Origin of the sequence: Pseudomonas sp. NPDC089408 (assembly GCF_044749445.1) — a bacterium.
Classification (GTDB): Bacteria; Pseudomonadota; Gammaproteobacteria; order Pseudomonadales; family Pseudomonadaceae; genus Aquipseudomonas.
The window spans coordinates 30,827-82,763 of sequence record NZ_JBIVHY010000024.1 but is presented as its reverse complement, the minus strand read 5'-3'; the positions used below and the strand labels follow the sequence as shown (position 1 = coordinate 82,763).

General features: G+C 63.7%; 44 protein-coding genes and 1 pseudogene. 17 read left to right on the top strand and 28 right to left on the bottom strand.

Annotated features, from left to right (window positions below; all coding sequences use genetic code 11):
- Positions 1–211: 211 nt before the first annotated feature.
- From ACIP02_RS25315 to ACIP02_RS25270, 10 genes are all read right to left on the bottom strand, one after another.
- The gene (locus tag ACIP02_RS25315; protein WP_400622234.1) at positions 212–1,570 is read right to left on the bottom strand and encodes a DUF1329 domain-containing protein; all 1,359 of its coding nucleotides are present in this window, start codon (positions 1,568–1,570) and stop codon (positions 212–214) included.
- 109 nt (positions 1,571–1,679) lie between these two features.
- On the bottom strand, positions 1,680–3,365 hold the full coding sequence (locus tag ACIP02_RS25310; protein WP_400622228.1) for a class I adenylate-forming enzyme family protein: 1,686 nt from the start codon (positions 3,363–3,365) through the stop codon (positions 1,680–1,682).
- A 3-nt stretch (positions 3,366–3,368) separates the two neighbouring features.
- Positions 3,369–4,523, bottom strand: coding sequence for an acyl-CoA dehydrogenase family protein (locus ACIP02_RS25305; RefSeq protein ID WP_400622226.1), 1,155 nt, complete (start codon positions 4,521–4,523; stop codon positions 3,369–3,371).
- Between the two features lie 12 nt (positions 4,524–4,535).
- Positions 4,536–5,723, bottom strand: coding sequence for an acyl-CoA dehydrogenase family protein (locus ACIP02_RS25300; protein WP_400622223.1), 1,188 nt, complete (start codon positions 5,721–5,723; stop codon positions 4,536–4,538).
- A gap of 64 nt (positions 5,724–5,787) precedes the next feature.
- Complete coding sequence (locus ACIP02_RS25295) at positions 5,788–6,957, bottom strand: acyl-CoA dehydrogenase family protein (RefSeq protein WP_400622220.1); 1,170 nt, start codon at positions 6,955–6,957, stop codon at positions 5,788–5,790.
- 10 nt (positions 6,958–6,967) lie between these two features.
- Positions 6,968–8,146 carry a lipid-transfer protein gene (locus ACIP02_RS25290; protein WP_400622218.1) on the bottom strand — a complete coding sequence of 393 codons (1,179 nt, stop codon included), beginning with the start codon at positions 8,144–8,146 and terminating at the stop codon, positions 6,968–6,970.
- A gap of 19 nt (positions 8,147–8,165) precedes the next feature.
- Positions 8,166–8,585, bottom strand: a complete 420-nt coding sequence (locus tag ACIP02_RS25285) for a MaoC family dehydratase (protein WP_400622215.1) — start codon at positions 8,583–8,585, stop codon at positions 8,166–8,168.
- Positions 8,557–9,690, bottom strand: a complete 1,134-nt coding sequence (locus ACIP02_RS25280; RefSeq protein ID WP_400622212.1) for an acyl-CoA dehydrogenase family protein — start codon at positions 9,688–9,690, stop codon at positions 8,557–8,559. The genes ACIP02_RS25285 and ACIP02_RS25280 overlap by 29 nt, the downstream gene beginning before the upstream one ends.
- Before the next feature lie 8 nt (positions 9,691–9,698).
- On the bottom strand, positions 9,699–10,670 hold the full coding sequence (locus ACIP02_RS25275) for a bifunctional MaoC family dehydratase N-terminal/OB-fold nucleic acid binding domain-containing protein (RefSeq protein ID WP_400622209.1): 972 nt from the start codon (positions 10,668–10,670) through the stop codon (positions 9,699–9,701).
- A 57-nt stretch (positions 10,671–10,727) separates the two neighbouring features.
- The gene (locus tag ACIP02_RS25270) at positions 10,728–11,513 is read right to left on the bottom strand and encodes an SDR family oxidoreductase (protein ID WP_400622206.1); all 786 of its coding nucleotides are present in this window, start codon (positions 11,511–11,513) and stop codon (positions 10,728–10,730) included.
- Between the two features lie 149 nt (positions 11,514–11,662).
- Between ACIP02_RS25270 and ACIP02_RS25265 the strand changes: the two genes are divergently transcribed.
- Complete coding sequence (locus tag ACIP02_RS25265; RefSeq protein WP_400622203.1) at positions 11,663–12,448, top strand: enoyl-CoA hydratase; 786 nt, start codon at positions 11,663–11,665, stop codon at positions 12,446–12,448.
- A gap of 48 nt (positions 12,449–12,496) precedes the next feature.
- On the opposite strand, the gene ACIP02_RS25260 is transcribed toward ACIP02_RS25265, so the two are convergent.
- From ACIP02_RS25260 to ACIP02_RS25230, 7 genes are all read right to left on the bottom strand, one after another.
- On the bottom strand, positions 12,497–14,041 hold the full coding sequence (locus ACIP02_RS25260) for a FadD3 family acyl-CoA ligase (protein WP_400622231.1): 1,545 nt from the start codon (positions 14,039–14,041) through the stop codon (positions 12,497–12,499).
- A gap of 90 nt (positions 14,042–14,131) precedes the next feature.
- Positions 14,132–15,160 (bottom strand): 2Fe-2S iron-sulfur cluster-binding protein, encoded by a 1,029-nt coding sequence (locus ACIP02_RS25255; protein ID WP_400622201.1) that lies wholly within the window; start codon positions 15,158–15,160, stop codon positions 14,132–14,134.
- Positions 15,157–16,851 carry an FAD-binding protein gene (locus ACIP02_RS25250; RefSeq protein ID WP_400622198.1) on the bottom strand — a complete coding sequence of 565 codons (1,695 nt, stop codon included), beginning with the start codon at positions 16,849–16,851 and terminating at the stop codon, positions 15,157–15,159. The genes ACIP02_RS25255 and ACIP02_RS25250 overlap by 4 nt, the downstream gene beginning before the upstream one ends.
- A gap of 9 nt (positions 16,852–16,860) precedes the next feature.
- Positions 16,861–18,570, bottom strand: coding sequence for an FAD-dependent oxidoreductase (locus ACIP02_RS25245; protein WP_400622195.1), 1,710 nt, complete (start codon positions 18,568–18,570; stop codon positions 16,861–16,863).
- 92 nt (positions 18,571–18,662) lie between these two features.
- Positions 18,663–19,850: an acyl-CoA dehydrogenase family protein gene (locus tag ACIP02_RS25240; RefSeq protein WP_400622192.1), complete on the bottom strand. Its 1,188-nt coding sequence runs from the start codon at positions 19,848–19,850 to the stop codon at positions 18,663–18,665.
- A gap of 128 nt (positions 19,851–19,978) precedes the next feature.
- Positions 19,979–21,550 carry an amidase gene (locus ACIP02_RS25235; RefSeq protein WP_400622189.1) on the bottom strand — a complete coding sequence of 524 codons (1,572 nt, stop codon included), beginning with the start codon at positions 21,548–21,550 and terminating at the stop codon, positions 19,979–19,981.
- 66 nt (positions 21,551–21,616) lie between these two features.
- Positions 21,617–23,053, bottom strand: coding sequence for a coniferyl aldehyde dehydrogenase (locus ACIP02_RS25230; protein WP_400622186.1), 1,437 nt, complete (start codon positions 23,051–23,053; stop codon positions 21,617–21,619).
- A gap of 203 nt (positions 23,054–23,256) precedes the next feature.
- On the opposite strand from ACIP02_RS25230, the gene ACIP02_RS25225 reads away from it, so the two are divergent.
- From ACIP02_RS25225 to ACIP02_RS25195, 7 genes are all read left to right on the top strand, one after another.
- Positions 23,257–24,237 (top strand): flavin reductase, encoded by a 981-nt coding sequence (locus tag ACIP02_RS25225; RefSeq protein WP_400622183.1) that lies wholly within the window; start codon positions 23,257–23,259, stop codon positions 24,235–24,237.
- Between the two features lie 64 nt (positions 24,238–24,301).
- Entirely contained in the window at positions 24,302–25,075 is a 774-nt protein-coding gene (locus ACIP02_RS25220) for a glucose 1-dehydrogenase (RefSeq protein ID WP_400622180.1), read from the top strand.
- A 45-nt stretch (positions 25,076–25,120) separates the two neighbouring features.
- Positions 25,121–25,912 (top strand): fumarylacetoacetate hydrolase family protein, encoded by a 792-nt coding sequence (locus ACIP02_RS25215; RefSeq protein WP_400622177.1) that lies wholly within the window; start codon positions 25,121–25,123, stop codon positions 25,910–25,912.
- A 36-nt stretch (positions 25,913–25,948) separates the two neighbouring features.
- Positions 25,949–26,878 carry an acetaldehyde dehydrogenase (acetylating) gene (locus ACIP02_RS25210; RefSeq protein WP_400622173.1) on the top strand — a complete coding sequence of 310 codons (930 nt, stop codon included), beginning with the start codon at positions 25,949–25,951 and terminating at the stop codon, positions 26,876–26,878.
- Between the two features lie 10 nt (positions 26,879–26,888).
- Positions 26,889–27,920 (top strand): 4-hydroxy-2-oxovalerate aldolase, encoded by a 1,032-nt coding sequence (gene dmpG / locus ACIP02_RS25205; RefSeq protein WP_400622170.1) that lies wholly within the window; start codon positions 26,889–26,891, stop codon positions 27,918–27,920.
- 61 nt (positions 27,921–27,981) lie between these two features.
- The gene (locus ACIP02_RS25200; protein ID WP_400622167.1) at positions 27,982–29,298 is read left to right on the top strand and encodes a spinster family MFS transporter; all 1,317 of its coding nucleotides are present in this window, start codon (positions 27,982–27,984) and stop codon (positions 29,296–29,298) included.
- Positions 29,291–29,911, top strand: coding sequence for a TetR/AcrR family transcriptional regulator (locus ACIP02_RS25195; RefSeq protein WP_400622164.1), 621 nt, complete (start codon positions 29,291–29,293; stop codon positions 29,909–29,911). The genes ACIP02_RS25200 and ACIP02_RS25195 overlap by 8 nt, the downstream gene beginning before the upstream one ends.
- Here ACIP02_RS25195 and ACIP02_RS25190 read toward each other — a convergent pair.
- The 3 genes from ACIP02_RS25190 to ACIP02_RS25180 all read right to left on the bottom strand — a co-directional run bounded on the left by ACIP02_RS25190 (position 29,894) and on the right by ACIP02_RS25180 (position 33,463).
- The gene (locus ACIP02_RS25190) at positions 29,894–30,679 is read right to left on the bottom strand and encodes a 2-keto-4-pentenoate hydratase (RefSeq protein ID WP_400622161.1); all 786 of its coding nucleotides are present in this window, start codon (positions 30,677–30,679) and stop codon (positions 29,894–29,896) included. The genes ACIP02_RS25195 and ACIP02_RS25190 overlap by 18 nt on opposite strands.
- 257 nt (positions 30,680–30,936) lie before the next feature.
- Positions 30,937–32,277: an MFS transporter gene (locus ACIP02_RS25185; protein ID WP_400622158.1), complete on the bottom strand. Its 1,341-nt coding sequence runs from the start codon at positions 32,275–32,277 to the stop codon at positions 30,937–30,939.
- A gap of 43 nt (positions 32,278–32,320) precedes the next feature.
- A complete protein-coding gene (locus tag ACIP02_RS25180; RefSeq protein WP_400622155.1) occupies positions 32,321–33,463 on the bottom strand; it encodes an iron-containing alcohol dehydrogenase in 1,143 nt (380 codons plus the stop codon).
- A gap of 143 nt (positions 33,464–33,606) precedes the next feature.
- Between ACIP02_RS25180 and ACIP02_RS25175 the strand changes: the two genes are divergently transcribed.
- Positions 33,607–34,551: a LysR family transcriptional regulator gene (locus ACIP02_RS25175; RefSeq protein WP_400622152.1), complete on the top strand. Its 945-nt coding sequence runs from the start codon at positions 33,607–33,609 to the stop codon at positions 34,549–34,551.
- 192 nt (positions 34,552–34,743) lie between these two features.
- Here the strand turns inward: ACIP02_RS25175 and ACIP02_RS25170 are convergent, their stop codons facing one another.
- Positions 34,744–35,208, bottom strand: a complete 465-nt coding sequence (locus tag ACIP02_RS25170) for an Lrp/AsnC family transcriptional regulator (RefSeq protein WP_201205500.1) — start codon at positions 35,206–35,208, stop codon at positions 34,744–34,746.
- A 119-nt stretch (positions 35,209–35,327) separates the two neighbouring features.
- Between ACIP02_RS25170 and ACIP02_RS25165 the strand changes: the two genes are divergently transcribed.
- The 4 genes and pseudogenes from ACIP02_RS25165 to ACIP02_RS25150 form a co-directional block, all read left to right on the top strand.
- On the top strand, positions 35,328–36,047 hold the full coding sequence (locus tag ACIP02_RS25165; protein WP_400622148.1) for an AzlC family ABC transporter permease: 720 nt from the start codon (positions 35,328–35,330) through the stop codon (positions 36,045–36,047).
- On the top strand, positions 36,044–36,346 hold the full coding sequence (locus tag ACIP02_RS25160; RefSeq protein WP_400622145.1) for an AzlD family protein: 303 nt from the start codon (positions 36,044–36,046) through the stop codon (positions 36,344–36,346). The genes ACIP02_RS25165 and ACIP02_RS25160 overlap by 4 nt, the downstream gene beginning before the upstream one ends.
- A 159-nt stretch (positions 36,347–36,505) precedes the next feature.
- On the top strand, positions 36,506–37,381 hold the full coding sequence (locus tag ACIP02_RS25155; protein WP_400622142.1) for a universal stress protein: 876 nt from the start codon (positions 36,506–36,508) through the stop codon (positions 37,379–37,381).
- A 113-nt stretch (positions 37,382–37,494) separates the two neighbouring features.
- Positions 37,495–37,563, top strand: a pseudogene (locus ACIP02_RS25150) (TetR/AcrR family transcriptional regulator); the annotation flags it as partial.
- A 117-nt stretch (positions 37,564–37,680) separates the two neighbouring features.
- Here ACIP02_RS25150 and ACIP02_RS25145 read toward each other — a convergent pair.
- Positions 37,681–38,157, bottom strand: coding sequence for an Lrp/AsnC family transcriptional regulator (locus tag ACIP02_RS25145; protein WP_400622139.1), 477 nt, complete (start codon positions 38,155–38,157; stop codon positions 37,681–37,683).
- 107 nt (positions 38,158–38,264) lie between these two features.
- On the opposite strand from ACIP02_RS25145, the gene ACIP02_RS25140 reads away from it, so the two are divergent.
- Entirely contained in the window at positions 38,265–39,110 is an 846-nt protein-coding gene (locus ACIP02_RS25140; RefSeq protein ID WP_400622136.1) for an EamA family transporter, read from the top strand.
- Between the two features lie 154 nt (positions 39,111–39,264).
- Positions 39,265–40,491 carry an MFS transporter gene (locus ACIP02_RS25135; protein WP_400622133.1) on the top strand — a complete coding sequence of 409 codons (1,227 nt, stop codon included), beginning with the start codon at positions 39,265–39,267 and terminating at the stop codon, positions 40,489–40,491.
- Positions 40,492–40,695: 204 nt separating this feature from the next.
- Here the strand turns inward: ACIP02_RS25135 and ACIP02_RS25130 are convergent, their stop codons facing one another.
- Positions 40,696–42,321 carry a methyl-accepting chemotaxis protein gene (locus ACIP02_RS25130; protein WP_400622130.1) on the bottom strand — a complete coding sequence of 542 codons (1,626 nt, stop codon included), beginning with the start codon at positions 42,319–42,321 and terminating at the stop codon, positions 40,696–40,698.
- Positions 42,322–42,596: 275 nt separating this feature from the next.
- Positions 42,597–43,496 carry an alpha/beta fold hydrolase gene (locus tag ACIP02_RS25125; protein WP_400622127.1) on the bottom strand — a complete coding sequence of 300 codons (900 nt, stop codon included), beginning with the start codon at positions 43,494–43,496 and terminating at the stop codon, positions 42,597–42,599.
- A 227-nt stretch (positions 43,497–43,723) separates the two neighbouring features.
- Here ACIP02_RS25125 and ACIP02_RS25120 point away from each other — a divergent pair, with 227 nt between their 5' ends.
- Entirely contained in the window at positions 43,724–44,968 is a 1,245-nt protein-coding gene (locus ACIP02_RS25120) for a DUF1835 domain-containing protein (protein ID WP_400622124.1), read from the top strand.
- A 139-nt stretch (positions 44,969–45,107) separates the two neighbouring features.
- Here ACIP02_RS25120 and ACIP02_RS25115 read toward each other — a convergent pair whose 3' ends face one another.
- Positions 45,108–46,604, bottom strand: coding sequence for a PLP-dependent aminotransferase family protein (locus ACIP02_RS25115; RefSeq protein WP_400622121.1), 1,497 nt, complete (start codon positions 46,602–46,604; stop codon positions 45,108–45,110).
- Between ACIP02_RS25115 and ACIP02_RS25110 the strand changes: the two genes are divergently transcribed.
- Complete coding sequence (locus tag ACIP02_RS25110; protein ID WP_400622118.1) at positions 46,605–48,356, top strand: M24 family metallopeptidase; 1,752 nt, start codon at positions 46,605–46,607, stop codon at positions 48,354–48,356. It abuts the gene before it with no gap.
- Positions 48,357–48,442: 86 nt separating this feature from the next.
- On the opposite strand, the gene ACIP02_RS25105 is transcribed toward ACIP02_RS25110, so the two are convergent.
- The 3 genes from ACIP02_RS25105 to ACIP02_RS25095 form a co-directional block, all read right to left on the bottom strand.
- On the bottom strand, positions 48,443–49,579 hold the full coding sequence (locus ACIP02_RS25105) for an alanine--glyoxylate aminotransferase family protein (RefSeq protein WP_400622115.1): 1,137 nt from the start codon (positions 49,577–49,579) through the stop codon (positions 48,443–48,445).
- A gap of 91 nt (positions 49,580–49,670) precedes the next feature.
- Positions 49,671–50,336 (bottom strand): tellurite resistance TerB family protein, encoded by a 666-nt coding sequence (locus ACIP02_RS25100; RefSeq protein ID WP_400622112.1) that lies wholly within the window; start codon positions 50,334–50,336, stop codon positions 49,671–49,673.
- 155 nt (positions 50,337–50,491) lie between these two features.
- Positions 50,492–51,385, bottom strand: coding sequence for a LysR substrate-binding domain-containing protein (locus ACIP02_RS25095; protein ID WP_400622109.1), 894 nt, complete (start codon positions 51,383–51,385; stop codon positions 50,492–50,494).
- Positions 51,386–51,937 lie beyond the last annotated feature (552 nt).

Here is a 51,937-nt window from a genome sequence, read left to right as displayed (position 1 = left end):
ACGCGATCATTGTAGGAGCGGCTTCAGCCGCGAACACCGGCGCAGCCGGTGCCATGCACCGCGTCGCCTGCTTCGCGGGTAAACCCGCTCCTACAAGGTCTGAGAATGCGCAACCGGCCAATAAAAAAGGGCGGCATAGCGGCCCAATGCCCCAGGTAGGCTGCCTTGCAGGCAACCGACCTGGTTTTCTACATACCGCTGATCGAGGCCGTTAACGCCCCATCGCCCGCGCGGCATCGGCGGTGTACATGTCCGGTGTGAACTTGGCTTCGTTGAGGATCGGCCCTTTCTTCGCTTCGTTGGTCATGCCGTAACCGGTGTACTGGCCAGAGTTCAGGTCCATGAAAAACTGCGAGCCAGCCTGCCAGGCACTCATGTCCGGGTGGTAGTAGTAGTTGATCATTGCATGCTTCCACAGGGCACCACGGCTGTCGTAGTTGTCTGCCAGCACCGAGTTCCAGGTGTCTTCGTCGATAAACAGCACACGCTTGCCATAGACATGGCGATAGCCTTCCTTCAACTTCGCCTCAAGCACCCACACCCGGCGCAGTTCATAGCGCATGTAGTCGGGGTTGGGGTGGTTCGGGGTCAATATGCTGGCGTATTTCACATCACCGGCATTGGGCTTGTAGGCATTGGCTGGCACATAGATTTCACGCTTGCCGATCAATGTCCAGTTGAAGCGCTCGGGCGAGCCGTTGTACAGGCGGTCCTCGTCCACGGTCATGGTGCCGTTGGTGCCAATCATCGGCTGGTCATAGCCGTAGCCGGGCAGCTGCCGCACGCGGCGGGTGGATGGGCTGTAGCTCCAGGCCTGACGCGGGTTGGCCAGGAAGTTGTAGGGCTCATGCGAAATGCTCACCACGCCATTGTCCCGCGCAGGCTTCAAGGTGGTGTTCCAGCTCATCGCCTGTACGCCATCTTCGGTCTTCGGCTCGACGGTCGGCGAGTTGGCCTGGGACATGTTGCGGGCGTGCGCACGCCCCCAGCCAATGCTGCCGTTGGGCAATACCGACGCCAGGTCGCTGACTTTTTCTTCGGTATAGGCACGGGCTGGCAACTGGTGATTCCACAAAAGCTCCAGGCCGTTCTTCGGGATCGGGAACGGTACCTGGCCAAGGCCCTCGATGCCCATGCCGTCATCAACCAGCCTGGCATGCAAGGCGTTGTGTTTTACCCGCTCGCAAACGTAGTCCGGGTAGCGAAAGTCGCGGTGCCCCGGGTAGATGTTCATTTTGTAGGTGGTGGGGTAGCGCTTGAACAATGCCTTTTGGCCTTCGGTCAGGTGGCTTTCATACTGGCTCATGTTCTGCGCCGTAATCACCAGTACCGGCTTTTCGTTGGCGTAAGGGTCAACCGGCTGATCACCGGAAAACTTCACGTGGTTCCAGCCCGGCACTTCACCCAGGTACTTGCCGGTGTAGGGTGGAATGGTGCCCTCGGCATTGCCGGCCTTTTCAGCACCGACGCAGGTCAGTTGATTACCGAGCTTGGCCGCTTCTTCTGGCGAGACTTGCGCAAGTGCGTTGCCTTGCAGGCCGATATTGACGGCCACTGCTGCTACGAACATCACGCCTGTTGTTGTTTTCATCGGTTGACTCCTTCGCAGACCAGGACTACTGGGGTACTCCATTGTTCCTGATCTGCCGGGGAGAACATCGTCCGGAAAGACTACGCGGTCAGGCGTCGACCAATAATTCCCTGAGCTGCGCCTTGATCAGCTTGCCCGACGCATTGCGCGGCAAAGGGGTGTGCAGCAGGTGCACCTCGGCCGGTACCTTGTAAGCCGCCAGCCGCTGCCCGATAAAGGCACAGACCTGCTCGCTGGACGGCGCCGGCACCTGCTCGCAGCGCAATACCAGCGCCAACCGTTCACCCAGGTCATCGTCGGCAATTGCAAAGGCAGCGGCTTCGACCACGCCAGGCATTTCGCAGATGCACGACTCGACCTCGCTGGCGGAGATCATCTCGCCGGCACGGTTGATAAGGTCCTTGGCCCGGTCGGTGATGTAGAGAAAACCCTCATCATCCAGGTGGCCAATATCCCCGGTATCCAGCCAGCCGTCCTGCACCGCCTCGGCGCTGGCCTGCGGCAACTGCCAGTAGGCATTCATCAGGGTCGGGGAGCGCAACCAGATCAGGCCACTGTGCCCGGCCGGCAGCGGCGAACCCGGGTCAGGGCCAATGCACACATCGACAATCGGCAGCGGCCAGCCGACCGAGTCGGGCTTGTAGGCGAACTGATCGCCACCCACGGCGGCGCAAATGCCGTTGCTCTCGGTCAGGCCATAACCACTGCCACCAATGGCCAGGGGTTTGAGCCGGGTGATATGGGCCAGCAACCGGCTGGAAGCGGCCGCCCCGCCAAGGCCCAGGCCATAGAGGGAGTCGCTGTCGCTGCTGGCGAAGCGCGGCGAGTTGAGCAACTGCTGCATCATGACCGGCGCACCGTTGAACTGGGTGCAGCGCTCGTCACGGATCAGGTCGAACGCCTTGTCCACGTCCCACTTGTACATCAGCAGCAAACGTCGGCCACTGCGTAGCGCCAACAGAAATTGTGCATGCAGGCCGCTGACATGGAACAACGGCACCGCCATCAGGTTGGTCGGCGGCAAGCCGCTGTCGATCACCGCCTTGATCCGCTCGGGCGAGCTCAGCGCGCAAAATGCCCCCTGGAATTCCAGCGCTGCCAGTGCCTGGCAAATGGCCCGGTGGCTGGACAACACACCCTTGGCGCGGCTGGTAGTGCCCGAGGTGTAAAGAATCAGCGCCGGGTCATCAGGCGCGATGCTGATGGGCGGCAGTGCCAGCAACGGCGCCTCTGCCAGCGCCTCGTAAGGTTGGCAATTGGACGGCAACGCCTGCCCGGCCGCGCCGACCACAATGGCAGGCAAGCGCTCGTCGATCAGGTCACCTTTAAGGAACTGCAGGCGCTGCAGGTCACACACTAGCACCCGCGCGCCGCTGTCCTGCAACCCGTGCAACAGCTCGTCACGCAGGCCCCAGCTATTTAGCGGTACGCACACCGCGCCGCAGCGTTGAATCGCCACGAACGCCACCAGCCAGGCAGGCTGGTTGCGCATGGCGATGGCCACCCGGTCGCCCTGGGCAACAGCAAACCGTTGCGAAAGTTGCCCCGCCAGGCGGTCGACCTGTTGGAAAAACCCATCGAACGTCAGGCGTTGCTGTTCCCACACCAGAAACTCACGCTCGCCATGCACCCGGCCGGCATCGATTGCCTCAAGCAGGTTGGCCGCGGCATGACGGAAATACCGCAGCCCACCCTCGGGCGCAGTTGCCACTTCGTACGGCGAGCCGGGGCCAATCAACTGCTGCCACGCGCTGCGCCACTGTTCCAGCTTCATCGTTCAGTTCTCCGAGGACTTGAGGGCGCCATAGCGTGCGCACTGAAAGTCACTGTCACCCAGGCATGCCTGGGCAACCCTTATGCGCTTGAGGTACAAGCCGACATCCAGCTCATCGGTGACGCCAATACCGCCATGCATCTGCACCGCTTCATTACTGACTAGCGCCGCGACTTCACCGGCCTTCCATTTGGCCAGGCCGACCAGGCGACCACGCTCGCCCGCACTCAAGTGCTGGTCCTCCAGTGCTGACAAGCCTGCCATCACCGCACTACGGGCCAATTGCAGCTCGACATGCAGGCGCGCTGCGCGGTGCTGCAGGGCCTGGAACGAGCCGATCGGGGCATCGAACTGGACACGGGTCTTGAGGTAGCCCAGGGTCATGGCAAACAAATGATCGGCAGCGCCCAGCAGCTCTGCGGCCAGGCATGCGCGGCCGCGATCGAGGCTTTCTTCCAGCGCCGACCAGGCCGCGCCGGCACTGCCCAGCAGGGCTGCGTCCGGCACCTGTACATCACGCAGGCGCAGCCAGGCACAATTGCGTGAATCGATCAGTGCCAGCGTGTTGATGTGCAGCCCCGGCGTATCGGCCGGCAGCAGAAACACGCTGATGCCCTGCTCATCGCCGGCCTGCCCGGCGGTACGCGCCGCAACCAGATAGGCATCGGCACCCAGGCCATCGATGACAAAGCACTTGTCGCCCTCAAGGCGGTAGCCACCTGCTACCTTGGTTGCCGCCAGTGCGGTCTGCGCCGGGTCGTGTCGCGGTTTTTCGTCCAGCGCCAGGGCCAACCGGCGCTCACCGCTGATCAACGCAGTCAGCCACTGGTCCTGCTGGGCGGGCGAACCCGCCAAGTGCAGCAACGAACCCGCGAGCACGACACTGGACAACAAGGGTGTCGCCGCAAGGTTGCCACCGATCGCCTCAAAGACCGGCCCAAGGCCCATGCAACCAAACGCCAGGCCACCCAGCGCCTCAGGGAACGGTATGCCACTCCAGCCCAGCCCCACGGCCTCTTGCCACAGCTGCGGGTCGTAACCCGGCTGTTGTGCCGTGTCGCGCAACTGCCGCTGCGCCGCCACTGGGCTGCGCGCGGCAAGAAACTCACGGGCGCTGTCGGCCAGCAGGCGTTGCTCTTCGCTATACACCAGACTCATGATCACACTCCCTCAAGCGCTTGGCAGGTTCAGGACCCGCTTGGCGATTACATTCAGCTGCACTTCCGACGAGCCACCCGAGATGGTCAAGGCATAGCTGTTCAGCCAGCCACGGGTAATCGCCAACTCCTGCTCAGCGAATGCCTCGCCTGCAGCACCCAGTGCGCGGTAGCCAAGGGCATCGAGCAAGATCTCGAACTTTTCGCGTTCCTGCTCGGTATGCACCAGTTTCATGATTGCCATCAGCGCGCTGGTGTCCATGCCAACCCGGGCTTCCTCGCCCAGGCGTTGCACGGTCAGGTTGTAGACCTGTTCGTTCATCGCGCAGGCCTGGGCACGTGCCCGCAGTGCCTGGTCGGCAGGGGCCTGGCTGTCGGGCAGGTACTGCTCAATCAGCGCCAGCAGATCAAAGTGCGTGGGCAGGCTGAACTCGCCGAACTTGGACATCGCCTTGCGTTCATGCTGCAACAGGCGCTTGCCCAGGTTCCAGCCACCGTTCAGCGGCCCGATCAATTGGCTGCGCGGCACCCGCACATTGTCGAAAAACACTTGGCAGAAGGCTGATTTGCCGCTGATAAGGTCGATCGGCGACACGCTCACCCCCGGGCTTTGCATGTCCAGCACGATCAGGCTGATACCTTCGTGCTTGGGCGCCTTGGGGTCAGTGCGTACCAGGGCGTACATCCAGTCGGACTTGTCGCCGTAGGAGGTCCAGATCTTGGTCCCGTTGATGACGAAGTCATCGCCATCGACAGTGGCCGAGGTTTTCAGGCTGGCCAGGTCCGAGCCGGCATTGGGCTCGGAGAAGCCCTGGCACCAGCGCACTTCACCGCGGCACATCGGTGGCAGCAACGCCAGCTTTTGCGCTTCGCTGCCAAACTCCAGCAATACCGGGCCAAGCATCCAGATGCCCAGGTTGATTTGCGCCGGGCGGCACTTGAGCTTGCGCAGCTCGCTTTCCAGCACGGCGTTGAACGCATCGCTCAGGCCACCGCCCCCATACTCCACAGGCCATTGCGGGCAGAACCAGCCTTTGTCACGCATACGCTCGAACCAGACCCGGGCGTCGGCACTGGGAAATTCCACCTGCCGGCCACCCCAGACGATCTCGCCTTCGGAAGTGGCCGTGCGCATTGACGGCGGGCAGTTGGCCTGCAGCCAGTCACGCGTCTCTTGCCTGAATTGCTCGATTGCGCTCATTCGTTCACCTGAAAGGGACGTTATTGTTATTGTCACGCGGGGCGCAGTGCCCCTGCTTCGTGCTTCAACGCGCTGCGCGTGGCATGCCCAGGCCAAACTGGGCAATCAGTTCTCGCTGGATCTCGTTGGTGCCCCCGCCGAAGGTGAGGTTGACCGAGGCCCGTACTTCGTACTCGAGTTCACCCAGCAGATACGCGGCGGCCGAGCCGGCGCGGGTCAAGCCGCTGGCGCCGACAATGGCCGACAATTTGCGCAAGATCTCGATGGCCGATTCCGAGCCGTAGACCTTGGTCGTCGACGCCAGGGCCACATCAACCCGGTCGTGCTCAAGGTCGGCAGCGATACGGAAGTTGATCAGGCGCATGGCTTCGAGCCTTGCGTAACACTCTGCCAGATCGCGGCGCACCCAGGCATGGTCAGTGGCACGATGGCCCTGTTCGTCGGCACAACGTGCCCATAGATAGACGCGGCTGAACAGGCTGACCACTTTGTCTGACCAGGCACCCAGGCCAAGGCGCTCATGGTTGAGCTGTGCAGTGATCAGCTTCCAGCCACCGTGCAGCTCACCCACCAGCATGTCCCGCGGGACCCGTACGTTATCGTAATACGTGGCCGCCGTGGGGTTTCCGGAGGTCGGGATGAGCGTGCTGGAAAAACCTTCGGCCTGGGTATCGAGAATCAGGATTGAAATACCCTTGTGGCGTGGCCGTTCGGGGTCGGTGCGCGCCGCCAGCCAGATGTAGTCCGCCGAATCGGCACCCGAGGTCCATAACTTGCTGCCATTCACCACAAACCCGTCGGCCTCTTCCCGGGCGCTGGTTTTCAGCACCGCCAGGTCGCTGCCTGCGCTGGCTTCGGAATAGCCAATGGCAAAGTTGATTTCGCCTGCAGCGATGCCCGGCAAAAACTTTTCCTTCTGCAGCGCCGAACCATGTGCCATCAACGCCGGGCCCACCGTGCTGATGGTCACGAAGGGCAGCGGTGCCCCGGCAATGTTGGCCTCTTCAAAGAAGATCAATTGTTCGGTGGCCGCATAGCCCTGCCCGCCATAGGCTTTCGGCCAGCCAACCGCCAGCCAGCCGTCACGGCCGATCTGGGCGATGGTGCGGCGAAACAGCTCGCCGCCTTCGGTACCGCGCATCTGCTGGCGCAGTTCGGGGGTCATGAGGTTCTGGAAATAGTCCCGAACCTTCAGGCGCAGGGCACGCTGCTCGGGGGTGAGGTCGACGAACATGGGGCGCTCCTTATACCGTGCCGAGAATCAGGCCGCTGGTCGGCACGCCGGTTCCGGCGGTAACCAGCACGTTTTCAACGTCCGCCACCTGGTTCACTGCCGTGCCGCGAACCTGGCGCACGGCTTCGGCAATGCCGTTCATGCCGTGGATGTATGCCTCCCCCAGCTGCCCGCCGTGGGTATTGATCGGCAGCTTGCCACCCCGGGCATGGTGCCCGGCACGGATGAAGTCCTTGGCCTCGCCACGCCTGGCGAAGCCGAACTCCTCCAGCTGTGGCAATACGAACGGGGTGAAATGGTCGTAGATGATCGCCGTCTGGAAGGCCTCCGGGCCTAACCCCGACTGCTGATACAGCTCTTTGGCCACCACGCCCATTTCCGGCAGGCCGGTAATGTCGTCGCGGTAATACGAAGTCATCACTTGCTGGCCGGCACTGATACCTTGCGCCCCGGCCTTGATCAGCACCGGCTTCTGCTTCAGGTCTTTGGCACGCTCCACCGAGGTGATGACCATGGCCACCGCCCCGTCGGACTCCTGGCAGCAATCAAGCAGGTGCAAAGGCTCGCAGATCCAGCGCGAAGCCTGGTGCTCTTCGAGGGTGATCGGCTTGCCGTGGAAAAACGCCTGCGGGTTGGTGGCGGCAAAGTCGCGCACCGCCACGGCTACCCGGCCAAAGTCTTCGGACGTGGCGCCATAGGTGTGCATGTAGCGCTGGGCAAACATGCCGACCCAGGCCGCGGGGGTATGAAAGCCATGGGGCATGTACCAACCGTAATTGACGTTTTCAAAGGTGGGGGTCGAGGCAAAGCCGTAGCTGCCGGTACCAAAGCGGTACCAGGAACGCTCGTTCATGGCCCGGTACACGACTACCACCTTGGCCACGCCAGTCGCCACGGCCATGGCCGCGTGCATCACCGGCCCGCAGGCAGCCCCACCACCGTGCGGCACCTGGGAGAAGAACTTGACGTCCTTGCAGCCCAGCAAGCGGGCGATCTCGTACTCGGGCACCTTGTCCACCGAGTAGGAGCTGAACCCTTCCACCTCACTGGGGTCGATGCCAGCGTCCTTGAGTGCTGCCAAGGTGGCTTCCATGGCCAGGCGCAGCTCGGTACGCCCGGAGTTCTTGGAAAACTCGGTCGCGCCCAAGCCGGCAATGGCGGCGCGCCCGGATAGCGTCGAATGCGTCATTTGTGTTGTCTCCGGCAAATTAAGGCAGTACCAGCGAGACCGTGCCGGTCACGTGATTACCCATGGCGTTCTGGCCCTTGAGGGTCACTTCCACACTGCGTGTGGCCGCATCCTGGTGTGTCACTGCGCCACTGAAGGTCATGCTGTCACCGGGGTAGTTCGGTGCGCCCAGCTTGATTTTCAGGGCCTTGAACTGCACCTGCGGGCCGCTCCACTGCTCCACAAAGCGTTGCACCAGGCCATTGGTGGTGAGGATGTTCATGAAAATATGCGGTGAACCCAGTGCCTGGGCCGCTTCCAGGTCGTGATGCCCCGGGAAATAGTCACGGGTGGCTATCGCCCCGCCGGCAATCAGGCCGACCGTGATTGGAATCGTCAGCTCCGGCAGTTGCTCGCCGAGGCCTACGTCTTCAAAGCGCTTGGTGTTCTTCAAGGTCATATTTCCATCCCAAGGTGTCGTTATCGTTCAGCCAGTCGCCAAGACGTTCCAGGATCACCGACGACCCGCCCAGCGCACTGGCCAGGCCGCGGCTCCAATACAGGAACCGGTGGATCGGGTACGTCAGGTCGACACCAATGCCGCCGTGCACATGCTGTGCGGCATGGCCAATACGGTGCCCGGCCTCGCACGCCAGGTAGGCGGTGGCCAAGGCTTCGCTGGGCGCTGCCAGGCCTGCGTCAAGGCGGTAGCACAGCTGCCACAGGGCACTGCGCAATACCTCCAACTGCACGTGGCTGTCGGCCATGCTCATCTGCACCGCCTGGAAGCTGCCAATCGGGCGGTCGAACTGTTGGCGCTCACCGATGTAGGCCACCGTGCGGTGCACCTGCTCGGCACTGACCCCCAACTGCAACGCTGCCAATGCAGCGATCGCACGAGGCGCCAGCCAGCCCAGCGCGGCTTCTGGCAGTACGTGGCTATTGCTCAGCAAGGCGCCATCCAGGTGCAGCTCGGCGAACGCCTCGCCGTGGGTCATGGTGCCCGGCACACGGCTGATACCCCCCTGCGCCAGGTCCAACAGCACCAGCCGTGGCTGCCCCTGGACCAACGCCAGTACCAACGCCGCTGCCGACTGCTCGGCCAGCGCCAACGCCGCAACCCGCCCGCGTAAACGCCAGTCGGCGCCTTCGGCCGATGCCTGCAGCTCGATGCCGCGTACGCTGGTCAAGCCGTCGAGTGTCACAGTCAGCAGCCCGGTGCCGGCGGCGGCTTGCTCCACCCATGGCTGCAAGGCCGTGCCACCGAACTGCGCCAGCGTGGCGGCTGCCAACTGGTGGCGCCACAGCGGCACCTGGGCCAGGGCGCCGCCCTGTGCATCCAGTACCTGGATCAGTTCGGTCATGCCCAGGCCGCTGCCCCCGGCCGCTTCCGGAATGGCCAGTGCGTGCAGGCCGGTCTCGATGCAGCTGGCCCACAGCGCCTGCATGTAGGGCTGGCCGGACAGGTCCCAGTCGCGCAGGCATTCGTCGGTGCAATAGTCACTCATCAGGCTGCCGGCCATTTCGGCAATGGCGCGCTGGTCTTCATTGAGTTCGAAATCCATGCTGCCCCCTACTCTGCCAATGGCCGGAACAACGGCAACGCGAGGTTGTCGTCGAAGGTCTGGAACTCGACCTGGACGCGCTGGCCGATCTGCAACTGTTCGCGCGTAACACCGACCAGCCCGGCAATCAGGCGCACGCCCTCATCCAGTTCGATCAGGCCAATCGGGTTGGGGTGGTCGAACGGCGCTACCTGCGGGTAATGCATGACCACAAAGGAATACAGCCGGCCTTTGCCGCTGGCCTGCAGGGTGTCCCAGTCAAAGCTGTGGCAAGCGGTACACACTGGTGCGGGTGGGTGACGCAAGGTGGCGCATTGCGTGCAGCGCTGAATCAGCAACTGGCCTTGCTCGCAGCCCTCCCAGAAATAGCGCGTGTCGTCGCTGACCCCGGGCGCTGGCCGCTTGGCCTGCACCGGCTCGGATACGACCTGGGCTTGGACCGCGTGCACGTTGGCGGCACGGAACTTGAACACGCGGAACAACAACTCACCGACTTTTTCGTCGCCGCTGGCGTGTTGCGCGAAGTACTCCATGATCAGGGTGACGAAAAAGCCGGTGCCCAGCCCGGTGGTTTTCTCATCACCGACCGATTCGAGCCGCGTGGTGTAGTACAGCTTTTCGCCCAGGCGCAGGTTGCGTTCGAAGGTAAGCTCCGAGTTCACCGCCACCACCGAGGGGTAGCCGTAGCTTTCGATCAGGCCCAGCACTTCATACGGGTTGTCTGTGGTCGAGCCTGGGGCATAGTTGTTGATATGAAAGCCTTCCATGCACCAGATCTGCAGCATGGGCGGCGGGGCGACAATGCCGTCATTGCAACTGCCGGCAGCGGCCACCGGGTCGGTGTACAGCGGGTTGTCCAGGCCGATGACTTCGCACCAATGGCGAATCATCGGCGCGTTGACCTCATCCCAGGCATTCACGCGCCCGTACTGGCGCCCGATCAGGGCGCGCACTTTGGATAGCAATTGTGGATCAGCCACGTTCGTCTCCTGCGTGTTCAAAGCGGCGCCCGCGACTGCAACGCCGAGGTGGGTCTATCAGTGCGGCGCGACCTGCGCCGCGCCGAGGTAAGCCGGGCGTTCACCGCCGCCATGCAACAACAGGTTGCAACCACTGGCGTAGCCGGCCAGCGGTGATGCGATGTACAGGCAGGCGTTGCCAATGTCTTCGGGCACGGCCAGGCGGCCGGCCGGAATGCCAGCGCCGACTGCGGCGATACCGGCCTCGTCGCCGTAATGCAGGTGGGCAAGTTCGGTGCGAACCAGCCCTGGGCTGACCGCCACAACCCGCACCTTGGGCGCCCATTCGGCAGCCAGCGATTGCACCAGGGCGAGTACCCCGGCCTTGGCTGCACCGTAAGCGGCGGTGCCTGGCGAGGCCCGCAGCCCGCTGATGCTGCCGATGAACACGATGCAGCCACCGCCGGCTTGCGCCTGCATCAGCAGGTTGGCCTGCTGGGCCACGTTCAACGGGGCAATCAGGTTCAGGCGGATGACCCCTTCGTGGAAGCGTGGCGAAGCGCTGGCCGCGTCAGCCGTAGGGCTGCCACCGGCGTTGTTGATGAGCACGTCGAGGCGGCCGTAGTCCTGGCGCAAGGTGTCGAACAGCCCTTGCAGCGCACCTTGGTCACGGACATCGGCCGCAATGAACGCTGCCTGCGCATCCCCCACCCGGGGCAATTGCTCGGGCGCCGTGCGCCCGCATACGACCACCCTGGCACCCGCCGCCAGAAAGCTGCGGGCAATACCTGCACCAATACCCTTGGTACCGCCCGTGACCAGCACCACCTTGCCGTTGTAATCCAGCCCCGCGTGACCGCTCATGGCGTGCCCCTCATGCTTGTGTTGAGGGTCACTCTAGGGGCAATGCGCGCAAGCCTCGTCGTCTGAACGGACGATGAAAACCGGGGTAGTGACCGCAACAATCCGCGCAACGGCGCCCACCCGGAGGCGCCCCATGCCTGAGGTTGACCATGTCTGACTCACTGACCGCCCCGGTGCTGCTGGAATTTCCGGCGCCGGGTGTAGCCCTGGTGCGGCTCAACCGCCCACACGCGACCAACGCCCTTAGCCTGGAGCTGCAAGCCTTGCTGTCGCAGCATTTTGCCGAGCTGGCCAGCAACCCGGAGGTACGCTGCATTCTGCTGACCGGAGGCGACAAAGTGTTTGCTGCCGGTGGCGATATCAATAGCCTGGCCGGGGTAGGCCCGATCGACATCTACCAGCGCCACACCGAGCGGGTCTGGGCGCCGATCCAGCATTGCCCGAAACCGGTGATTGCAGCCGTGTGCGGCTATGCCTACGGCGGTGGCTGCGAGCTAGCGATGCTGGCCGACATCATCGTCGCCGGGCGCAGTGCACGGTTCTGCCAACCGGAAATTCGCATTGGCATCATGCCGGGCATTGGTGGCACCCAACGCCTGGTGAGGGCGGTGGGCAAGGCGAAGGCCATGCGCATGGCGCTGACCGGGCAACCAATCAGCGCCGAGGAAGCCTGGCTGGCCGGGCTGGTCAGCGAGGTGGTGGACGATGACCAGGTGCTGGCTCAGGCGCTGCAACTCGCGCAGGTGATCGCGGCAATGCCGCCGCTGGCGGCCGAACAGATCAAGGAAGTGATCCTGGCCGGCATGGATGCGCCGCTCGAGGCGGGGTTGGCGCTGGAGCGCAAGGCCAATGCACTGCTGTTTGCGTCACGGGATCAGAAAGAAGGCATGCAGGCCTTCATCGAAAAGCGCCCTGCATGCTTTGAAGGCCACTGAAGCGGGCGCCTGCACTGGCAGGGGCGGTGCAAAGCCGCCCCTGCCTGCTCATGCATGTACAGCGTCACGCAACTCGCCCTTGACCACCTTGTTCGAAGCATTGACTGGTAACGCCTGAAAAAACCGCACATGCCGCGGTACCTTGTAGTTGGCCATGCGCTCCCGTGCCCAGGCGATCAGGGCTGACGCGTCCAGTTGCTGGCCTTGGCGCAGTACCACGCAGGCACACCCCACCTCCCCCATGCGCTCGTCCGCTACCCCGATGACCGCCACCTGGGCAATGGCCGGGTGCTGAATCAACCCGGCTTCGATTTCTGCCGGGTAGCAGTTGAAGCCACCGACAATGAACATGTCCTTGAGCCGGTCGGTAATTTGCAGGTTCCCGGCCGCATCTAGGTTGCCGATGTCGCCGGTGTGCAACCAGCCATCGGCATCTATCGCCTGTGCGGTGGCTTCCGGGTCATTGAAATAGCCCCGCATCACATGAAAGCCGCGCAGGCAGATCTCCCCGGACTCACCGGTCGCCACTGGCTGATTAAGCGCCGAACGGATGCTCACCTCGGTGTCGTCAATCGCCCGGCCGCTGGTACCGGCAACCACGTCAGCAGGGTCATCAGGGTTGCACATGGTCGCCAGCCCGCCGCATTCGGTCAGGCCGTAGGCAGTGGTCACCACGCGGATACCCAGTTCAACGCGCATGCGCTCGATCAGCACGGGCGGTATGGTCGAAGAGCCGGTCACGGCAATGCGCAGGCTCGACAGGTCGGTCTCGGCCAGGCGCGGGTGCGCGAGCATCGACAAATACAAGGTTGGCGGCCCCGGCAGCACACTGATGCGTTCGGCGGCAATGCGCTGGAATACCACCTCGGCGTCGAACACGGCATGCGGCAAAATAGTCGCCCCGGCCAGCAGGCAGGTCAACCAACCCGCCTTGTAGCCAAACGCATGGAAAAACGGGTTGATGATCAGGTAGCGATCACCGGGCAGCAGGCCGATGGCCTTCACATATTCGTTGAAGGCCCGCAGGGTTTGCCCGTGGGCGCTCATCACGCCCTTGGGCTTGCCGGTGGTACCTGACGTGAACAGCAGGTCGGACAAGTCACGCGGCCCTACCCCCGCAGCGCGCTGCCTGGCCTGTGTTTCGCTAACAGCGGCGCCGTTGCCGATAAACGTGAGCCAGTCGAGGTCGGCCGCTGCGGGCGCGGGCGCTGCACCGAACACCACCACCTGCTCCAGGCTGGCCGGGCGCCACGGTTGCAGCATCGCCGGGTAGTCCACGCCGAGGAACTGCCCCTGCATCAATAACACCCGGGCTTCGCTGCGCTGCAGGATATCGGCCGCCTCGGCGCCCTTCATACGGGTGTTGATCGGTACCAGTACCGCGCCAGCACAATGCACGCCGAGCGCAGCAATGACCCAGTCGCGGCAGTTGGGTGCCCAGATGGCCACGCGGTCGCCCGCCTGCACGCCGGCTGCCATGAGGCTACGGCACACCCCCAGGGCCAGGTCAGGCAGGTCACGGTAGTCGATGGCAACGCCTTCTTGCTCGATTGCCACCCGGCCGGCGTGGCGCTCGGCACTGGCAAACAGCATGGCCGGAATCGACAGGGGCAATGGGTTCCAGGCATTGACGGTGCCCGGCAGTGCGGTACTTGAGGTCATGGTGCAAACTCGCCAGTCAGGTTATTCGGGGAAAATCACACGAAGGTGTTCGCTGCGGGCCAGTGACTGGCACGCCAGCGCCCAGCCCTGCTCGATTTCATGGGCATCCAGGGCATCGTTACGCAGCATCTGCACAACACCGCTTTCAACCGTGCACATGCACGTGGCACAGGCACCGACCAGGCACGAGCTTGGCGGTTTCAGGCCGGCACGGCGCATGGCATCGAGCAGGGTCTCGCCTTCGGCGCAGGGCACTTCGAACTCCTCGCCATCCAGGCGCACCGAAAGCTGGCTGCAAGGCCGCGAGGTATCCAGCACCTGCGGCGCACTGACCGTTCCTTCTTCGGGCAAGGAGACAAAGCGCTCGACATGCACCTTGGCGCCCGGCATTCCCAGGTTGTGCAATGCCTTGACCGCAGCATCCATAAATGGCCCAGGGCCACAGATGAACGCTTCGGCGTGTGCGAACGGGCGCGCAAGCTCGGCCAACTGGTCAATTGACGGGGTGCCCTGCACCGAGTCGAGCCAATGAATCACCTGCAGGCGCTGCGGGTGCGCACTGGCCAGGGCTTTGAGCTGGTCGCGGAAAATCACCGAGCCCTCGTCGCGGTTGGCATAAACCAACAGCACCCGCCCGTGCCCGGCCAACAGCGCCGAACGCAGAATCGACAGCACCGGGGTTACCCCACTGCCGGCGCCAAACAGCAGCAGGTCGGTGTCCAGCTGCCGCGGCACGAACACGCCGGCCGGCACCAGTACCTGCAGGTTGTCACCCGGTTGCACGTCGTCACACAGCCAGTTGGACGCGCGGCCATCGCGCACCCGCTTGATGGTGACACGCAGGGGTTCATCTACCAGTGGCGTACTGGAGAGTGAATAGCAGCGCGGCAACCAGCCGTCGCCACACGGCACCCGCAACGTCAGGAACTGCCCCGGCTGATAGGCGAACCGGGCCTTCAGCGCGTCCGGCAGGTCGAACTCCAGCGACCGGCTGTCAGCGGTTTCTTCAATCACGCGGGTTACGCGTACTGTCTGGTAGTCCAGGCTCATGTCGGTTGCTCGCAGGTTTCGATTACCACAGGCGTCAGGGCTGCAGCTACCGCCTGCCCTGCGCGCCTGCCGGAAAACACACAATCGGCCAGCGACAAGCCGCTGACGTACAGGTGCGACGGAATGCCGATGGCCGTGCGGCCCGCTGCATAAAGCCCGGCAATGGCCAGCCCCTGCGCATCCAGCACGGCACCGTTGCTTTCATCGACCTTCAGCCCGCCGAGGGTCAAGGCGCCCATTGGGAACAGCGGGTTGCCGACCGAAATGTCACACGCGTAGAACGGCCCCTTGGCGAGCACCTGGCGGCTCTCGGCAGACTTGCCGAAGGGGTCTGCGGCATCGCCGCGCGCTGCGGCGTTGTAGGCCCCCAGGGCACTGCGCAGCTCATCACTGCGCATCCCGGTGGCGTAAGCCAGCTGTTCGATGCTCTGGCCCTTGCGCACGCGCCACAGCATCAGGGCCAAGGCTGGCAAACGCTGGAACCACCAGTACCCCGCAAACAGTGCCTGCCTGATCGCTTGCTGGCGCAAGCGGGCGTCCAGCACCAGCCATGCCTTGCCGCCTTGTTCTTCGCACAGGGGCTCGCCCAGCGTGGCGCCATAGACTTCCTCGTTTACAAAGCGCCGCCCCAGCGCGTTGACCACGATGCCCTTGGGCCAACATAACGGCGGGTTGATGAAACGCCACGCCGAAACCCGTGCCAGGCGGTCGGCCACGCCACCGGCCGCCAGGCCCAGGCGCAAGCCACTGCCATCGCAGCCCGTGGCGCCGACCTTGAAGTTACGCCGATATTTCGGGGCATGCTGGGCGATCAGCTCGCGATTGAAGATAAACCCGCCCGTGCTCAGCACCACGCCGCCCCGTGCCCGAACCAGCCGCGGCCGTGCATGATCGCGCTCCAGTTGGCGCAGGCGTTTGCGCAGTGTCTCGCTGTATCGCGGCGCAAGGTTTTGCAGGCGTTCGGCACGTGCCGCCCAGGTTGCATGCAACTGCGCCTGCTTGCTGCCGGCGGGCAGGCACCACAACTCGGCGCCAAGTACCCGCCCACGGCTGTCGACCACCAGGCGGCGGGCCGCAGCCTGGAGCTGGGCCCGCACACCGTTGCGCAGGCACGCCGACTTCAGGTGTGCGAACAGCACCGCACCGCATTGCCCCTTGCCCACGGTACGGTGGCCGCGCGGTGCAGGCGCCAGCGCACCCCGGTGGGAAGGCACCATCTCGTTGCCCGAGTAATACAAAAAGCAGCCATCGGGGGGATAACTGGTCTTGCCACCGGGCGGCATGCTGTGGGCATAGGGCACCCCATGGTTCTCCAGCCACGCCAGGTTGCCAGCGCTGTCCTGGCAAAAACGCTGCAAGGTGGCATCAGCCACAACGCCTTGGGTCTCGTGCCTGAGGTAGGCAAACATCGCTTCGGGCGTGTCCTCGAAACCGGCTGCCCGCTGCTGGCGCGTGCCGCCGCCGGCATAGACCACGCCACCGCTCTTGGCGCTGGCGCCTCCGCCCTGAAAGCGGTCGGCAACCAGCACATCGGCGCCTTGGGCACGCGCTTCGAGGGCTGCGCAGGCACCTGCCGCGCCCCAGCCAATCACCAGTACGTCACACTGATCGTCCCAATGCAACGCGCCAGAGTGGGCGACCTGCAGCACCGGTTGAATATCGGTGCACGTTGATTTTTCAGCAGCAGACATGGCAGCTCCTTACGCGTTTGCGGCAATGTGCCGGGCCGCGATGTAGCCAAAGGTCATGGCCGGGCCGAGGGTGCCGCCGGCACCGGGGTAGCTGGTACCCATCACCGAGGCCGAGCAATTGCCAATGGCATACAACCCCGGGATCGCGACGCCATCCTGGCTAAGCACCTGCGCATGTTCGTTGGTCAGCAAGCCACCCTTGGTGCCAATGTCTCCGGCGTCCAGGCGCATGGCATAGAACGGGCCTTTGCTCAGCGGCGCCAGGCAAGGGTTGGGCTTGACGTTGCTGTCGCCGTAGTAGCGGTCAAACACGTTGCCGCCCCGACCAAAGTCCAGGTCGACGCCGCGCTGGGCGAACCCGTTCATGCGCTCTGCCGTCTGCGCCAGGCCGGCTGCATCGACACCGATCTGCCCTGCCAGCGCTGCCAGGCTATCGGCCTTGAAGTACAGGGTGCCAAGCCATTCCTTGCGCAGGCGGCTGTCGGGCATCACTTGTGCCGGCATCAGCGGGCCCATGGCATAGTTGAAACGAAAATGCCCATCGAAGATCACCCAGGCCGGGATGCTCTTGCCACCGCTGCGGTGATGGTCGCGGTACATCGCGTCGACAAACTCAAGGTACGGCGCCGCTTCGTTGACAAAGCGCCGCCCCAGGCTGTTGACCACGATTGCCCCCGGGAAGGCGCGCTCGGCAAACACCCCGCGCGGCTTTTCTTCACCGGGTACAGCGATGGTTGGCGCCCACCAGGCCCAATCCATCAGGGCGGTGGCCGCCCCCAGCGCCAGGCCGGCCTGCAGCGCTGCGCCGGTGTTGTTGCCGGGGGGTGTGGCACTCCAGGCGCGCAGGGTCGGTTGCGGCAGGTATTGCTCACGCAGTGCCTGGTTCTGCTCGAAACCACCGGAGCCGAACACCACCGCACGCCGAGCCTGCAGCTCCAGTACCTGGCCCGCACGGCGCACCTGCATACCGCTGACCCTGCCGTTTTCGGTGCGCAAAATTTCAAAGTCGGTGTTCAGCCACAGCGGGATGTTGCGGTCCATCAGCGACCGGCGCAACGCAGCGACCAGTGCGCTGCCCAGCGCGGCACGACGGTCGCGTCGGCCTTTGCGGCGCCATTTGAAGTCGAGCTTGTAGCGCAACAGCAGGCCGACGATCAGCAAGCGCCAGCCCAGCGAGCGCGACATGACCTTGTGGGCATGCCGTGCAGTCCAGGCCACCCGCCCCATGAGCAGGGTCGAGGGTGAGGGTTTGCGCAGGTTGTCCAGTTCGTCACCGAGCACGCTGGTGTCGAACAGCTGCGGGTCGAGGGTACGCCCACCCGCCAGTGCACCGGGCAGTTCGGGGTAGTAATCCGGGTATTTCTCGGCCACGGTGTAGCGCACATGGCTGTTGTGCTCCAGCGCCTGGATCATGTGCGGGGCATGCTCAAGGTAGGCTCGCAGGCGTTTCTCATCGCCATGCTCAGCCGTGGCCGCCTTGAGGTATTGCAGCGCCAGCTCAAAACTGTCGCGGCCACCCTTGGCCGCGAAGTAGTGGTTGTTGGGGATCCAGATACCACCACCGGAAATTGCCGATGTACCCCCGAACTTGTCACTTTTTTCAATAACCAGTACCGACAGGCCCTGGTCGGCCGCAAACAGCGCCGAGGTCATCGCACCGGCGCCGGAGCCAACGACGATCACGTCGTAGCAGGAAACAGGCTGAGCGTTAGCTGTCATTGTCGTTAAGCCTTGGCAGTGATCGGAAAGGCCCCGGCGCGACGGCCAGGGTTGGCAAACCCGGGCGCGCAACCTGGCGGCCCGGGCACGGCTCACACGTAGGGGTCGGGGTTGGGCAAGCCCATCTGCACAGCCCCCAGGCTGCGGCTGAAGGCCATGTAGTTGTTGGCGATGTGCCCCCGCGCCTGATGCAGGTCGCGGAACAGCCGGGCCACCGGGTTGGTGTTGTACAACCCCGAGGCGGCCATGCAGCGCAGCAGCTCGTTGACCTTTTCGGCACAGATGTTGGTGACGTAGGAAGACTGGTAGCGGTACAGCAGGCGGGTTTCGACGTCCGGGTACTCACCGGCCTCGGCCAGCGCCATCAGGTGCGCGTAGTTGCGCTCCAGCACCAGGCGCAGGCTGTCGACGGTGATGGTGGCTTCGGCCACCGTGGTTTGCGCTACCGGGTCGTCTGCCGTTTTCATGCCGTGCTTGCCAATGTGCGCGGCAGCGTTGGCACGAAACTCGTTGATCGCCCCCTGCAGGGCACCAATGGCCGAGGACGACACGGCACGGGTGAACACCTGGGCAAACGGAATGGCGTAGATCGGGTTGGTGTTGACCAGGCGCCCCGGCGTGGCTTCTACCGTGCAGTTGTTGGTGCGCTGCACCCGGTGCGCCGGCACAAAGGCATCTTCGACGATGATGTCGTGGCTACCGGTACCGCGCAGGCCCAGCACATCCCAGTTATGCTCGATGCGGTAATCGCTGCGCGGGATCAGGAACGTACCATGCTCGGCCGGCTGCTCTGCGCTGGCCGGCAACACGCCGCCCAGGAAGCACCACTGGCAGTGTTCGCTGCCACTGGAAAAGCCCCAGCGCCCGCTGATGCGGTAGCCGCCTTCGACAGGCACCACCTTGGCCACAGGCATGTAGGTGGACGAGATCAGGGTGGTGGCATCCTGGCCCCAGACATCGCGCTGAGCCTCGACCGGGTAGCGCGCCAGCTGCCAGGGGTGCACCCCGATGACGCCGTAGATCCAGGCCGTGGACATGCAGCCCTCGGCCAGGGTCATCTGGATTTCGAAAAAGGTCCGCGGGTCCACTTCATAGCCGCCGAACGCCTTGGGCTGGAGCGCCCGCAACAAACCGGCCTGCTGCAGCTCGAAAATGGTCTCGTCAGGCACCCGGAACTCGCGATCTGCCCGCGCCGTGCGGCTTTTAAGCGCGGGCACCATGCGCCGGGCGCGCTCCAGCAATTCGACTTCCTCGGGCGTCTTTACTCGCATGCTGTCCATCCGTTCGTTCTCCCAATCTGGTTGCGCGAATGCGCGGGCCGTGATGGATGATCGAATGCAATGGAAGTCTGTTCATCGTCAAAGCGGACTAGGATGCAGCAATCCGGCGCCTTCCCTGGCGCCTTGTGTTACACCGGGGCGCGCCGTGCAAGCCACGGGCGATCTTGCTCCAGTTGCGCAGCCAGGCGTAGCAACAGGTCTTCGCCACCCAGCCGGGCAGTGAACATCATGCCCACCGGCAAGCCTGAGTCGCTCATGCCCAGCGGCAAGGAAATAGCCGGCTGGCCACTGACGTTGGCAAGCACTGTGAAACCGGCACTGCCCATGGCTTTTTGCGCATAGCTCTCGTACGGCTGGTTCAGCGACAGCTCTCCCAACGCCGGGGTCAGGCTGGAGGTGACGGGGGAAAGCAGAACATCAAAACGCTCGAACTGCTGCTCCATCGCCATGCTGATGTCTTCAAACGATTGCCGGGCGCGCACCACGCCTTCACCCGTTACTTTGCCTGCACGTTCCAGCACGCCAAAGGTGATCAGCTCCAGGTCTTGCGGCCCCAGGCTACGGCCGAGCGCTTTTTCCCGGTCATTGACCATGGCGAGCACGGCATTGCCCATTGCCGCCCCGTGCGAGCCGAACAGCTGTCGAGGGTCGATGGGCAAGCGCAGCTCTTCAATCTCATGGCCCAGGCCCAGCAGTTGCTTGATGGTCTGTTCCAGCACCTTGGCAATTGCAGGGTCCAGCGCAGCCCCGGTCATCGAGTCGCGCACCAGGCCGACGCGCAGGCGGCCGGGGTCGCGGCCGAGCTCATCCACGTAAGGCCGCTGCAGTGGCTGGGCCCAATAGGGGCTGCCGCGCTCGTGCCCCTGCCCTGCATCCAGGAACAACGCCGTGTCGCGCACACTGCGTGACACCACGTTGGCAACACTGGCACCGAACGAGGCTTCCAGGCGCAACGGGCCGCTGGGGGTGCGGTAACGCGTCGGTTTCAGGCCGACCACCCCGCAATAGGAGGCCGGAATACGGATCGAGCCCCCGCCGTCGGTGGCATGGGCGACCGGCACGATGCCGGCGGCCACGGCCACGCTGGAGCCACCCGAAGACCCGCCGGCACTCATCGCCAGGTTCCATGGGTTGCGCGTTTGCCCCCAGAGCAGCGACTCGGTGGTGGTGGTAAGGCCGAACTCAGGGCTGGTGGTCTTGCCGAACGGCACTGCACCCGCCGCTTCATATCGGCTGATCAGGGTACTGGTCACCGCTGCGGGTGGCGCGTCCTTGAACAACCGGCTGCCATTGCTGGTGGAGGTACCCTGCAAAAAGGTGTTGAGGTCTTTGAGCAGAATCGGCACGCCGGCCAACGGGCCCTGGTTCAAGGTCCCGGTTTTGCGCCTGGCGGCCAGCAGCGCCCGCGCATAATCATCGTGGCGCATGTTCACGGCATTGAGCTTCGGGTTGACCTGCTCGCAACGGGCAATGGCCGCCGCCAGCAAGTCTTCGCTGCTGAACTGCCCCGCCTGCAGGCCCTTTACCATCGCCCAGGCATCCAGGGCCTGGTAGTCGCTGGCAGACAGGCCCGCCGCACGGGCATCGGCAAAACGCCCCAGCAGGCCCACCCCCAACGCCACGGCGCCAGCCTTGAGAACCTGGCGGCGCGGCCAACCGTCCACAGCGCCGTCGGCGCCGGATAATGCGTTGTTTTCCATGTGCTGAATTCCACTTTCTTGTTGAGTTGTGATGCCGACCGACACGCGTGTAAGCCGGCGCGCGGTTCAATCCGCGGTGATCTGCGCCACCATCGCGGCCAGGAACTGCTCGCTGTACGGTGGCAACAAGCCCCATTCGCGGCGCGGGTCATGCTCAGGCGCCTTGAGCACCGTGCGCGTGTGGCTGAATTCGAGAAAACCCTCACGGCCATGGTAATGGCCCATGCCCGAGCCACCAACGCCGCCGAACGGCGCGTCATGCAAGGCGGCATGCATCATCACATCGTTGAGGGTGACGCCACCCGACAGGCTGTGCGCCAGCACATGGCGCTGCTCTTCGGGGTCGGTGCCAAAGTAGTACAGGGCCAGCGGCCGTGGCCTGGCGTTGACCTGGGCCAGCACCTGGTCAACTTCGTCGTACGGCAACAGCACCATGGCCGGGCCGAAGATTTCCTCGTGCATGATACGGCTGTCGCCGGGCGGGTCGATCACCAGTTGCAGCGGGCGCTTGCGGTTCTGCGCATCGACCGGCTGCTCGTTGGGCAGGTTCACCACCCGGGCACCGGCCCCTTTGGCTTGTTCGACCAGGCTTTGCACGCGGGCCAGGTGCCGGGCATTGACCACCGCCACTACGTCCGGGTTGTCGCGCACCTCTGGGATCAGCTCGCGGTAAGTACGCGCGAAGGTGTCGACGAACGCATCCAGCGATTCACGCGGGACATAGACCAGGTCAGGGTTGATGCACACCTGGCCACTGTTGGTGGTCTTGGACACGGCGATGCGGTATGCCGCCGTCGCAATGTCGGCACTGCGCCCCACGATCACCGGCGACTTGCCACCCAGCTCCAGTGTAACCGGCACGAGGTTTTCGGCGGCATGGCGCATCACCGACTTGCCCACCTCGGTGCCGCCGGTGAACACCAGGTGATCGAACGGCTGCGCCGTAAAGGCTTTGCCCAGGTCTTCGCCGCCGGTGGCCACTGCCACTTCGAGCGGGTCGAAGTGTTCGCCAATCAGTTGTGCAATCAGCGAGGCCGTACGCGGCACCACCTCGGAGGGTTTCAGGATCGCCCGGTTGCCTGCCGCCAGGGCCGAGGCCAGTGGGCTGAGCAAGGTGTAGACGGGGGCATTCCAGGTGCCCAGGATACCCACCGAGCCTTTGGGCTGATACATCACCCAGGCTTCGGCGCCCAACTGATCGTAAGGCGAGAACACCGGGCGCGGCTCATCCTGCATCCACCCTTCGAGGTGGTCGCGCGCGTGCTTGAGCGAACCCAGTGAGCCCAGCACATCGTTCATCAGGGAAAACCCCGCCGGGCGGCCGCCAAAGTCGGCATCCATCGCCTCGGCCAACGCCATGTGGTGCTCGACCAGCAGGTCGATCACACGCTGGATGCGCGCTCGACGCACCTGGGCGCTGACCGCCCCTGCTGCGTTGAACGCCTTCTTCTGCTCTGACAACAGGGCCGTAAGCCCTTCGACGGATGAACCTGCACAACTCATTGGTGCCTCCTCAACTGTTCAAAGGCCAGCATTGATACGGCCGTTCAGGGTCAACGCCCTGACTGCACGCTAGCGCCACAGCCACGCCGGGCGCCTCGTCCAAGTGGACGATTGAAGCAAAATCGTTAGTCCGTTGAGACGATGTGAGGCCTTGCCACGCTGGCGATACTGCAGGCACGCACAACCACTCCATGAGGCCCATCATGGCATCGCACGCCTGCTTCGACCCCCAAGCGTTCCGCGCCGCGCTCGGCACCTTTACCACAGGGGTGACCATCATCACCACTCAGGCTGAAGACGGTACGCCAATCGGCATCACTGCCAATAGTTTCAACTCGGTCTCGCTCAACCCGCCGCTGGTGCTGTGGAGCCTGGCCAAGAGCGCCAGAAGCCTGCCCGTGTTCAGCGGTGGCCGGCACTGGAACGTGCATGTGCTGTCCACCGAACAAGAGTCGCTGTCCGGGCGCTTTGCACGCCAGGGCGAGGACAAGTTTGCCGAGATCGAGCTTGATACCGGCATCAGTGCTGCACCGCTGCTGCAGGACTGCACTGCGCGCTTTCAGTGCCGCACCGCCTTCCAGTACGAAGGCGGCGACCATGTGATCTTTGTGGGTGAAGTGCTTGCATTCGACCACAGTGACCGCGCACCGCTGGCCTTCCAGAGTGGCCAGTACGCCCTGGCCATGCGCAAGCCGCGCAGTGAGTTACGCCTGGCAACCACCCCGCCACCGCCCGATTGCAGTTACACCGAAGACCTGCTGGGCTACCTGCTGGGTCGCTCGCATTACCAGATGCTGTACGCCTTGCGCCAACTGCTGAAGAACCAGCAGCTGGATGAGCATGCCTTCTTCATCCTTTCCACCCTGTGCATTCGCGACAACCTGAGCCTGGACGAGATCAACGCCTTCGTCGGTTACACCGGGCATGTGGTCAGCGCAGCGAGCATGCGCTTTCTCGAACGGCAAAACCTGGTTGCCCGGGAGTTTGCCGATAACCAGGTGCGCTATGTGTTGACTGCCGATGGCCGAGCAGCCTCGCTACAGGAAGTGGCGTTGGCAAAAGCGGTCGAGCAGGACATTGCCGCGCGCCTGGGCGCCGGTGATGCCCAGGCGCTGAAAGTGTTGCTCAAGCGCCTGATCGCCACCTCAGACCCGGGTTTGCCGGACCTGTGGGCGCCCCGTTGAGCCCTGTGCGCCAACACCGCCCGCCACCGAAGGCCCCTGCCCCTTTCACCACCCAAGGACAGCCATGAGCATTCTGCAACGTTTCAACCTTGCTGGCAGTGTCGCCATTGTCACGGGGAGCGGCCGCGGCATTGGCCGCGCCATCGCCCTGGCCTACGCCGATGCCGGCGCCGACGTGGTCTGCAGCGCCCGCTCGCTGGCAGATGTCGAAGCCGTCGCTGAAGAAGTGCGTCGCCGTGGCTGCCGTGCGCTGGCGCTGAGCTGCGACGTTACCGACAGCCAGCAGCGCATGGCCCTGGTCAGCACCGCCCAGGAGCAACTGGGGCGTATCACCCACCTGGTCAACAACGCCGGCGGCGGCGGCCCGAACGACCCATTGGCGATGAGCCCGGACGCCTTCGAACAGGTGCTCAGCTTCAATGTCAGTGCCGCCTACGCCCTGGCGCAGTTGTGCGTACCGCTGATGCGCGATGCCGGAGGCGGCAACATCGTCAACATTACCTCGGTGGCCGCACGTTATGCGCAACGCCATTTCAGTGCCTATGGCACGGCCAAGGCAGCACTGACGCAGCTGACACGGCTGCTGGCACAGGACTTCGCCCCGCAGATACGGGTCAATGCCGTGGCGCCCGGGCCCATTCTGACCGACGCCCTGGCCGGTGTGATGCCCGCAGCCATGCGCAGTGCCATGGAGGCCAACACCCCGCTCAAATGCCTGGGGCAACCCGAGGACATCGCCGCCGCAGCCTTGTACCTGGCAAGCCCCGCATCGGCCTGGGTCACCGGCAAGATCATCGATGTCGATGGTGGTGCCGACTCCAGTGTCTGGCCGGGCTGAGCCTTGGTCGCCGTCTTGATCCCCTTGCCATAGAGCGAGCTCTTCATGGATACCCACCTGATCCAAGCCTTGGGCGACGAGCTGTTCCACGCCCTGCAAACACGCCAGAGCGTGGCACCGCTAACCCAGCGCCACCCCGCACTCAGCCTCGATGAGGCGTACCGTATTTCCTTGCGCTTTCTGGCCCGGCGTGAAGCGCTGGGCGAGCAGGTGATCGGCAAGAAAATCGGCGTTACCAGCCGCGCCGTGCAGGAAATGCTCGATGTCCATCAGCCCGACTTCGGTTTTCTCACTGACCGCATGCAGGTCGCCGCTGACAGCGACGTCAGCTTTGCCGAGCACCGCCTGCTGCAGCCACGCGCCGAAGGCGAGATTGCCTTTGTCCTGGGCGAAGACCTGCAAGGCGGCGAGGTCAGCGCGGACGACGTACTGGCGGCCAGCGCATGGGTGCTGCCGTGCTTCGAAATTGTCGACTCGCGCATCGACAACTGGCAGATACGCATTCAGGACACCGTCGCCGATAACGCCTCCTGCGGGGTGTTCGCCTTGGGCACTCAAAGGGTCGACCCGCGGACGCTTGACCTGGCCCAGGTCGAACTGCAGCTGTTCAAGAACGGCCACCACGCGGGCAGTGGCCTGGGCGCTGCGGTGCAGGGCCACCCTTGTGCTGCCGTGGCGTGGCTGGCCAACACCCTGGGCAAGCTGGGCATCCCTTTTCGCAAAGGCGAAATCATCCTCTCCGGCGCGCTGGCCCCACTGGTGCCGGTGGCCCCGGGCGACTTCGTCAGCCTGTCACTGAGCGGCATGGGCAGCCTGCACCTGAACTTCGTGCCCTGAACCGCTGGCCCACCCTTTCTGATCGAGAGCACCGCCATGAGTAAAAAGATCAAATGCGCCCTGATCGGGCCAGGCAACATTGGTACCGACCTGTTGTACAAGCTCAAACGCAGCGAAGTGCTGGAACCGGTATGGATGGTGGGTATCGATGCCACTTCCGAGGGCCTGGCACGGGCCGCCGAGCTGGGCCTGAAAACCACCAGCGACGGCGTCGACGGCTTGCTGCCGCACGTGCTTGAAGACGGCGTGCAAATCGCCTTCGACGCAACCTCTGCCTATGTGCATGCCGAAAACAGCCGCAAGCTCAATGCCCTGGGCGTGCTGATGATCGACCTCACCCCAGCCGCCATCGGGCCTTACTGTGTGCCGCCGGTCAACCTCAAGCACAACCTTGGCCTGGGTGCGATGAACGTGAACATGGTCACCTGTGGCGGCCAGGCGACCATTCCCCTGGTGGCGGCCGTTTCCAGCGTGCAGCCGGTGGCCTATGCCGAGATCATCGCCACCGCAGCGTCAAAGTCGGTAGGGCCAGGCACCCGCAAGAACATCGACGAGTTCACCCGCACGACCGCTGCCGCCGTAGAACAGGTAGGCGGGGCGAAAAAAGGAAAGGCGATCATTATCGTCAACCCCGCCGAGCCGCCACTGATCATGCGTGACACCGTACACTGCCTGACCGAAAGCGAACCCGACCAGCCCGCCATCCGTGCGGCCATCGACCACATGATCGAACAGGTACAGCGCTATGTACCGGGGTACAAGCTGGTCAACGGCCCGGTATTCGACGGCAATCGGGTATCGATCTTCATGGAGGTCGAAGGCCTGGGCGACTACCTGCCCAAGTACGCAGGCAACCTGGACATCATGACCGCCGCAGCCGCACGCACGGCCGAAATGTTCGCCGAAGCGTTGCTCAACGGTGAACTCCAGCTCACCACCCCTGCCCCACAACCCGCCACCGTCTGAGGAGCACGCCATGGACCTTCACGGCAAACGCATCACCGTCCACGACATGTGCCTGCGCGATGGCATGCACCCCAAACGCCACCAGATTTCCCTCCAGCAGATGAAGGACATCGCCTGTGGCCTGGACGCAGCCGGTGTCCCCCTGATCGAAGTGACCCATGGCGACGGCCTGGGCGGCAGCTCGGTGAACTACGGTTTTCCGGCCCACAGCGACGAACAGTACCTGTCGGCGGTGATCCCGCTGATGAACAAAGCCAAGGTCTCGGCCCTGCTGTTGCCCGGAATTGGAACGGTCGACCACCTGCGGATGGCGTTCGAGCTGGGCGTCAGCACCATTCGGGTGGCCACCCATTGCACGGAAGCGGACGTTGCCGAGCAGCACATCGCTGCAGCACGCACCCTGGGCATGGACACCGTCGGCTTTTTGATGATGGCCCATATGAACAGCCCCGAAGGCCTGGCCCGGCAAGGCAGGCTGATGGAAAGCTACGGTGCCAATTGCATCTACATCACCGACTCTGCCGGCTACCTGTTGCCCCACGATGTCAGTGCACGCGTGACGGCCCTGCGCGCTGCACTCAAGCCCGATACCGAAATCGGCTTCCATGGGCACCACAACCTGTCGATGGGTGTGTCCAACTCCATCGCGGCCATCGCCGCAGGCGCCACGCGCATCGATGCCGCCTGCGCCGGCCTGGGTGCAGGCGCAGGCAACACGCCGATGGAAGTGCTGGTTGCCGTGTGTGATCGCATGGGCATACAGACGGGTGTCAGTGTGTTCGGCATCCAGGACGTCGCCGAAGACCTGGTGGTGCCCATCATGGACTTCCCCATTCGCAGCGACCGGGATGCCCTGACCATGGGCTACGCCGGTGTGTACGGCTCATTCTTGCTGTTTGCCAAACGGGCCGAGCAGAAGTACGGGGTATCTGCACGGGAAATCCTCGTCGAGATGGGCCGCCGCGGCATGGTGGGTGGCCAGGAAGACATGATTGAAGACACCGCCATGACACTGGCCAGACAACGCCAGGCCCTGGCCTGATCGTCCTCGCAAGCCCAGGCATGGCCTGGGCCCTCGCCCCCGGCACCTGCAGGAGCCCTGCATGCGTACTCCGCCTGTTTCGCCCATTGGTTGGCGCAGCCATGGTCTGCTGTTTCTGCTTGCAATGATGTATGCCGACAACTTTGTCGGGCGACAGGTCATCGCGGTCATGATCGAGCCCCTCAAGCAGGAATTCGCCGTCAGCGATACCGCCATGGGGCTGGTGTCAGGGCTGGCCTTTGCGGCGGTGTATGTGCTGCTCGGGCTACCTGCCGGGCGCCTGGCCGACCACCTGCCACGCACCCGCCTGCTGGCAGTTTCTTCATTGTTGTGGGCGCTGGCCACCGTGGCCTGCGGGCTGGCCGGCAGCTTTGCGATGCTGGTGGTCGCGCGCATGGCCGTGGCGGTGTTTGAATCGCCCAGCACTTCGACCTCGATGTCGATCATTGCCGACATCTACCCACCGCAGCGGCGGTCGTTCGCCATAGCCTGTTACACCGCTGCCCCCACCTTTTCCACGATCATCGCGCTGTGCGTCGGTGCCTGGGTGGTTAACGCGTATGGCTGGCGCAGCGCCTTCTTCGCCGTTGCCGTGCCCGCCCTGCTGATCAGTGCGCTGTGTGCATTCATTGTGCGCGATCCGCCGCGAGGGCGTTTTGACCTGACCCCGCCGCGCGCGCCGCAGCCGACAGTGGGCCTGCTGGCCAGTGCTGGCGAACTCTGGGCGCAACCGGCGTACCGCTGCCTGGTACTGGCTTGCGGTATCACCACGTTCAGTGCCTACGCCTATGCGATGTGGAACGCCAGCTTTCTGGTTCGCTCGCATGGCATGCCGTTGCAGTACGCCGGGATCCTTGCCGGCCTGGTGGGTGGCATTTGCGCAGGCGTCGGGGCCCTGTTCAGTGGCTGGCTTACCGACCACCTGGCCGGCAAGAACCCACGCTGGCAGATCGGCATTCCGCTCGTTGGCCACTTGCTTGGCGGTAGCACACTCATCCTCTACCTGCTGTGGCCCGGCGATGTCCTGATGCAGGTGAAAGGCGTGCCGGTACCCAGCGCGATGCTCTGGTGCGCGCTGACCAGTTTCTTCTCGGTGTGGTGGGTTGGCCCGTCATACTCCCTGTTGACGCAATTGGTGCCTGCCTGCCGCCGCGCAACCGCCGTGGCCTTGCAAACCATCGTCTCCACCCTGTGTGGCGTAGGTATCGGCCCGCTGGCAACGGGTTTGCTCAGTGATGCGCTGATGCCCTGGTTTGCTGATGAATCACTGCGCTACGCCTTGCTGTTGATCAGCAGCACCCTCGTCATACCGATGGCCTTGCTCTGGCGCACCTATCGGCACTTGAACGGCCTTGCAAAGGTGGACGCCTATGCCTGAGGCAGGCACGCTTGCAGTCAACCCCGACTGCGCAAGGTACATTCTTGTTGCCGCCACCGAGCTGCTTGGCGAAGTGGGTTATGGCGCCATGTCGATGCGCCAGCTGGCAAGCCGCGCCGGCGTGTTGCCAGGCAGCCTCTATCACCACGTTGCGAGTAAACAGGACTTGCTGTCATGCGTGCTGATGGACCTGCTGACGTCACGCGACAATGCGTGGCGGGCTTTCCCGCGGCGAAGGGGCGTGCTCGGTGAGTTGCAGGCTTTCATACGGTTTTGTCTGGCATGGCAGGCCTCGCACCCCCTCGAAGCCAAGGTGCTGGAGCATGAGCAGCGTCATCTGCAAGCACCTGTGCAGGACTGGCTTGCGCGCCGCCCGGGCAACCTGCACGTGCAGCTGCAAAAACTGCTGGAAAAAGGCCAGAAGCAAGGTGTTTTCGGTGAGTTCGAGGCCGAGCCGGCCGCGCTGGCGATCATGGCGTTGACAAAAACTGCCGACGCGCTGCGTTGCAACGCGTCGGGCTGGTCACTGTCACGGCTTGAACGCTACTGTCTGCAAATGAGCTGGCGCCTGCTTGATGTGAACAAGGCCGTGGTGTTACAGCGTGAACCCTAACGCATGGCCGAGGTACCTGGCGCAGACGTTGTGCCCGGCCTCGCTCAGGTCGAACGGCTGGCACATGGCGCCCGTGGTCACCACGTCGCCGGCCTTCAGGGCTTGCCCGCGCTCGGCAGCGTGCGCATACAGGTGGGCCAGTGACACCAGCGGGTCGGTTGCCGCATCACCCGACAAACCACGCGCCCGTAATTCGCCGTCTACATAGACCTCGGTCGTCTCGGCCAAAGTCACCAACAACGGTATATCGATGCCTGCGCCCAGGCTGGGGCTGACGACCAGTGCCTCGAAGCCGACGTTGTCGGCGACAAAGCTCGGCCAGCCGACAGCCTTGCGGTCGACGAAGCGCGAGCGCACCACTTCGAAGGTGACGCAGGTGGCGCGGATGTCTTCGCTGACCGGCTGCCGCCCGGCTTGTGGGGGGATATCACGGTCGAGCACGAAGGCGACTTCGCATTCGATGGTCACTGGCGTCACAGCAGGCAGCTGTATGTGCACACCGTCTGCGTGGCAGCGCTTTTCTTCCAACTGGCCGATCAGCGGCCGGGACAGATTGGCCGCTCGCATGCCTGCCGGGCTGCCGACTCCAAGCTTCCACCCGGCGCGCCGGCCTGCGGCGGCAGCAAACAGCTGGTCCTGGCTGTCGTAGCCTTGCTTCAAGGTCTCGGGCTTGAGGCTGGCGGGCAGTTCCGTCAGCAGCTCACCACTGCGCCAGTGCTGCAATAACAGGGCTGCGGTACGTTGGGGCACGAAGAGCGAACTGTTCATCAAGACCTCATGGTGATGGGCAATGGCGGGTGTCAGATGCTAGGGCCTGGCATTGATAAGGATAAATATATTGTCATGATGCCTGGCATCACAATTCGTTATAAACCCGCCTGACGCGATCCCTTGTAGGAGCGGCCTTGTGTCGCGATGGGGCGCGAAGCGGCCCCGGGATTTCAGCAACACATCATAAATCGCCGGGGCCGCTTCGCGCCCCATCGCGACACAAGGCCGCTCCTACAAAGATTGCGCAGGGTCAGCTAGTCAGTGGAAACCGGCTGCTTCAGCAGTAACACATACGCCATCGCCGCCACCGCCGCCACCGCCGCACTGATCAGGAACGCCGAAGCAAACGACCCGGTCTGCTGGATGCTGAACCCGGTCACGATCGGTGCCACCGAACCCGCCAGGTAGCCACCAAAATTCTGGATCGAACCAAACGATGCCACGCGCCGGCTATCGACCACCGTATTGGCAATCATCCAGGCGGTGGAACTGGCCATGTTCACGCTGAACAGCGCGCAGCACAGCAAGGCCACACTGAGCATGAAGCCACTGCCGAATGACAGCGGCACGGTGAAGGCTGCCGCCGCGAACAACGCACTCACCACCACCCGCTTGCGGCTGCCCAGCACGCTGGCGCCATTTTTCACCAGGCGGTCGCAGATGCGCCCCGCAACAATGGTCCCTAAGGCGCCGAACACATACGCCAGCGAGACCACCCAGGCAGTCTGGTACAGGCTCAGGCCATGCTCGCGTTCGAAGTAACCCGGCAACCAGGTCAGGTGCAGCCACAGCATGTAGATCACGCCCATGAAACCCAACACAGCGCCCCAGGTACTCTTGTGGCGGAACAGTTCGGCCCAGGCGGCCAGTTGTGCCCGCAGGCTTGGCCGGGCAGTTGCAACCGGCTGCTTGTGCGCCGGGCTCGCCAGCAGCCGCTCACGCGCTTCGCCCGGCAGCTCGGCCAGGTAGCGCGCCTTGCTCTTGTAGAAGGCAAACCAGCAGGCTGCGACCAGGATGCCGAACACCCCGGTGACGATGAACATGCCGCGCCAGCCCCAGGTGATCATCAGCAAGGTCAGCAACGGCGGCGCCAGGCACGGGCCGATGCATGTCGATGACAGCACGATGCCGGTCGGTGTCCCGCGCTTTTCGGCTTCGAACCATTCCGCCAGCGCCTTGGCCGCCGACGGGAACATCGGTGCTTCGCCAATGCCCAGCACCACCCGCAGCCCGATGAACGCGGCAAAACTGTTGATCAGGCCGGAAGCCGTTTGTGCCACCGACCAGCCCAACAGTGCCGCGCCCAGCGAAATCTTGCTGCCCAGGCGGTCGATGATCATGCCCAGCGGCAACTGCGAGAAGGCATACGCCAGGGAGAATGCCGACAGCAGAATGCCCATCTGCGACGGCGTAATGCCCATGTCGCGCTGGATCGAGGTGTTGGCAATCGACAGCGCACTGCGGTCGACGTAGTTGATGATGCCGATCACCAGCAGCAGGCTGACGGTGATGACCTGGTACTTCTTGAACGGGTTGGCGCTGGCGGCCGCTTCAGGCGCGCGGGCAAGCTCGGCTTGCGCATACTTGCTAGTCATGGCGTTCACTCTTGTTTTTATGGGTTGAACAGCGGGGCACGGCTTACATGGACGCTTCAAGCAGCCACTGGTAGTCCTCGGCGGACGCCTCACGCGGGTTGGTGCGGTGGCTGTGGTCGGCCAACGCGCCCTGGATGATGCGCGGGAACAGCTCTTCACTGACGCCCAGCTCGCGCAGGCCGGTCGGCAGGCCCAACGTACGGGTGATGTCGCGGATGGCCTGTTCGATCTGGCGCTCATCGTCCAGCCCCATGGCCTGGGCGATGCGCTGCATTTTGTGCTCGTTCAACACCGTTTCAGCCTGGCGGTTGAAGGTGATGACGGCAGGCAAGAAGATTGCGTTGAGGGTGCCGTGGTGCAGGCGCGGATTAATCCCGCCTAGCGCATGGCTGAGGCTGTGCACGCAGCCCAAGCCCTTCTGGAAGGCCAGTGCCCCCTGCAGCGACGCACTCATCATATTGATGCGCCCGTCCAGGTCGCCCGGCTCGCGGGTGGCGGTTTCGATGTAGCGCCAGGCGCGCCACAGGCCGTCCAGGGCAATGCCGTCGGCAGGCGGGTTGAACGCAGGTGCCATGAAGGTTTCCAGGCAGTGGGCAATGGCATCCATGCCGGTGGCGGCAGTAAGTGGTGCCGGCAGCCCAAGGGTCAACGCCGGGTCGCAGATGGCGGCCTTGGGTACCACATGCGGCGAAATCACCCCCACCTTGCGGCCGTCGTCAAGAATCAGGATGGCGCCGCGCCCCACCTCGCTGCCGGTACCGGCCGTGGTCGGCACGGCGATCACCGGCGCGGTCGCCGGTGTGATGCGGGCCAGCCCGCCTTCAATTACGGCAAAGCTTTTCAGCGGCCCTTCGTGGCGGGCACACACGGCCACGCCTTTGGCCAGGTCGATCGCCGAGCCGCCGCCGATGGCGATGATGCCGTCACAACCACATTCCTTGAATATGGCCACGGCTTCGCGCACGGCGCCTTCATTGGGGTTGGGAGGCGTAGCATCGTAGATCGGCAGTTGGGCCGTACTGTCGCCAAAGGTGTTGATCGCCGTATCGACAATACCGGCAGCACGCACGCCGCGGTCGGTCACGATCAAAGGCCGGGTTATACCAGTGCGCTCACATTCGCCAGGCAGGCGGGCAATGGCGCCGATTTCGAATTGGATCTGGGTGATGTAATTGATCAGGGACATAGGGCCTTCATAGCCTACTGGCTTTGTTGTTCTGGGCTGTTCAGCCGCACTGGGTGCGACACCGTGCAGCGCCAGTATAGGAATGCGCGCCCAGCCATGGTATTGAGAAGAATCCATATCGGTATAACCAGGGCGCATACCCGATGACCCCGTCACTGAATTCGATCATGTCCCGCCTGCACGCCCGCCACCTGCGCCTGCTCATCGAGCTGGACGAACACCGCTCGCTGCTGGGGGCAGCCGGCAGCGTCGGGCTTACCCAGCCCGGCGCCAGCAAGGCCTTGCAGGAAATCGAAACCACCTTCGGCACGGTGCTGTTCAACCGCACCAACCGCGGGCTGGAACCCACCGCAGCCGGGCACTGTGCGATCCGTTACGCGCGCGTGGTCCAGACCGACATCGGCAACCTGCGGCACGACCTGGACGCGATCCTGCGCGGGGTTGGCGGCCGCCTGGCAGTGGGGGCGATCATGGGCGCCGTGCCGTTGCTGATGAAGGCGGTGTCTCAGCTGGCCAGCATCCAGCCGCAGATGTCGTTCGAAATCGTCGAAGACACCAGCCAATCGCTGCTGGCGCAGATCGAGAGCGGCCGCCTGGACATCGCCCTGTGCAGGACCTGCGTCAGCAATACCCCGCACTTGTTCGCCAGCACCTTTGTCCAGGATGAGACGCTGGCGGTCATTGCCAACATCGACCACCCGCTCAAGCACGCCTCTAGCCTGAGCCTGGCAGCGCTGGCCGAGAGCCGCTGGATCGTGTACCGCGCCAACATGCCGATGCGCGTGCAACTGGAGCGCGAATTCCACGACGCCGGGCTGCGCTTCCCGTTGCACCTGGTGGAAACCACTTCGATCCTGGCGACCCTGTCGCTGCTGCAGAACCGCCCCGACTTTGTCGCCCTGGTATCGATCGACGTGGCCCGGCAATGTGCGATCAATCAACAGGTGAGCATTCTGCCGCTGAGCATGGCTTCGGTCAGCGACCCCTACGAGCTGGTTACCCGCAAAGGCAGCCAGGCGACACCGGCAATGGACACCCTTGCCGAGCTGCTGTTGCAGGGTCGGCAGTGCGGCAACCTGCAAGGCTGACTTCACTGGTTTGAGGCCTGGCTCGTACTTCGCCTCACTCGGTACCTGTAGGAGCGGCCTTGCGTCGCGATGGGCTGCACAGCAGCCCCAGGGTTTCTGCATAGATGCAAAAATTGCCGGGGCTGCTGCGCAACCCATCGCGACGCAAGGCCGCTCCTACAAGGACCAGTGCTGGTCAGAAGCATGCCGTGGTCAAACCGGCAATTCAGTGGTCAGCTTGATCTTCTCCATCGGCACTTCGGTCTTTACGTTCTGCACCACACTCAAACTGGTCAGGTGCTTCACCTGGAAGCGACGATAGGCCTCCAGGTCCGCCGCAACCACCCGCAGCATCAAATCGCAATCGCCCGCCATCACATGACACTCCACCACTTCCGGCAACTGGCGCACCGCCTCGACGAACTCATCCGTCGTATCCTGGTCCTGACGCTTGAGCCATACCCGCACGAACAGGGTCAACCCCAGCGCCACCTTCGCCGGGTCGAGCAACGCCACGTAGCGCTCGATCACCCCCGCCTCTTCCAGCAAACGCACCCGCCGCAGGCACGGCGAGGCCGACAGCCCCACCTGTTTGGCCAGTTCCTGGTTCTGCAACCTGCCGTCACGCTGCAGCGCTCGCAGGATGCGCCGGTCGATGGCATCTAGCTTGATTGGCATTGAAAAACCTCTTTTTGCGTATTTTCAGTAGCAGATGCCAAATACTCTGTTCAGCAGTGCAACTACGCAAGCCAATTTCAGCGCTTCATTGGAATAATTTTCCTCCACTGGAGGTGACCATGAATACCCTTGAACCTGTACTGAACGATCCCCCCGCCACCACGCCGCCAAGCGAATTGCGCCGTGGCGCCATCGCTGCCTTGCCGGTGCTGCTGGGTTTCATCCCCTTCGCCTTGGTGCTCGGCGCGCAGGCATCCCAGCACCAGCTTTCTGCCGGCGAAGTGGCACTGATGACCGGGCTCAACTTCGGTGGTGGCTCGGAGTTCGCCGCCATCGAACTGTGGTCCTCACCGCCGGCGATGCTGGTGATCGTCGCCATGACCCTGCTGGTCAACAGCCGCCACCTGCTGATGGGCGCAACCCTGGCGCCGTACCTGCGCCACCTGCCGCTACCCAAGGCACTGGGGGCGCTGTTCTTCATGTGTGACGAAAGCTGGGCCATGGGCCTGGCCGATGCACGCCAGCGCGGTGGTTTCAGCCTGCGCTATTTCATGGGTGTGTCATTGTGCCTATGGACCACCTGGGTCACCTTCACCAGCCTTGGTGCCCAAGCCGGGCCGCTGCTCGGCGACCTGCGCGACTATGGCTTCGACATGGCCTTCGCCGCGGTCTTCCTGGTGCTGCTCAAAGGCATGTGGAAAGGTGTGCACGCCGCCCTGCCGTGGCTGTTCAGCCTGTTCACCGCAGCCCTGTTCTATCTGCTGATCCCCGGCGGCTGGTACGTGCTGGCAGGCACCGTGGCAGGCCTGGTGAGCGCTTACCTGTGGGCCAAGCCATGATCGACATCGCAACGCTGAGCACCATCGTCGGCATGGCCGTGGTCACCTACATGACCCGTGCGCTGGGCTTTGTCCTGCTGCGCAAGCACACCCTGGGGCCGCAGCTGACCCAGGTACTGAACGCGGCGCCCGGCTGCGTGCTGATTGCCGTGATCGCACCCAAGTTCGTCACCGGGCAGCCGGCCGACCTGATAGCCCTGGTGCTCACCGTGTACGCCGCTACCCGCTATTCGATCCTGCCGGTGGTGCTGTTTGCCATTGTCATCACCGGCGTGCTGCGTTTGCTGTTATCGGCGTGACCCTGCGCAGCACCTACACTCCTTTGACCCAGGTCAAGCCCTTGCGGCCGGTTCGCGCGACGATGGCTGCGAGCAAGGAACGAATCACGCACCGCCAGGCGCATCGCGCTGAAGGTTTGCCTTCGAGCGCAATGCGTGGCCTTGGATAAGGAGCCCGCCATGAGTCCCCTGAAACACGTACTGGTCGCCACCGACCTGTCCCCCTACGCCCGTAACGCAGCAGAGCGCGCGGCCTACCTGAGCAACGCGCAATCGGCCGCACTGGACCTGCTCTACGTGGCCAACCCAGCGCCTTTCGAGCGCCTCAAGCAGTTGGTAGTACCTGATGACGACCTCTTGAAGCGGGTACTGGATAGCGCCGGGGAAAAAATCCGCGCACTGGCCGCCATGCTGTTCCAGCGCTACGACATTTCTGCGGGCGTGCAGGTTGCAAATGGCTCGGTGGTCACTGAAATCAACCGGGTGGTGCAGGACAAGCACAGCAACCTGCTGGTCTGCGGCGCCAGGGGCCAAAGCCTGACGCGGCGCCTGCTGCTGGGCTCTACCGTGCAGAAAATGCTCAACCGCATGCCCTGCCCTTTGCTGGTGGTCAAGCCAGCTCCGCGCGATGCCTACCGCACCGTGCTGGTGCCCGTCGACTTTTCGCCCGTATCGCTACGCGCCATCGCGCTGGCCAGAACCATTGCCCCCCAGGCCGAAATCATTCTGATGCATGTGTACGAAGCGCCGTTCGAAGGCAGCATGCGCTTTGCGCACATCGACCATGACACCCTCACCCATTACCGCAACGTCATCCGCAAGGATGCCGTGGCCCAGCTCGCCGCCCTGAGCGAGGCTGCCGGCGTGCCCGAAGCACGACAGATCCTGGTGCACGGCGACCCTGGCTGGCGCATCAGCGAGCAGGAGCTGGAACTGGAGTGCGACCTGATCGTGGTCGGCAAACAGGGGGCGAGCGCGCTGGAAGAGCTGTTGGTTGGCAGTGTGACCAAGCATGTGCTCAACGAATCGCAGTGTGATGTGCTGGTATCGCCGTAGTCTCCTAAAGGGGCTTCATTGAGGCCCCTGCACCTTCCTCGCCGCATTTCAGCCATTCCCGATGCTCTTCCACCTCGTGAAGAGGGCTACCTTGCAAGCTCTCGCTTGGGCGGCTGGCGCCTTGCGACCCAGAGCACCTGCTGATCTTCATCTGGTCGGCAACCCGCACCTACAGCAACCTGGCCTGGCAAATGGCGCAGGTCAGGGGCATGGCCGCCCCTGACAAGTCGGACTACGACCGGCCACCCGGACAGTCACCAAGATGGTGCTGGGCGGGATCGTACCCCGACTGCAAGCCGCTAGACTGTTACACCCAGGCCCACCTTGACCTTGTCCAGCACAATCAGTGTGCGGTAGGTAAGAATGTCTTCGTTATCGGCAAAGTGCAGCCTGACCAGTTTTTCGAAATGCGCCACGTCACGCGCCAGCATGACGATGATGAATGACACCCCACCGTTGACGAAGTAGCACTGCTGGATCTCCCGTACATTGGCGAAATAGCGCTTGGCCCGGTCCATCACCTGCGAGCGGTCGTCGCGCAGGCGCGATTCGACGATGGCGGTAATCATCTGGCCGACGCTTTCCGGGGCAACCACCGCGGTGTTTGCCGCAATCACCCCGCTTGCCTCCATTTGCGCAACGCGCCGCTGCACGGCGGGCGTAGACAAGCCGATGTCTTCGGCGATGGCGCGCTGCGAGGTCTTGTTGTCTTGCTGCAGCAGCCGCAGGATCGCATGATCGAAGCCGTCCAGCGGCCGATTGGTGGAGTCACTCATTTTTGGTTTCCAAAGCAAGCAGTTCACTCATCAGAAGGCCATTTTCGCAGCAAATGCTTCGCACGCCGAGCACTAAAATGGCGCCTTGACTGTTGCTGGAGCCACGTGTGGACGCAAAAAATGCTGGAACCTTCGCCCCGGTCGGTGCTGCCATCGCCGCACTGGTGTCGGTACAGACCGGTGCCGCCTTGGCCAAGACCCTGTTTCCACTGGTTGGCCCCGAAGGTGTGGTTGCCTTGCGGCTGGGCCTGTCTGCGGCAATTTTGCTGGTGCTGCTGCGGCCGTGGCGTATCTGGCGCCAGGCCAACAGGCTGCACCTGTTGGGCTATGGCCTGATGATGGGGCTGATGAACATCCTGATTTATCGTGCCTTCCTGTACATCCCGGTGGGTATCGCGGTTTCCATTGAAGTCATCGGCCCGCTGGGCGCCGCGTTGCTGACTTCGCGGCGGCGTATCGACCTGCTGTGGATCGCCCTGGCACTTGCCGGGCTGACGTTGCTGCCGTGGGGTACGGACAGCCAGGGCCTGGACCCTCGCGGGGTGATGTATTCGCTCGCCGCAGCCTTGGCCTGGGGGCTGTATGTGTTGCTCGGCAGCAAGGTGGCGGTGCACGGTAAACAGGCGGTCGCCAGCGGAATGCTGTTCGCTGCGTTGCTGGGTGTTCCACTGGGCGTCAGCCATGCCGGGGTCGACTTGCTGGCACCTTGGGTGCTCATGGCTGGCCTGGGCGTCGCCCTGCTGTCCAGCACCATCCCCTTCCTGCTCGACATGTATGCAATGCGCCACTTGCCGCCGAGCATTTTCGGCGTATTGCTCAGTGCTTCGCCGGCCGCCGGGGCAATCGCCGGCTGGCTGATCCTTGGTGAAGTGCTGGCTGTGACCCAGTGGCTGGGCATTGCCGCTATCGCCCTGGCCTGCGCAGGGGCGGCACTGGTGGGGCGCGGTCGATAGCGGCCGCTCTGCACAAGGCCTTTCATCGATTGCGCTGATGTTTACTATCAAGCGGGCCGCCTGTCGGCCCGGCAAGCTCGCCGCCTATAATCGCCGGCAAATTCCCCCCTCTTGCGCCTGCTACAGGCGACATCCCTCCTTGGAACCCGACACCATGCCAAGTGCCAGCCAGGCCCCACGGGGCCGTCCCGAACATAATCAACAGAGCGTCGCCCAGCAGTGGCTGGCGATTCTTTCGGTCGCCGTCGGCGCCTTCGCCCTGGTCACCAGCGAGTTCCTGCCGGTGGGCGTGCTCAACGATGTGGCCAGCGACCTGGGCATCAGTGCCGGCCTCGCCGGCCTGATGGTGACCCTGCCCGGCATCATGGCCGCACTGGCTGCGCCGATCATTTCCGTGGGCGTTGGTGCGCTGGACCGGCGTTACCTGTTGATCGGCCTGACCCTGAACATGATCATCGCCAACGCCATCGTCGCCTACGCCGGCGACTTCAACCTGCTGTTGCTCGGCCGCGTGCTGCTGGGCGTGAGTATCGGCGGCTTCTGGGCCACCGCCATCGCCCTCAGCGGGCGCCTGGCACCGGATGGGGTTGGCGTCGCCAAGGCCAACTCGATCATCATGGCCGGAGTCACCCTGGCGACGGTGGTCGGCGTGCCGGTGGGCACCTGGCTGAGTGGCCTGATGGGCTGGCGCATGACCTTCCTGGTAACGGCACTGGTGGGTATCCCGGTGCTGCTGGCCCAAGTGTTCCTGCTGCCACGGCTGATGCCGGAGAAGGCCATTCGCGTGCGCGACCTGCCGGCCTTGTTCATCAACCCGCAGGCGCGGGTCGGGCTGATTGCCGTGCTGTTGATCGGCCTTGCGCACTTTGCCGCGTATACCTATGTGGCGCCGTTCTTCAAGCAGAACGCAAGCTTCGATGGGCCAACCATTGGCTCGCTGTTGCTGCTGTATGGCGTGGCCGGGTTCATGGGTAACATTTTTGCCGGTTATGCGGCCAACCGCAGCGTGCGGCATACCCTGATGCTGGTCGCGCTGATGATCGCTGTCAGCACCGCCCTGTTCCCGCACTTCGCCACCGGCATGACCGGCGCGGCGATGCTGATTGCGCTGTGGGGCTTTGCCTTTGGTGCGTTCCCGGCCTGCGCCAATATCTGGATGTTTGTGGTGGCGCCCAAGGATGTCGAGCGGGGCATGCCGCTGTTCGTGGCCTTGTTCCAGGTGATCATTGCCGTGGGCTCGTTCTTTGGCGGGCAAGTAGTCGACCATATGGGCACGGCGGTGCTGCTGAGCCTGGCCACGGCGCTGGTGGGCTGTGGCTTTGTCACGGTGCTGGTGCTGGGGCGCAACGTCAGCAACAGCCTGGCGGCGCAGCCGGGCTGAGGTTGCCCACTGCGCCGGAGTCAAACTCACGCTGTATTTGTAGGAGCGGCCTTGTGTCGCGAAAGGGCTGCAAAGCAGCCCCAGCAATTTTTGTTACTGCGCTGAAACCCTGGGGCTGCTTTGCAGCCCTTTCGCGACACAAGGCCGCTCCTACACAAACTGTGCATGGCTTGAAGGCGACGAGGCCTGTACAGCGGCTCCAGTTCAGACCCTGAACCGCCCGACCAGCGCCGTCATCTCGCCCACCAACCCCGACAATGCCTTGCTCGCCTCGGTGGTCTGCTGCGCCCCGGCCGCCGATTGGTTGGACAATTCGCGAATGTTCAACAGGTTGCGATCCACCTCCCGTGCCACCTGTGCCTGCTCTTCGGCCGCACTGGCGATGACCAGGTTGCGCTCGTTGATTTCGCCGATCGCACTGTAGATGCCCTCCAGCACCTGCCCCGAGGCCAGAGTCACATCCAGGGTCGACTGGGCGCGGTTGGTGCTGGCTTGCATCGAAGCTACTGCTGCTTCGGTACCGGCCTGCACACGGCCGATCATCTGTTCGATCTCCTGGGTCGATTGTTGCGTGCGGTAAGCCAGCGTGCGCACCTCATCGGCTACTACCGCAAAGCCGCGCCCGGCCTCACCGGCACGGGCAGCCTCGATGGCGGCATTGAGTGCCAGCAGGTTGGTCTGTTCGGACACCGAGCGGATCACTTCCAGCACCTTGCCGATATCCCGCACCTGCCCCACCAATTGCTCCAGGTGGGTACTGCTGGTCTGGATCTCGCGGGTCATGGCCTCGGTGCCATCGATGTTGTCGTTGACCTGGCGACGGCTTTGCGCGGCCAGCTCGTTGGACTCGCTGGTGGTCTGCGAGGTGGTGATGGCGTTACGCGCAACTTCTTCGACGGCGGTGGTCATTTCGGTCACGGCAGTGGCTGCCTGCTCCAGCTCCAGGCCCTGCTGGCGCAGGTTATTGGCGCTTTCCTCGGTCACCGTGTTCAACGCGGTGGCGGCTGCGTCCAGCTGCCGGGCACAACTACTGATTTGCCCCAAGGTGTCACGCTGGCTGTGCTGCATGCGCTGCAACTCATGGAACAGCTGGCCTATCTCGTTGCTGCCCTGGGCATGCACCGGCACGCTCAGGTCACCACTGGCAATGCGCTGGAAGTGCTTGCCGGCCTCGCGCAGCGGGTGTAGCACACGCTGGGCAATGAAGGCCCAGCACAACACCGCCAGTGCCAAGGTCGCCGCCAGCAGCCCCAGGCTGAGCAATTGCGCACGTGCCAGGCGGCGGTCGGACTCGTGCATGATTTGCTGGCCGCGTTCGCCCAATTGGCCAACCAGTTGCTGGCGCAGCGCCTGCAACCGGCCCATGGCGTTGCCGGCGTCGCTGTTGACCTTGAAGTACTGTTCCAGCGAGCGCTGGCGGGTGGCCTCACGCTGCCCCGCCACGGCCCTGGCATACTCGGAGAAGGTAGCCTGCAACTCGGTAGCCAAGTTGCGCAGGGCTGGCTCGCGGGCGTTTTCGACAAACTCGGCGACCAGTTGCTGGCTCTTGTCGTTCAGCTCGACCGACAGCGCCATGCGCTTGGCTGCGCTGTCGTCATGGCCGCCCAGTTGTTCGATAAAGCCCGACGACACGTTGGCGCTGGCACGAATCGCCATCAGCAACGCATTGTTCAACCGGTCCGACTGGTGTGCAGTCTGGTCCAGTTCGGTGATCTGCTGGTCGCTGCCCACGGCTGCCCGCCAGGCGCTGAGGGTGGAAAACAGCAAGGTCAGGCTGAACAGCGACAACACCCAGAACATTCCGGTGCGGATCTTCAGGTTGGCAAGCATGCGAGCAGTACTCCTTGTTGGCACCACTTCTGGTCGATAATTCGACGGTGGGTGTGCTGCTATCGGAGGGGCTGGCGCAGGCTTGAGGTCGCGGATGATGCTTGTGGGCGGTAACCGCACGGATGTTGCTGAATGATGCGCGCTGGATTGTAGGAGCGGCCTTGTGTCGCGATCGGGGTGCGAAGCGCCCCCACGTTTTTTGCATCATGCAAAATTGCCGGGGCCGCGCTGCGGCCCGATCGCGACACAAGGCCGCTCCTACAGGACCAATGCGATCACAGCTTATGCCGACCGAGGAACTCGGTGACAGCGTCGGTGAATGCCTGCGGCTGGTCCAGCATGACGAAATGGAAGCTGCCATCGATACGCTTGAACCGAATATCCGGTGTACCGGTATAAGCGCTACGGAAGGTCGCATCAACGCTTGCAGCGGGCATGCCATACAAAGGGTCATAGGCATACACGACCTCTACCGGCACCTGGATACGGCCAAGCTCCGGGCGCAGGTCGGTGGTCATCAGCTCATAGGTGGCATCGGCTACCGTCCTGCGGTCCGAGCGCAGCGCCGCCTCTACCAGTGCAGGCCTGACCGCCGCAGTCTTGGCCAGCCGGTCAATGGCCGTGCGCTGCATCGCTTCGGCCTGCTCGGCTGGTGCCGCCAGCATCGCATCACGGAACTGCGCAGCGTGCGGTGCAGCGGCTTCGGCGGTGGCCGCAGGGTTGACCAGCAAGGTGTAGAACGGCAGCGCATCGACCACCATCAGCCGCCCTGCCTGCTGCGGATGGCGTGCCCCCAGCATCAGCGCCACCTCGCCCCCCAGCGAGTGGCCGATGATGGCCGGCGCCTCCAGGTGCTGGCTACGGATGTAGTCCGCGACCGCCTCGCCCACCGGGGCAACCACGCGCCCGTCGACTGCGGGCACGGCAGGTGCACCGGCAAAGCCGGCGACCTGCACCAGGTGCAGGCGGTGCTGCTGGCGCAGGGTGCTGGCAAGCCCGGCCCATACCTCAGGTGATGAGGCCAGCCCGGGGATCAGGATAACGTCCGGGCCGGTGCCCTCGACCGTTACCGAAATGCGTTCATTCGCCACAGACGCGGGCTGGCTTGGCGCGGCCAAGGCCGCCGTCAGCGACAAGCTGGTACTGATGGCGGCAAGCAGGGTACGCACGCGCATGCGGGTCATTCCTTTGACTTTCAACGGAGAAAAGCCCGCCACTATAAGGCGCCGGGCAGCCCCTGGGAAAACTATCGTTTGCAACCCGGGGCGCAGCACCGTTACAGTCGGGGCCTGGGCGCCGGCTGCGCCTGCGGTCCGCGCGAAGGGGTTGCCCGAGCCATGCGACAACACATTCTCATACCAGCTCCCGGCTTGTCGGCGGACCGAGCCCCAAAGGAGTTGGCATGCCCGCCATCAATGCATCCCGCCACCACGGCCTGCTCGACCTGCCCGCCTTGCGCAAACGCGCCAAGCGCTTGCTGAGCGCCCTGAAAAACCACCAGGCCGACGACACCCGCGAGCAACTGCGCACCCTTGGTCTGCCAGGCCCCGACTACCGGCTTGCCGATACCCAATGGCTGGTAGCCCGCGAGGCCGGCTTTGCCAGCTGGCCCAGGCTGAAGGCGCATGCCGATGCCGTGGCGTTTGCCGCACGCCACCCCGGTTTCGCCGCCGATGATGAGGCTGCCGTGCAGCATTGGCGTTGCGGCAACGACATCGCCCACAGCTTGCGCACTGCCGGCTTTGCCGGCGCCTTCCAGATGTTCGACGACCCCATGGTCATGGGCCCGGTACCGGCGCTGCCCGAGCAACCGTACTGGCAAGTGCGCGGCGCCTATGTACAACAGGCGTTCAACCTCGACGCCGCCGAGGTTGCCGCTCGCCAGGCGGCACAGCAGGCGGCACTGGCCGGGTTGAACAGCGACAGCCAGCTGGTGCTGTGGTGCGAGGCCGACGCTTACGACCAGTTGTTCCTGATCCGCGTGCTCGCCAGCCTGCCCTGCCTCCCGCGTCGGCTGGAGCTGATCGAAATTGACCAGGTGCCCGGTATCGAGCGCTTCATCGGCATCGGCCAACTGGCCCCCGACCTGCTGGCCTGGCTGTGGCCGCAGCGTCGCGCACTGGGTGAGGATGCACTGGCCCTGGCACGCCAGGCATGGGCAGCCTACACCGCCGCCGATCCGCAGGCCTGGGCTGATCTTGCTGGCCGCCAGCACCCGGCGTTGCCGCTGCTGGGGCGGGCATTGGCGCGTCAGTTGCAGGAATTGCCTGGGGCAAACGATGGCTTGAGCCTGACCGAGCGCCTGCTGCTGCGCGTGCTGGCGTCACGCGGTGAGCTGCCGGCCGGGCGCGTGTTTGGCCAGTTGATGATGCAGGACGACCCGCTGCCTTATCTGGGCGACATGATGTTCCGTGTGCTGCTGCAGCCGTTGATCCATGCGCCGCAACCGCTGCTGCTGGAAGGCGCAGGTGAGGCCTGGGCGCAACGCCCGTTGCAGCTGACCGCGCTGGCTGAACAGGTGTTGGCAGGCAAGCAGCACTGGCTTGATCACAGCCCGGCACAGCGTTGGGTGGGTGGGGTGCTGGTCGATGCGGCTGACAGGCCCTGGGTGGTCAGCGAGCAAGGCCAGGTGTGGCGCCGCCAGTAGTAAATGGCCCAACAGCCAGCGCAGTCCATGTAGGAGCGGCCTTGCGTCGCGAAGGGCCGCGGCGCGGACCCGGCAATTCTTGCGACGAAGCTGAGATTGCGGGGGCGCTTCGCACCCCTTTCGCGACGCAAGGCCGCTCCTACACGGACCGCGCCTGGCTTTTAGATTTCGCCGCCTTCGCCAGGCGCTCGGTTGCCTGGCGAATTTCATCTGCATCCAGCGAAGCAAAGCCCAGGCGCAGGGCATTCTCGGCATGACCGAACGGTGAAAACTGCCGCCCGCTGCGCACTACCAGGTCCAGCGCCAAGGCGTTGTCGACCAACTGATCGACATCGATCGAGTCGGCAAACCTCACCCACAACGCCAGCCCCCCTTCCGGCTCACGCACGCTGATGTGCTCGCCAAACGCCTCATGCAAACACGCCAGCAAGGTCTCGCGGCGCCGCCGGTACTCGCGGTTGACCCGGCGCAAGTGCTTCTTCAGCTCACCCTCATTGATCAAATCGGCGAGCATTCGCTGCATCACCGCATCCCCCTGCCCCAGGGTCAGCGTCGCCCGGCGCTCCAGCACCGCTATCACCTCCGGCGGTGCGACGATATAGCTGCAGCGAAAGGTGCTGCCCAAGGGCTTGGACATTGTGCCGATGTAAATCACATGCCGCTGTTGGCGGTCGCTGGCCAACGGCAGATAGGGCCGCCCGGCAAAGTGGTACTCGTAGTCGTAGTCTTCCTCGACCACGCAGAACTCATGCTGGCGCGCCAGCTCCAGCAACTGCTGCCGGCGCCCGGCGGGCAGGCTGACCGTGGTCGGGAATTGGTGATGGGGCGTGATGTACATCATCCGTACCTTGTGCTGCCGGCACAGGGCAGCGATGTGATCGACCCGGCACCCTTCATGGTCCAGGTCCACGGTGACCAGCGTGGCACCCGACTGGCGGAAGATCTCCCATGCCGGCGGATAACTCAGGCGCTCAACCAGCACCACATCACCCAGTTTGAGCATCACACTGGCAACCAGCGACAGCGACATCTGCACCCCTTGGGTCAGGCAGATATGCTCGGCGCCAACGTTCAGGCTGCGGTTGTGCCGCAACATGTCAGCCAAAGCCGTGCGCAGGTAATGGCTGCTGCATTCGCTGCCGTGACGCACGCTGTTGCTGGTGAAACTGCTGCGCAAGGCGTTGCGGTAATAGCGGTGCAGCACGGCTTGCGGCAACAGCCGGTGGTCACAGGCGCCATTGTCGAAAAACAGCGCACCCGGGCGACCTTGCCGGGATGCCGCCTGCTCGTTCGCCGCGAAGTAGGCTACCGCGGGCTCTTCTGGCAGGGCCAGGGCAAAGGGCCGCACGGCCACTGGCGCAGCCTGGCTACCCGGCGCCAGTTGCGGGCTGACAAAGGTGCCGCGGCGCTGCACGCTTTGCAGCCAGCCTTTGGTTTCGGCTTCCTCGTAGGCCAGGATCACCGTCTTGCGATTGACGTTCAGCAACTGGGCCATTTCCCTTGTACCCGGCAACGGCGTGCCGGGGCGCAGGCGGCCCTCGCTGATCGCCGCCACCAACCCTTCGACAATCTGCCGGTACGACGCCTGCGCGCCCTCAAGCCTGAGCAGCGGTTGCCATTTGCGTAGCTGGACCATGTGAAGTATCCAAAACTGGAGGTTCTGCTGGTCCTGGACTATAGCAACAATCGAACCTCCAATCGCCCCGAGGTGTTCATGCAAAGCCGCCATGTCATTGAGTTGTCGCCTTCGGGCAAAACCTTCTCCGCCAGCCAGGAATTGCTGCTCGATGCCATGCTCGCCAGTGGCCTGCCGGTTCCGTTCTCTTGCCGCCGCGGCGCTTGCGGCTCGTGCAAGGTCAAGGTGGTGTCGGGGCACTACCAGGACAAGCAGCGCGATGCCGACACGCCAGCGCCCTCCTATCCCTTGGCCGCCGATGAAATGCTGCTGTGCCAGAGCCACGCCTGCAGCGACATGCGCCTGGAGATACCCGGTTGGTCACTGGATTCCCCGGCCCTGCAGTTCGAAGCACAGGTACACAGCAAGCGCGCGCTGAGTGCGGACATCGTCGAACTGGTGCTGCAGCCTGCCCAGCCGCTGGATGTACGTGCCGGGCAGTACGTCCGGTTTTTGCTCGACAAGGGTGACAGCCGCTGCTTCTCCGTTGCCAACCTGCCGTCACAGGACCAGGGGCGGCTGGTGTTTCATATTCGCACGGTCAGCGGCGGGCTGTTCAGCGAAGGCGTGCTGCCCGCCCTGCAAGCAGGCGACTCGGTAAAACTCGAAGGCCCGCTGGGTGCCTGTACCTGGCAGCATGAAACCCAGCGTCCGCTGGTGCTGTTCGCCACCGGCACAGGCTACGCCGGCATCAAGCCCTTGCTGCTGACCGCCCTGGCCGGCGACGCCGAGGTCACATTGTACTGGGGCGGTTCGACAACAGCAGATTGGTATGACCGTACGTTCCTCGACCAGGCCACCCTTGCGCACCCGCGCTTTCGCTGGCACCCGGTGCTTTCGGCTCAGGCTCGCGTGCAGCACGTGGCGCTGACCCAGACGCATCAATGGGCCGATACGCAGGTCTACGCCTGCGGCAATGCCAGCATGATCAAGCAGGTACGCGAGCAGTGCCTGGCGGCCGGTGTGCAACCGCACCGTGTTGTCGCCGAGGCCTTCGTGGCCAGCGGCGCCCTCACACCACACGCTGCCACTGCCAGCTCCTTGCACCCCGAACTGGAAAAGGTCGGCCCCCGTTACTCGCTGGATGGCATGCTCGCTGCCCGCGAACAGTCGGTGCGCGCCGTGGCCGCGATCGCCAGCCAGCTACAGGTCGGCATGACCACCGCCCAGGCGCTGGAGATGGCTGCCCACACCTTGCAGGCAATGGGTGCGTCGCACACCTGGCACCCGACCTACATCCGCTTTGGCGACGACACCGTGCGCACGCCGCGGCAAGGCATTGAGTTACAACGTGCATTACGCACTACAGACATTGTCGTGGTCGACGTTGGTCCGGTCTGGGATGGCTATGAAGGCGACTACGGTGACACCTTCGTGTTTGGCCAGCATCCACTGCACCACGCGTGCGTCAAGGCCCTGCATGAAGTGTTCGACGAAACCCGCCAGGCCTGGGGCCGCGGGCTGACCGGGCGCGAGCTGTATGACTTCGCCGAGCGCAGCGCCCAGGGCAAGGGCTGGCAACTGGAGCGCAACCTGGCCGGGCATCGCGTCGCCGATTTCCCGCATGTGCTGTACAGCCAGGAGAAACTGGCCGAGGTGGAGATTGTTCCGAGCGAGGTGGTGTGGGTGCTGGAAATACAGTTGTGCCACCCGACCGAGCCGGTCGGGGCGTTTTTCGAAGACATCCTGATCGGGAAAGCCAAGGCCGCGTGACTGTTGTAGGAGCGGGTTCACCCGCGAATGCGGCGGTTGAATCACCATCGCATTCGCGGGTGAACCCGCTCCTACAATGGGCCAGGTTAGTGCTGCCCCATCACTTCATCCAGTGCCTGCTCGAGCGTACTGACCGTGCGCTCGATGTTGTGCAGTTTCTCGAGCCCGAACAGACCGATGCGGAACGTCTGGAAGTCGGCCGGCTCGTCACATTGCAACGGCACGCCGGCGGCTATCTGCAGGCCGTGTTCGGCAAATTTCTTGCCGTTCTTGATGTCGGCATCATCGGTGTAACTCACCACGACGCCCGGGGCCTGGAAGCCGGCGGCGGCCACGCTCTTGATGCCTTTGCCACTCAGCATGGCGCGCACCCGGTCGCCCAGGGCCTGTTGTTCGCTGCGGACCTTGTCGAAGCCGTAGGCCTGCATCTCGTTCATCACGTCGTTGAAACGCGCCAGAGCATCGCTGGGCATGGTCGCATGGTAGGCATGCCCGCCCTGTTCGTAGGCCTGCATGATCCGCAGCCACTTTTTCAGGTCGCAGGCAAAGCTGCTGCTTTGCGTGTGCTCGATGCGCTCCAGGGCCAGGGCACTGAACATCACCAGGGCGCAGCAAGGGGACGCGCTCCAGCCTTTCTGTGGTGCGCTGATCAGCAGGTCGACCGCGCACTTGTGCATGTCGACCCACAGCGTGCCCGAGGCAATGCAGTCGAGCACGAACAGGCCGCCCACCGCATGCACAGCGTCGCCCACGGCGCGCAGGTAATCGTCGGGCAGGATGATCCCGGATGAGGTTTCCACATGGGGGGCGAAGACGATCTGCGGTTTGTGCGCCTCAATGGCCGCCAGCACTTCATCCAGAGGGGGTGGCGCGTAAGCCGCCTGGCGCCCCGCTTCGGCCGGTCGGGCTTTCAGCACCGTGGTGGCCGCAGGGATGTTGCCCATTTCGAGGATCTGGCTCCAGCGGTAACTGAACCAGCCGTTGCGGATCACCAGGCACTGCTGGCCGCTGGCAAACTGCCGCGCCACTGCCTCCATGCCGAACGTACCGCTGCCAGGCACCACCGCAACAGCCTGGGCGTTGTAAACCTGTTTCAGGGTGCTGGAGATATTCCTCATCACCCCCTGAAATGCCTGCGACATGTGGTTGAGCGAGCGGTCGGTGTATACCACCGAATACTCGATCAGGCCCTCAGGATCAATACCGGGATAGAGCTTCGACATGGGGTGATTCCTTCGCCAGAAATGTCTGTGGTATCGACCCTGCCTCAAGCCTGCGCAAATGACAAGCCAGCCTCTTGTGCATTCGCGCCCGTCAAGCGGCGCCCCTGGCCTGCTGCTCCAGGTGCACCTGCAACGTCGGGTCGATCTGCAATGCACTTGCCAGTTCGTCAAGGTAAGCCCGCTCGGCGTCCTGCTGGTCATCCACCAACATGACGCTGGCCAGGTACATTTCCGCGGCCATCGCCGGGTCCCGCGCCGACTGCGCCACTTCGGCAGCATCGAGGGGCCTGCTGACCTCTTCATCCAGCCATTGCTGCAGTTGCGGGTCGTCGGCATGGCGCTTGATTTCTGCGTAAATCAGTTGCTCTTCCTGTTGGTCGATGCGCCCGTCAGCCTTGGCGGCAGCAATCAGCGCACGCAAGATGGCATGGCTGTGGTCTTCAGCCTCGGGGCCGGACAATTGATCGACTGTCCGCAGCGCCTGCTGCGGGGCTGCCGCCTGGCTGCGCTGCCAGCTTTGATAGGCCTGGAACGCCATCATGCCCAGCGACGCCAGGGCCGCGTAATTGATGCCACCTGCGGCGCGCCCCTGGCCAGAGCCGCCAGCGCTGCCGCTGCGACCCCCGCCGAGCAGGCCGCCCAACAAGCCGCCCAAACCACCCAGGCCATCTTGCGAGGGCATGCCGCCGCTGCCTTGTTGTGCTTGCGAACGCTGGCCGGCGCGAAGTAACTGTTCGAGTAAGTCACTGGTGTTCATGGCTCTACCCTCGATCGGTAGTCGTTGCACAGACAGCAACGATAGCCCGCTCGAGGCAAATAGCCATGACCGTTTGGCTGACGGCTTTGCACATTTTGCCGAGCGTTTGTCAGCGTAAAAGTACAGCGCGCCCACACAGGCACTGTTCCAGTAGATCACCTCTCAACAGCTTGATGCTTGAGCCAATTCTGGACAATGCTTAATGAATCAGACTGTTTCATCTTGCGCGGCCAAACCAGGTAAAACGACTTGTCGAGCCTGAGCTGCTGGGTAAAAACCTGAATCAGCCGGCCTGCAGCGATGTCATCACCGACAAACGCAAGGCTGGCCAGCGCAATGCCTTGACCACTGATTGCTGCGTCAATGGCCAGAGAGGTCTGATTGAAGCGCAGGTTCCTGGCCGTAGGTTGCGCGTGCTGCGGGAACAGTTCTGCAAGAAACTGAGGCCAGAAGTTATGGGCATCGTGAAGCATGATGAAATCCTGAAGCTGCTCAAAGCTGGCAGGCATTTCGCTTCCTTCAAACAACCGTGGGCTGGCTACTGCAACGATGCGCTGCTCCATCAACAACTCGCTGTTCAAACCCGCGCCGAAATCGGGCTTGCCGTAGCGAACAGCGATGTCTACGCCATCGGTACTGAAGTGCGAGAGCCGATCGGTTGCCAGCACACGCAAATCGATGTCTGGATAACGCTGCGCAAAGCTGCCCAGCCTGGGAATCAGCCATTTCGAAGCAAAGGTCGGCGTCACGCTGACCGTCAGGTGAGCAGCCTGTGGCCTGAGCAAGCGTGTTGCCTCGTCGATCATGGCGAGTGCACTGCGAATGCTGCCGCTGTAGCTGTGCCCTGCATCGGTCAACGCCAGGCCACGGGGTAAGCGCTCGAACAAACGCAGGTCCAGGCTCGCTTCCAGCCCGCGTATCTGCTGCGCAACGGCCGCCTGGGTCACGCCCAGTTCCTCGGCCGCCACACGGAAGTTCAGGTGACGAGCCACCACTTCAAAAACACGCAACGCATTCAGCGAGGGCAAATCAGCGAAACCGTCTGGCATGGCGATGGAAATTCTATTGGATTGGGTGATATTTTTGCCTCTCTGGTGCCTGCAACAGGGTTGATAACCTGATTGGGCCAGAGGGATTGAGTGTGCTGAGGTTACTCCCTGAATATCGTTGAAAAAACCCGTGCCAGTAGAAAATCATGGTCTGCTAACGGGTCTCTCCATGCAAAAAACTGCTGTTGTGTGTTCGTTTTTCTTGGTGTGGCAGGAGGGCTACAAATGGCAATCATTGTGGGAACGGGTTTATCGAGGCGTCGGACCGCCGCGAATACGGTGGTGGCGGCAACGGTGAACGGCCGCTGGAAACTGGGCGGCAGGCCCGGCCTGTTCGCGGGTGAACCCGCTCCTACAACGGTCGGTGTCGAGCCAACGATGTGTGCACACCACCGACCCATGTAGGAGCGGCTTTAGCCGCGAATACGGTGGTGACGGCAACGGTGAACGGCCGGGGGAAATTGGCAGGCAGGCCCGGCCCATTCGCGGGTGAACCCGCTCCTACAACGGGCGGTGTCGAGCCAAAGATATGTGAGCGACACCGATCAATGT

Coding starts and splice junctions, on each gene's coding strand:
- ACIP02_RS25290 (WP_400622218.1), bottom strand. CDS start 8,146: ATGACGCATTCGACGCTATCCGGGCGCGCCGCCATTGCCGGCTTGGGC.
- dmpG (WP_400622170.1), top strand. CDS start 26,889: ATGGACCTTCACGGCAAACGCATCACCGTCCACGACATGTGCCTGCGC.
- ACIP02_RS25095 (WP_400622109.1), bottom strand. CDS start 51,385: ATGCCAGACGGTTTCGCTGATTTGCCCTCGCTGAATGCGTTGCGTGTT.
- ACIP02_RS25170 (WP_201205500.1), bottom strand. CDS start 35,208: ATGCCAATCAAGCTAGATGCCATCGACCGGCGCATCCTGCGAGCGCTG.
- ACIP02_RS25195 (WP_400622164.1), top strand. CDS start 29,291: ATGCCTGAGGCAGGCACGCTTGCAGTCAACCCCGACTGCGCAAGGTAC.
- ACIP02_RS25180 (WP_400622155.1), bottom strand. CDS start 33,463: ATGTCCCTGATCAATTACATCACCCAGATCCAATTCGAAATCGGCGCC.
- ACIP02_RS25160 (WP_400622145.1), top strand. CDS start 36,044: ATGATCGACATCGCAACGCTGAGCACCATCGTCGGCATGGCCGTGGTC.
- ACIP02_RS25210 (WP_400622173.1), top strand. CDS start 25,949: ATGAGTAAAAAGATCAAATGCGCCCTGATCGGGCCAGGCAACATTGGT.
- ACIP02_RS25230 (WP_400622186.1), bottom strand. CDS start 23,053: ATGAGTTGTGCAGGTTCATCCGTCGAAGGGCTTACGGCCCTGTTGTCA.
- ACIP02_RS25165 (WP_400622148.1), top strand. CDS start 35,328: ATGAATACCCTTGAACCTGTACTGAACGATCCCCCCGCCACCACGCCG.
- ACIP02_RS25235 (WP_400622189.1), bottom strand. CDS start 21,550: ATGGAAAACAACGCATTATCCGGCGCCGACGGCGCTGTGGACGGTTGG.
- ACIP02_RS25120 (WP_400622124.1), top strand. CDS start 43,724: ATGCCCGCCATCAATGCATCCCGCCACCACGGCCTGCTCGACCTGCCC.
- ACIP02_RS25190 (WP_400622161.1), bottom strand. CDS start 30,679: ATGAACAGTTCGCTCTTCGTGCCCCAACGTACCGCAGCCCTGTTATTG.
- ACIP02_RS25200 (WP_400622167.1), top strand. CDS start 27,982: ATGCGTACTCCGCCTGTTTCGCCCATTGGTTGGCGCAGCCATGGTCTG.
- ACIP02_RS25250 (WP_400622198.1), bottom strand. CDS start 16,851: ATGTCTGCTGCTGAAAAATCAACGTGCACCGATATTCAACCGGTGCTG.
- ACIP02_RS25220 (WP_400622180.1), top strand. CDS start 24,302: ATGAGCATTCTGCAACGTTTCAACCTTGCTGGCAGTGTCGCCATTGTC.
- ACIP02_RS25245 (WP_400622195.1), bottom strand. CDS start 18,570: ATGACAGCTAACGCTCAGCCTGTTTCCTGCTACGACGTGATCGTCGTT.
- ACIP02_RS25175 (WP_400622152.1), top strand. CDS start 33,607: ATGACCCCGTCACTGAATTCGATCATGTCCCGCCTGCACGCCCGCCAC.
- ACIP02_RS25105 (WP_400622115.1), bottom strand. CDS start 49,579: ATGTCGAAGCTCTATCCCGGTATTGATCCTGAGGGCCTGATCGAGTAT.
- ACIP02_RS25255 (WP_400622201.1), bottom strand. CDS start 15,160: ATGAGCCTGGACTACCAGACAGTACGCGTAACCCGCGTGATTGAAGAA.
- ACIP02_RS25100 (WP_400622112.1), bottom strand. CDS start 50,336: ATGAACACCAGTGACTTACTCGAACAGTTACTTCGCGCCGGCCAGCGT.
- ACIP02_RS25285 (WP_400622215.1), bottom strand. CDS start 8,585: ATGACCTTGAAGAACACCAAGCGCTTTGAAGACGTAGGCCTCGGCGAG.
- ACIP02_RS25300 (WP_400622223.1), bottom strand. CDS start 5,723: ATGAGCGCAATCGAGCAATTCAGGCAAGAGACGCGTGACTGGCTGCAG.
- ACIP02_RS25305 (WP_400622226.1), bottom strand. CDS start 4,523: ATGAGTCTGGTGTATAGCGAAGAGCAACGCCTGCTGGCCGACAGCGCC.
- ACIP02_RS25135 (WP_400622133.1), top strand. CDS start 39,265: ATGCCAAGTGCCAGCCAGGCCCCACGGGGCCGTCCCGAACATAATCAA.
- ACIP02_RS25125 (WP_400622127.1), bottom strand. CDS start 43,496: ATGCGCGTGCGTACCCTGCTTGCCGCCATCAGTACCAGCTTGTCGCTG.
- ACIP02_RS25155 (WP_400622142.1), top strand. CDS start 36,506: ATGAGTCCCCTGAAACACGTACTGGTCGCCACCGACCTGTCCCCCTAC.
- ACIP02_RS25295 (WP_400622220.1), bottom strand. CDS start 6,957: ATGTTCGTCGACCTCACCCCCGAGCAGCGTGCCCTGCGCCTGAAGGTT.
- ACIP02_RS25215 (WP_400622177.1), top strand. CDS start 25,121: ATGGATACCCACCTGATCCAAGCCTTGGGCGACGAGCTGTTCCACGCC.
- ACIP02_RS25310 (WP_400622228.1), bottom strand. CDS start 3,365: ATGAAGCTGGAACAGTGGCGCAGCGCGTGGCAGCAGTTGATTGGCCCC.
- ACIP02_RS25270 (WP_400622206.1), bottom strand. CDS start 11,513: ATGAGCGGTCACGCGGGGCTGGATTACAACGGCAAGGTGGTGCTGGTC.
- ACIP02_RS25265 (WP_400622203.1), top strand. CDS start 11,663: ATGTCTGACTCACTGACCGCCCCGGTGCTGCTGGAATTTCCGGCGCCG.
- ACIP02_RS25185 (WP_400622158.1), bottom strand. CDS start 32,277: ATGACTAGCAAGTATGCGCAAGCCGAGCTTGCCCGCGCGCCTGAAGCG.
- ACIP02_RS25280 (WP_400622212.1), bottom strand. CDS start 9,690: ATGGATTTCGAACTCAATGAAGACCAGCGCGCCATTGCCGAAATGGCC.
- ACIP02_RS25260 (WP_400622231.1), bottom strand. CDS start 14,041: ATGCTGTTTGCCAGTGCCGAGCGCCACGCCGGCCGGGTGGCAATCGAG.
- ACIP02_RS25145 (WP_400622139.1), bottom strand. CDS start 38,157: ATGAGTGACTCCACCAATCGGCCGCTGGACGGCTTCGATCATGCGATC.
- ACIP02_RS25240 (WP_400622192.1), bottom strand. CDS start 19,850: ATGGACAGCATGCGAGTAAAGACGCCCGAGGAAGTCGAATTGCTGGAG.
- ACIP02_RS25315 (WP_400622234.1), bottom strand. CDS start 1,570: ATGTTCGTAGCAGCAGTGGCCGTCAATATCGGCCTGCAAGGCAACGCA.
- ACIP02_RS25225 (WP_400622183.1), top strand. CDS start 23,257: ATGGCATCGCACGCCTGCTTCGACCCCCAAGCGTTCCGCGCCGCGCTC.
- ACIP02_RS25115 (WP_400622121.1), bottom strand. CDS start 46,604: ATGGTCCAGCTACGCAAATGGCAACCGCTGCTCAGGCTTGAGGGCGCG.
- ACIP02_RS25130 (WP_400622130.1), bottom strand. CDS start 42,321: ATGCTTGCCAACCTGAAGATCCGCACCGGAATGTTCTGGGTGTTGTCG.